The organism is Collinsella sp. TF08-11AT (genome assembly GCF_003437035.1).
Lineage (GTDB): Bacteria > Actinomycetota > Coriobacteriia > Coriobacteriales > Coriobacteriaceae > Collinsella.
Genome location: NZ_QSRL01000001.1, coordinates 173,015 through 230,685 on the forward strand (window position 1 = coordinate 173,015; position 57,671 = coordinate 230,685).

The following is a 57,671-nucleotide window of genomic DNA, read 5'->3' on the forward strand; positions in this document are numbered from 1 at the left end:
ATGCCAAGAGCGGGGCCACCCATGATGAGCGCCAGGCAGATGACGAACGGCACGGTGGAACCGATGTAGCCCCAGGCATAACCCGAGCTGGACACGGCGTCCATGCGCTCGTCGGTGGTAATGTCAGGCAGCATGGCGTCGTAGAACGTCATAGAAGAGTTAAGGCCGATGGTGCACAGCACGTACACGGTCAAAAATGCCATGGCAGACATTGGGATAGCCTGCGCCAGGCAAAGCACCAGGCCCGTGAGGAAGAAGCCCAAGAAGAACTTGATCTTGTTGCCGGCGTAGTCGGCAAGTGCGCCCAGAATGGGCATGAGCATGGCGATGACCAGCGAGGCGATCGTCTGCGCATTGCCCCAAGCGACCACCAGGTCGGCCGAGGAAGCGCCGGTATTGATGGCGTTAAAGTAAATGGGCACCACCGAGGTATTGAGCAGCACGAGAGCCGAATTGCCCACATCGTACATAACCCAGTTACGCTCGAGCTTGGTGTATTTCATGGACAGGGACCCTTCGTATTTGCCCGATATGCAGTTAGTTCATCGTACCCCAATTGTCCAGAAGCACCGGTAAGGATTCGGCAAAGGGGCACGCATGAGCCCTATTCCTCGCGGTCGAACTCCTCATCGGCATTGAGCACGCGACCGCTGTAATTGACATGGTTGGTCACGGCTTCCATATCGCCGGTCTCGATAAAGCGGGCAACCGTGCACTCGTAATCGAGCAGCGCGCGGTCAAAGACCTCGGGGAAGCTCTCGGTCGAGACTTCATCGGTAAAGGGGTTCTTCCATGCCAAGTGGCCCAGGTTGCCGGTACGCTCGGGCAGCTCGGTCGTCACGCGGTGCGCAAGGCCGTCGAGCAGCGAGTAGTCGTGCACCAAGCCCTCAACCAGCGAGATCGCGCGCGTCTTTGCGGAGCCGGCCGGCTCAATCGCGCGGTAAAGTCGCTGCATATTGGCAACGGCAGCACCGTACTCCCCCGCCGGAATGTCAATGCCGTACACGCGTCCGGCAACATAGCTCATCAGCACGCCGGCCACGCGATTGATGCGATCGGTGGTGACGATCTCGCCCGCCGGCGGGTAATCGTCGACCGTAGCGCCATCGCGTTTAAGCTGCAGCATCAGTACATCCAGGTCGCTCTCGATCACGGCATGGACCTGACTGCTCGAATCCTCAAGCTCTGAATCGGACTCCACGATGCCAAACTGCTGCTCATAGACAAAGGGGTGAGCGTTGCGGTCGAGCACGTAATGAGACAGCAGGCCCAGCGCAAAGGCACGACCCAAGCTGGCATCGCGCGGCAGCAGATGCGACACGCCGTCGCGCAGGCACGCGAACTGGCGAGACATGCGCGACCGATGCATGACCTGCGCCAGCAGCGTGCAGTCGGAAACACGCGGTGTCAGAATGTGAAAGAAAAACGGGTCGGGGCCTTGGTTGCCCAAGATAAAGGCAATGCGCTCTTCATCGGACGTGATGACGCCCTGCGGAAGACGGTCGATGCTTTCCTCGCCAAACAGATGATGGGTGATAAGCGCGGGCATAATGATCCTTTCGATTTCATTCGATGCCACCCATTATGCCCACCGCGCGCCCATGCCAAACCTGCGATGGTAAACGACAGCACGCAAGCCTCTTACGCAAGCCCCAGGTGCGACTTGACCTCGGCGGCACGACGACGGGACACCGGTACCGTCGAGTTCACGCGGTCGAGCCTGAGCTCCATCAACCCCGTGGAGCCAATCTCAACATTGTGCACGTCTTCCAAATTGACCAGGTAGCTGCGATGAACGCGAATAAAGCCCTCGGAGTCCAAGCGACGCTCGAGCGAAGAGATCGACTCATTGATCAGGTACGTTCCCTCGGCGCAGATGGCGTTGCAAAAATCGGCGCGCGCCTCAAAGTAGCAAACGTCTGCGGCGGGAATGAACACCTTTTTGCCCCCGCGGTCCACCGTCAGACGCAAAGGCTGGCGCGGAGCGTGGATAACACGACGGACGCCCAAGGCCGCCTCGATCTTGTCGAGTGCCTTTGACAGGCGTGCGTCCTCAACCGGCTTGACGACATAATCGACGGCATCGAGGTTATAGGCATCAGCCGCATACTCGGCAAATGCCGTCACAAACACCACGACCGGCGGCGTCTTTAGGTTCTGCAGCGTCTCGGCAAGCTCAATTCCCGAGCGACCGGGCATGGTAATGTCTAAAAACAACACGTCGGGCTTGTTCGACAGAATCGACTCCACGGCTTCGGGGACATTGCCCGCCTCGGCAATATGACCCACACGCGTATCCTTTTCCAATAGATAGCGTAGCTCAGCCCTAATAGGAGGCTCGTCATCAACCACCAAGATGTTCCATCCCTCGGACATATGCGCTTCCCCTCTTTTTTCTCTCAATCCAACCGCGCGCTACACCTTCATCGGCGCCGGCTCATGCGGCTCGCCGTTCAGCTCGACGATGACCTGCGTTCCCACGCCCTCCTGGGACTTCACGCGCATGCCAGAATCTTCCCCGTAAAAGAAATGGATGCGCTGAAGCACGTTGAAGAGCGCCAGGCCGCAGCCTCGTTTGATGGAGCCGTCGGCGGTAATGCTCTCGGGCTCCTCTCGGCGATGCTGCTCAAACAGGTGCGCGCAGACTTCTTCGCTCATACCGATGCCGTCATCTTCGACGATGATCTCCAGACCGTCATCGGTCTCAAAAGCCCTAACACGAATAGAAAGCGGCTCGGTCTCGCGCTGCGCATGCTTGATGCAGTTTTCGAGCAGCGGCTGCAAGATAAACGGCGGCACCATGCTGTCGCGCACCTCAAAGTCGATATCGACCGAGACGCGCAGACGGCCGTCGCCATACCGGGCCTGCATAAGGTTGATGTAACGAGTGCCCTGTTCCACCTCGTGCTCGAGCGTTGTGAGGGTATCGGAATCGGACAGTGTCTGACGGTAGTAATTGGAAAAGTCGATGAGCAGCGACCTGGCCTTGTCCGGCTCGGTACGTACGAGCGACACAATGGTGCTGATGGTGTTAAACAGAAAATGAGGATCGACCTGCGATTGCAAGGCGCGCAGCTCCACGCGGGCCGTAAGCTCGTCCTGGCGCTCGAGCTCAAAGCTCGCAAGCTGCGTGGAAATGAGGTCGGCAAAGCCCGAGGCGAGCGCCGTCTGGCGCATATCGATGCTGCTCAGACGGGGATAATACAGCTCGAGCGTGCCCACGCAATGCCCGCGCACGGTAAGCGGTGCGACAATACCGGCGCGCAGGCGCGGAAAGTAGCCACCTGTCTCGGTCGAGGCATCGCGCGAGAAAACGCTTTGCTCACCGCTGTTGATCACATTGAGCGTGGTCCGCAGCACCACCGGGGTGCCCGCGGGGCATTTTGCCGAGTCCTCGCCCCAGCTTGCCAACACCTGCTTGCCGTCGGTAAAGCAGATGGCAGAGGCGATGGTTTCGGACAGGATGATCTTAGAGGCGCCCAGGGCAGCTTCGGGCGTAAGGCCGCGCGACGTGTAGGCGAATATTTTCGACGCGATGGCGAGCGTGCGGTCGGTAGCGCTCGATGTGAGGTCGTCGGGAACGACAAAGACGTACGAGAAGAAGAAGCACAGCATGACCAAGCCGGCAATGACGACAACGGCCGGAACGGGATTGGGATTATCGGTTAGATCCCAGATGAGCAGCAGGATAAGCAGCGGAACGACAATACCGAGCAAGATGGCTTGAACCACATGCTGAGCGGTACGAAAGACCTTGGTAGAGTTGTAGCTCTTGCCCAGAATCAGCCTATTGAGATCCACCGTCATCTCCTTCTTACTGACGCACCCCATAGCAATAAAGAGGGCCGCAAGCGACCCTCTCCATTGCATTATGCAATCAAAAACTGTGTTTTACATCCAGCCATCGACAAACGGTATCTTAGGCGCTGTATTTGTTGGCCTCGCCAAAGGTGCCAGCCTCGACGATCCAGCCGTCCTTCATGATGACGTCCATGTTGTCGGTGTTGAGCACGTGGATGTCGGCGGCGACGTCACCGTTGACGACCAGCAGGTCGGCGCACTTGCCGGCCTCGATGGAACCGGTCTCGTCCTCGATGTGGCACATCTTGGCACCGTTGAGGGTGGCACAGGTGATGGTCTCGACCGGGGTGAAGCCGATCTTGTCGACGAACTCGTACATCTCCTCGATAGAGCAGGTGCCGTACGGGGTGACGAAGGAGAAGGAGTCGGAGCCGATCGTCATGACGACGCCGCGCTTCTTGGCCTCGCGCAGGCAGTCGTAGTTGCGCTGCAGCTCCTTCTCGACCAGGGTGCCCTCGTACTTGTCGTGCAGCTCGGGGACGTAGACGGGCGGATAGGTGGCGTACCAAGTGGGCAGGAAGGCGATCGTCGGGGTGAAGAAGGTGCCCTGCTCGGCCATGAGGTCCATGGTGCGCTCATCGATATCGAAGCCGTGAATCAACTGCTCGCAGCCAAAGCGAACGGAATCGTAGGCAGCGGCGTGGTTGTTGTAGCAGTGGCTCCACACGGGGATGCCGACCATCTTTGCCTCTTCGACCACGGCCTGGATCTCCTCGGAGCAGTAGTGCTGGTCGCGGCCGGAGTCCCAGCGCCAGATGCCGCCACCGGTAGCCCAGATCTTGATGGCATCGGGGTTCTCGCGCAGGCGACGACGGACGGCCTTACGCAGATCCCAAGGACCGTCGACCTGATCGCCCCAGGGGTGCGATTCCTTGTTGAGCTCCTGGCTGCAGTGGTGGGAGTCGCCGTGGCCGGCAACGCGGCAGAAGCCAAGGCCGGTTGCCAGAACGCGCGGGCCCTTGAAGACGCCCTTGTCGATGCAGTCGCGGATCTGGATACCAAAGCGACCGATCTCGCAGACGGTGGTGAGACCGTGGGTGAGGCAGTCGTAGGCCTGCTTGACGGCGACGGCCTGCTTCTCGAGGAGCGGCTGCATGACCCAGTCGGTGTCATCGTCGGTCAGGTTGCCCGAGAAGTGCAGGTGGGTGTCGATCAGGCCGGGAAGGACGGTCTTGCCGGCGGCGTCGATAACCTCAACGCCCTCGGGAAGGTCCTGCATGACACCGGCGTACTCGATCTTGCCATTGTCGTCGACGAGAACGAGGGAGTTCTCGACCGGCTCGGCACCGGTACCGTCGATGAGCTTGCCGCCAACGATTGCATACTTAGTGGACATGGTTCCTCCTTATGGATCCATATAGTGGGCGAGGCCGCGTTGGGTTAAGGCCTCACAAAACTACCCAAGTGGTGCCGGGTTCGGTGCGCGGGAGAGAGGGCCCCGCGCACCCGATCCGCCCCGGCTAGGCGTTATTTTTTGCGGGAATTGGTGAAGGCCATGAGGCCCAGGCCAACAGCCAGCCAGCCGATCACGATGCTCCACTCCACCATGTTGAGGGAGGCGGGAGAGAACGGGATCACGAGCAGGCCAATGATGGTGCCGCAGGCAACGATAGCGAGGCTGATGCCAAACTTGCCGCCGGGCACCTCGTAGGGACGAGGCAGGTCGGGCTCGGTGAAGCGCATACGCAGGCAAGCGAGGGCGACCATGCCGCAGGAGAAGATGAAGGCGAGGGCCGACACGTTGGTCAGAGGGATGAGCATGTTCTTGCCCAGGAACGGACCGACGACGGTGATGACGCCCAGAACGACGCAGGCGAGCTTGGGAGCGCCGGACTTGGGATCGACCTCGGCGAACTTCTCGGGCAGCTGACCCTTGCGGCCCATGGCGAGCATGATGCGGCTCGTGGCGCCGTAGAAGGAGTTCATCGGGCCCATGGGTCCAAGCGTGGCGATGACGAGCATGGCCAGGTACAGGAGCATGTTGATGCCCTTGAGGCAGGCAAGCGCGGGAACCGGGCTCTTAACAAACTCATGCCAGTCGAGGATGGTGCCGAACGAGTAGATGCAGACCATGTAGAAGCCGCCGGCGGCCAGCAGAGCCAAGGAGATGATCTTACCGAACTTGTTCCAGTTGAGGCCCTCGGCTGCTTCCTCAGCCTGCTGAGGAATGGTGTCGAAGCCGGCGTAGAAGAACGGGGTCAGAACCAGGACCGAAACGATGCCTGCGAACAGGCTGGTGCCCTCGGTAGCGGGCTTGCCGCCGCCAGCACCGGTGACCTGGGAGAACACGGGCATGGCGTTGTCCGGCGAGCCGGTGAACAGCGAGACGCCCATGGCGAGCAGCATGCCGCAGAGCAGGGCCTTGGTCAGGAAGGCCTGCAGCTTGGCGGCCGAGCTGGCACCGCGGAAGTTGAGGAAGATGACGTAGGTTGCAAAGCCGAGCGCGATTAGCGTCGGGAACAGGTAAACGTCGGCGCCCAGGATGGTGTAGAGCTTGACGGCGCGCAGCCACTCAAGGCCGGGCAGGCTGCCGAACATCTCGGACACGAGGGTCGAGATGGCGATGGCCTCCCACGGGCACAGGATGCCGTTGCCCAGGGCCAGGAGCCAGCCGGTGATGTAGCTCATCGTACGGCCAAAGCTACGATCGACATACTCGACGATGCCGCCCGAGATGGGGATAGCAGCCGTGAGCTCACCGAAAACAGCTCCGACGGGCACGAGGAAGATTGCACCCAAGAGGAATGCGATCATAGCGGGAACGGGACCGCCGCCCACGACCATCCAGTCGCCGACCTGCAGAACCCAACCGGTACCGATGATGGCACCGAAACCGATGGTGAAGAAGTTCCAGAGCGAAAGCGTTTTCTTCATGCCGCCGTTGTCCTCGACTGCAACTTCTGCGTTCTTGTCCGCCATTGTTCCCCTCCTTTCCTTTTTGACGCCCCCTGGCGTCACCCCTTGCGCGGTCCGTTTTGCCGCGCGCTTTTATTCCATGGCTTTAAGATACGGCCTTGGCGCAGCAGCGCCGCTCGCAGCTCGACCGAAGGCAGAACTGCAAAACGAGCGGCACCGTTTTTGGGACGAACGGCGGGAGACGTCATTCGTCCTGGACGCTTTCATCTTGTCTGCTTTTGAATACCTGTTGCCGTGACGCTTGGCGCGCGGCGCGGCAACGTTCATACCATTTGTCAGGCTTTTGGTGCACATACCCATGTGTCGTGCATCTTTTTATGTAGGATAGACAAGTTACACACGAGGCAAGGTGATTCGAATGGCATACGGATACAATGACGGCGACCAACGGCCACAAAGCGTGCGCCTTGCCGGCCGCACCACGCCAACGCCCAGAAGCACCTCCGACAACGGCAACCAGCAGCGCCCCCAAGAGCAGCCCGGGGCTTCTTCTCGGCAACAAAGCCGTACCGCGCAGCAGTCAGACCGCGTGAGCACGAGCACACGCCAACGCCAGACCGACACATCGCAGCCGCGCCGCTACGATTGCCGTACGACCGACCACTACGTTAAGCGCTCCTTTTCGCCACCTCAACGCAATCGCGGCAATTCCGCCCCTCGCCCCGCGTCGCACACCACAAGCCACGCACTTCCAGCCCGCCGTCTACGCCTTGCGCTTTGCTCCATTGCCGCCTGCCTCGTCTTTGTGTTTTTGGGATCCTGTATCTCGCACGGATCAGCCGGTCTTGAGCCCACTGCCGAGGACAAGCTGCTTAAAGCTCCCGTCGCGCCCGGTTACTCCTTTGCGTTCTCGACCCCACGCTCGCAATGGCAGGCCGGCACCATGCCCCACATCTACCAAATTGACCCCGCATGGTCGGAGCTGCCCTATGCCGGTGGCACTATTCGCGAAAACGCTTGCGGCCCCACTTGCCTCACCATGGTCTATATCTTTAAGACCGGCCACACCGATAAGACGCCGGTCGATATATGCGCACTGGCCGAAGCCGGCAACTACGCCCCCACTGGTGCCACCGAGTGGTCGTTTATGACAGGCGGTGCGTGGCAGCTGGGGCTCAACGGAACACAGCTCTATAACGATTGCGAATCGATTGCCCAAGCACTTCGCTCGGGTGCGCCCGTTATCGCCGCAGTGCGCCCCGGTACGTTTACCAACGTAGGCCACTACATCGTGCTCTACGGCATCGACGATGCCAACCAGATTGGCGTCTACGACCCCAACTCGGCCAGCCGCAGCGCCCGCCGCTGGGGCGTCGTAGAGGTCCTCAACGAAGTCGAAGCCATGTGGGCCTACTACTAGTCATTGGGCACTCATTGGGGACAGACTTAAATGAGTAGTCATTTTTTGACCAGTCGTTTAAGAACGTCCCCAACGGCTACTCATTTAAGTCTGTCCCCAATGAGTACCCGCAGAATGAGAGTGGATAATCTCCCGTTTTTGGCCTGTTTGCAGGCTCAAAGTGGGAGATTATCCACTCTCGTCATTTTGGCGCGGCCCGCAGCACTACCCATGAACAGCTACCTCAATAGCAAAAGCCCCGCAGCCGGAGCGGACTGCGGGGCTCATGAAGAGAGGCTAGTTTGTGGGCGCTTTGCCTGGCGCCCACGAGAGAGGCAACAGAGTAGAGACTACTCGTGGATGCGGGTACCGGAGAGGCCGGCCATGGTCTCGGCGGCCTTGTCCAGAGCGCCAATGATGCAGGTGCGGCCCTTGCGGGAACGAGCGAACTTGATGGCAGCACGGACCTTGGGCTCCATGGAACCCTTGCCGAACTGACCCTCGTCGGCCAGACGCTCGGCCTCGTCGGCGGTGAGGTCCTCGAGCTCCTCCTGGTTGGGCTTGCCAAAGTTGATGGCGACATGCTCAACGGCGGTCAGCAGGAACAGAACGTCGGCGTCGCAGTCCTCGGCCAGCAGCTCGCCGCCCAGGTCCTTGTCGATGACGGCGGGAACGCCCTTGTAGCAGCCCTTGTTCTCGTAGTCGCGGACGACGGGGATGCCGCCGCCACCGCAGGCGATGACGATGAACTCGTTGTCGAGCAGGTTGAGGATGGAGTCAGCCTCGACGATCTTCTTGGGATCGGGAGAAGCGACGACGCGACGCCAGCCGCGGCCGGAATCCTCGACGAAGACCTTGGAGGGATCCTCGGCCATGAACTCCTTGGCCTGCTCCTCGGTGTAGAAGGGACCGATCGGCTTAGTCGGGTTCTTGAACGCGGGATCATCCGGATCGCACTCGATCTGGGTGACGACGGTGGCGGCGTGCCAACGCTTATAGCGCTTGTGCATCTCGCGGCCGATGCCCTGCTGCAGGTGATAACCAATGTAGCCCTGGGACATGGCGCCGCACTCGGGCAGCGGCATCTCGGGGGTACCGATGGCATCGTGGGCAGCGGCGAAGGCGTTCTGGATCATGCCGACCTGCGGGCCGTTGCCGTGGGTGATGATGATCTCGTTGCCCTGCTCGATAAGACCAAGGAGAGCGTGGGCGGTGTTGCTCACGGCCTCGATCTGCTCGACGGGGTTGTTGCCGAGGGCGTTGCCGCCGAGGGCGACGACAATACGATCGGGCTTGCCAAGAGGCTTAGACATTGCTGGAATCCTTTCTGTAAAAGGCCTACAACCCATTAATAACCCGCGTCCGTGCGATACGCGAGTTTATTAAGGTTTATATTCTCTTTATCGCTCATTTTATTCATTTTGAAAATACCTAAGCGGCGAACGGTCGATTTTACCCGCTCAGCGTAAAGAAGCCCAGTTCAGGCATATCTACGCCATTTACGTGCAACTTTATTTAAATAGAGCAGGGATTAGACCAGATTATGCAAACTATATCTTTGCTAAACACAAAACGGACAGCGCAATATCTTACTCGCACTATACGCGATTCTATACATTAATTTGACGAGTATGCACCCCTGCAAAAACATGGGGCTTTTCATCCAACATAAGGGATAGCCGATCGCGCTTCACCCCGCGGCAAGCGACTGCGAGTTCGCAGTATGGAACTTTACCGTCGGCTTCTGCATGAACGCTACCGACGCCCTTTCGCTCCTGCGCGCCCAAGCAGCCGAGAACGCTAACGGCGCCACTGTCAACCTGGCCACCCTCAACAACGGCGCCGCCAGCCTTTTCGCAAAGTACCGTGCTGGCTCGCTGGCTTTGAGGCCTAAGTGAGCTTTGCTATTTGCCAATTTTTGTATGATTTGGGTCAAATCTATTTGTCAATTTTTGTATGATTAGGGGCAAATCTATTTGCCAATTTTTGTCAATGAGGTGTTTTAATGCTACGCCGCAAAGTCACTGATAGGCTTTTGAGCTGGAAGAATAACTCCCATAAGGCCCTGCTTGTTACCGGTGCGCGTCAGATTGGCAAGAGCTATGCGATTCGCGCGTTTGGAAAGAGCAACTACGCTTCGTATTATGAGGTCAATCTGCTACTTGATGCCGAGGCAAGAGACGTACTTGTTGGCGCTAAGAACTCCATTGACTTCATCAACCGTGTGGCCCTTCTTGCGGATGCACCGCTTGTTGAAGGAGACACGCTTATCTTCGTCGATGAGATTCAGGAGTATCCGCAGATCGTTACACTTATGAAGGCGCTGGTCGAGGACGGACGCTTTAGCTATGTCTTCTCGGGGTCTATGCTTGGGACTGAGTTTAAGGGGATCTCTTCTTTTCCGGTAGGGTATGTCGAGCACATTGTTATGCGGCCGATGGATTTTGAAGAGTTTTGTTGGGCAAACAGCGTCAGCGAGAATGTGCTTGCAGACATCCGCAGCTGCCTTGTCGAGAGGCGTCCCGTCGAAAATTTTATTCATGAGGCGATGCTCAAAAACTTTAGAGCCTATATCGTTTGCGGCGGCATGCCGGAGGTCGTTCAGAACTATATCGATTCGGGCTATTCGCTCGTGAGAACGCGTGAGCTTCAAATTCAGCTAGTCGATCAGTACAAAAGCGATATCTCTAAATATGCATCGACTCGAGCGTTTAACGTTCGCTCCATTTTCGAGCAAATTCCCGTTCAGCTTGAGGCGGAGTCCCATCGCTTTATCGTCTCGTCTCTAGGCGAGGGAGCTCGTCTTCAAAAATACGAGCAGGATTTCCTATGGCTGGTGAACGCAGGCGTTGGATTGATGGTCCCCCAGGTGACGGAGGCACGAAGTCCTCTCAAGAGGACGGAGAAAACGACGGCCTTTAAACTATACGAGTCCGATACAGGTATGCTCGCATCGCGGTATCCCGGCAGCACGGCACGCGCCGTCTACCTTGACATGAAAACCCCCAACCTCGGCGGCCTCTATGAGAACGTGGTCGCACAGGAACTCGTTGCCCTCGGAGCAGATACGTGGTACTACCAAACGCGTGAGGTCGGTGAAGTCGACTTTGTAATCGAAGGTGCCCGCGGGCATGTTGTCCCAATCGAAGTCAAATCGGGCAAGAAAGTTCGAGCACATGCAGCCCTCGACCGTTTGATGAGTGTGGGCGAGTACAAAATTCCCGAGGCCGTTGTGCTGAGCCACGAAAACCTTTGCAAAGAGGGCAAGATCCTTTACGTTCCAATCTATATGACATTCTGTCTCGATGAGTTTATGGAAAAGGACGACCCCAACAACGATTTCTCGTTTGCACCCATATCCCTCTAGGCCATCTGGGTCCGCAAGCCAGCCCCCACGCCCAAAGTACTGCGCCTTTCGCGCCAAAGGCGCGAAACAGCACTGGGGCAGCAGAAGGCCACAATCAGCTAGCCCTCCATGCCCAAAGTGGCGCGTGGTTTCGCGGCCACGCCGCGAAACAGCGACCGGGACAAGGCACCCCCACAGCCACGTCCTTCATTCAGCCCCACAATCCGAGGACGTAGTCGTAGCAGGATCTGAGGGCTAACCTTCGCGGACACTCCGCAGGACGAAAGAACCCCCGCCGCACGTAGTGCGCAGCGGGGGTTCTTTCATGTCCGAGGACGTCCGCGAAGGTTAGCCCTCAGATCCTGCGGTGGGAGACCTAGGCCTCGTTGTACACCGTCTTGAGCTTCAACAGGTGAGCGTAGCGGTCCATAGCGGCCTGCTCGTTCTCCTTGAAGAGCTCCTCGGCGCGCTCGGGGAAGGAACGCGTCAGCGAAGCGTAACGGGCCTCGTTCATCAGGAACTCCTGATAACCGCCCGCGGGCTCCTTGGAATCGAGCGAGAACTTCTTGCCGGCAGCAGCCTCGGGGTTGAAGCGGAAGAGGTTCCAGTAACCGCACTCGACAGCCTTCTTCATCTCGGCCTGGCAGTTCTGCATGCCGCCCTTCTTGATGGAGTGCATCTCGCAGGGGCTGTAGCCGATGATGAGGGATGGGCCGTCGTAGGCCTCGGCCTCGTGGATGGCCTTGAGGGTCTGAGCCGGGTTGGCGCCCATGGCGACCTGCGCCACGTAGACGTAGCCGTAGCTCATGGCGATCTCGGCCAGGGACTTCTTCTTGGTCACCTTACCGGCAGCGGCGAACTGAGCGACCTGGCCCAGGTTCGAGGCCTTGGAGGCCTGACCGCCGGTGTTGGAGTAAACCTCGGTGTCGAAGACAAAGACGTTGACATTGTGGCCGGAAGCCAGGACGTGATCCAGGCCACCGAAGCCGATGTCGTAGGCCCAACCGTCGCCGCCGAAGATCCAGAAGGACTTCTTGGTGAGGTAAGCCTTGTCGGCGAGGATTGCCTTGGAAGCCTCGCAGCCGCACTTCTCGAGCTCGGCAACGTAGGCAGCGGCAGCGGTCTTGGAGGCCTCGGCGTCGTTGACAGAGTCAATCCAAGCCTGGCCGGCAGCCTTGAGCTCGTCGGACGGACCATCGGCGGCGATGATGTCCTGGGTAGCGGCAATCAGCTTGTGCTGAACAGCCTCATAGCCCACGGCCATGCCCAGACCGTGCTCGGCATTGTCCTCGAACAGGGAGTTGTTCCACGCCGGGCCGTGACCGTCCTTGTCCTTGCAGTAAGGAGCGGTGGCAGCGGGGTTGCCCCAAATGGAGGAGCAGCCGGTGGCGTTGGAGATGAACATGCGGTCGCCGGCGACCTGGGTCACCAGACGTGCATAGGCGGTCTCGGCGCAGCCGGCGCAGGAGCCGGAGAACTCCAGGTAGGGCTGCTTAAACTGGCTGCCCTTGACGTTGGCCGCGATGAGCTCCTTCTTCTCGGAGACGTTCTCGACCATGTAGTCCCAAACGGGCTGCTGGTCCATCTCCTGCTCGGTGGGAACCATCTCGAGGGCGCCCTTGGGGCAAACCTTGACGCAGTTGGTGCAACCCATGCAGTCGAGCGGGGACACAGCCATGGTGAACTTCATGCCCTTGGCCTTGGGGCCCATGGCGTCGAGCGTGCGGGTAGCCTCGGGCGCGGCGGCAGCCTCGTCCTCGGTCATCGCGAACGGACGGATGGTGGCATGCGGGCACACGTAGGCGCACTGGTTGCACTGGATGCACTTGGTCTCGTCCCAGTGGGGAACGACCACGGCGACGCCGCGCTTCTCGTATGCGGAGGCGCCCAGCTCAAACTGGCCGTCGGCGCAACCGACGAAGGCGGAAACGGGCAGGCTGTCGCCATCCATGCGATCGATGGGCTCGAGCAGGTTCTTGACCTGCTGGGCGATGGCGGACTTGGTCTCCTCGGAGAGCTCGACGGGAGCGGCGTCCTCGGCGGTAGCCCAGTCGGCCGGAACCTCGAACTTACGGAAAGCAGTAGCGCCGGCATCGATGGCCTTGTGGTTGGCGTCGACGATAGCCTGGCCCTTCTTCATGTAGGACTTGGTAGCCGCGTCCTTCATGTACTGCAGGGCGTTCTCGGCGGGCAGGACCTTGGCCAGCGCGAAGAAGGCGGACTGGAGCACCGTGTTGGTGCGCTTGCCCATGCCGACCTTGGCCGCCAGGTCGATAGCGTCGATCAGGTAGACGTTGACGTTGTTGTTCGCGATGTAGCGCTTGGCCACGGCGGGCATGTGCTCGGCGAACTCCTCGTCGCTCCACTGGCAGTTGACCAGGAAGGTGCCGCCCGGCTTGACGTCGCGGACCATCTTGAAGCCCTTAACGATGTAGCTGGGGTTGTGGCAAGCGACAAAGTCGGCCTTGGTCACGTAGTACGGCGAGCGGATCGGGGAATCACCAAAGCGCAGGTGCGAGACAGTGACGCCGCCGGTCTTCTTGGAGTCGTACTGGAAGTAGGCCTGGACGTACTTGTCGGTGTGGTCGCCGATGATCTTGATCGAGTTCTTGTTGGCGCCGACGGTACCGTCGCCACCCAGACCCCAGAACTTGCACTCGATGGTGCCGGGGGCTGCGGTGTTGGGCGCATCCTCGGCCTCGGGCAGGCTCAGGTTGGTCACGTCATCGACAATGCCGATGGTGAACTCGCGCTTGGGCTCGTCCTTCTTGAGCTCCTCGAAGACAGCGAACGCGGACGCGGGAGGCGTGTCCTTGCTGCCCAGGCCATAACGGCCGCCGACGACCTTGATGCCCGTCTTGCCGGCCTCGTAGAGAGCGGAGACGACGTCCTGGTAGAGCGGCTCGCCGATGGAACCCGGCTCCTTGGTACGGTCCATGACGGCGATCTTCTGGACGGTCTCGGGGAGAACGTCCACAAAGTGCTTGATGGAGAACGGGCGGAACAGGCGAACCTTGACCAGGCCGACCTTCTCGCCGTGAGCGTTGAGGTAGTCGATGACTTCCTCGAGCACGTCGCAGAAGGAGCCCATGCACACGACGACGCGATCAGCATCGGGAGCGCCGTAGTAGTTGAACAGGCCGTAATCGGTGCCGAGCTTCTCGTTGATCTTCTTCATGTAGCCCTCGACGACGGCGGGAAGCTCGTCGTAGACCTTGTTGCAGGCCTCACGGTTCTGGAAGAAGATATCGCCGTTCTCGTGGCTGCCGCGGGTGTGCGGGTGCTCAGGGTTGAGCGCGTGGTCGCGGAAAGCCTGGACGGCGTCCATGTCGCACATCTCGGCCAGATCCTTGTAGTCCCACATGGCGACCTTCTGGATCTCGTGGCTGGTGCGGAAGCCGTCGAAGAAGTTAAGGAACGGGGTCTTACCCTCGATGGCGGCAAGGTGAGCCACCGGCGAGAGGTCCATGACCTCCTGGACGTTGCCCTCGGCGAGCATGGCGAAACCGGTCTGACGACAGGCCATGACGTCGGAGTGATCGCCAAAGATGTTCAGGGCGTGGGAAGCGACGCAACGCGCGGAGACGTGGAAGACGCCCGGGAGCTGCTCGCCCGCGATCTTGTACATGTTCGGGATCATCAGGAGCAGACCCTGAGAAGCCGTGTAGGTGGTGGTCAGAGCACCGGCGCCCAGCGAACCGTGAACGGTACCGGCTGCACCTGCCTCGGACTCCATCTCGACGACCTTGACCGGGGTGCCGAAGATATTCTTGCGACCCTGGGCCGCCCACTGGTCGACATGGTCGGCCATCGGGCTGGACGGCGTAATGGGATAGATTCCCGCTACCTCGGTGTACGCATACGAAACATATGCGGCCGCCTCGTTGCCGTCCATAGACTTAAACTTACGCGCCATATACCCCTCTCCTCTCATATAGGTATACAGGCCCCGGCGATCGCCGGGATGTTGGCGTGATGGGATTTTCGCTGTTGCTTCCAATCATCTGGCAGGCAGGCTCAGCAGCAGGTACATGGCGTGGAGAGAAGGCATGCCGAGGCGAGGAGGGCTGCACGCGCTCCACAAGCCCAGCTACCCGTCTTGCACATGACCGAGCGCCGCAAAGGCCGCATGCCGGATGCTCCCGGGCACGCCCCGGCGATGGGAAGCGCCCGCAACGGAAATCCGCATGCGGGTTTATTGTACCCCGCCGTCAAGTGTAATTTCGGCAAATATAGGCGGGCGGTAAAGGTTTACCTTGGGTGACCATCAAGGGCAAAATTGATCCTTCCGTCACCGAGGGACCAAATGGCAGCTGCGGTGAAATAGGAACTGTTTTTGCCGGCCGTAGCCTTAAACAGCCCCTATTTCACCGCAACTTATTTAGGAGATGAGTCAGAGGGCGCCGAGGAGGATGGCGTAGGTTGTGGATTCTCCGAGCTTGAGCTCGTCACCGGGGTTGAGCTGGGCGGAGCGGCCGGGCTCGACCTGGGTGCAGACGTTCGTCGCGTCGTTTACCACCACGGTTCCGTTGGTGGACGACAGGTCCTCAACGTACCAGACATTTTGGTCATCGCACCACACGTGGGCATGGCGAGCCGAAACGTCATCGCCCACATCGGTGATGCCGCCCTCCCCCGTTGCCAGCGCGCCGATCTCGACGCCTTCCTCACTCGGCTGAATCCAGCGCGGGACGCTCACCGCGTAGCCGTTTTGCACGCGCAGCAGTCCCAGCGGATGCGCCGGCGCGACCTCGTGCTCGCCCGACTTGGAACCAAGGCGGGCGTGAGAGCAAACGGCATAGGGAACGAATCTTGCGGATGTACTCCTCGACGTCAGGCAGGTAAGCCCCACGAAGTCACCGGGGAGGCCCAAGCGGCCCGGCACCACTTCCAGATTCTGACCAGGGCGAGTCGTTCGCCGGTGGCTGAAGGCTCGCTCCCACCCAAAAGGGGAGATTCGCGTTGTTCCCCAATCGCTCTCGCATCTTTCATTTTGCTCGAGGTGGGCTATAAAAACTTTCCTGGTGAAAGGCGGCGATTGGTTTCCTTTCTTTCTAGAGGAGCGCGCCTGTAATCTGTTTTCATCCTAAATCAAGTTGAGATCGGACCTTCCAGAGGCAAGTCGACTCAAACTGCGAGGCTCCATGTTGGAATAAAGAGCGCTGTCGAAGTGCCAACAACACAAAGCTTGCCAGTCTCAAATAGAACCTTTTGGGAGTCCGATTGGGCCGCACACCGAATCCCCGCTGGTGGTTTTTTATAGCTGCGTAACAATAAACAAGGTTAGTGCCAGTCCAGCATGAAATTGAGGAACGTATGCATTTTTTCTCAGTAAGTGATCGTCGTTACTGCTTCGATGAGGTCACTCGCAATTGCTTTCAGGTTGACCAAGCATCAGAAGATGCGCTTCGCATATTTGAAGCATCGGGAAGAACGGTCAACTCGAAGTTGCTAACAAAGTCACTTGCTGCGAAAGGCTACGACCAAACGACCATAGCAGAACTTGAAGACGACATTGATGAGTATCAACGATTGTCTGAGCGGACTTTCTTAACAAAAGACACGCCTCGAAAACTTAGATCCATCGAACTCCACGTTTCACATGCATGCAACCTTGGTTGTAGTTACTGTTTTGCCGGTAAAGGAGATTATGGAACGTCTCCTCTGCTGATGACAGACGAGATAGCCTTCAAGGCGGTCGACTACCTCGTCGCAAGTTCATCGGAAAACGAAACGCTTGCAATCGTCTTTTTTGGTGGGGAACCCATGATTAACGAGCCGCTGATATGGAAAACGGTCGACTATTCAAAAAGAATATACCCCAATAGAAACTTTACCTATTCTATTACGACCAACGGAACGCTTTTGAATGACACTGCTGTGAATTCTTTCAAGGAGCACGGGTTTTCTGTTCTGATTAGTCTCGATGGTACAGGATGCAAGCACGATGCATCGCGCCCGTACAAGACGGGAGGCGGCTCTTTCTCCGATATCGACAAAAACGTTCGTCGTTTTTCCGAGTCGTTCCCCTTCGGCGCAAGAGCGACCTTAACAAATAATAACTGTAACCTTGTTGAAGACTATCTTCAGTTTAAAGAGATGGGCTTCAGAAGGATTTACTTCTCGCCCGTGAGCTCATTCGATGAGAATATCAAACTCGACGAACACTCATTAAACAAAATCAGGGCGGGCCTAATAGATTTGGCGGATCAATATCTCAAACAGATTGATCAAGGGGAAAAGCCCTTGTTTAGAACATTGAAAACTGCAGTTGATTTGATTATGAGCAACAGGATCGCCTTTGTCGGATGCGGGGCTGGCAGGCGTTTTATTTCCGTGACTCCCGAAGGGGACGTATACCCCTGTCACAGGTTTGTCGGGATGATGCGATTCAAAATGGGCAACATCGTCACCGGAATTGACGAAACTAGGTATATTGAAAACTGGAGTCAGGGTGTCGAAAAAAGAATTGACTGTACGGACTGTTGGGCTCGGTCTTTCTGTGGTGGGGGCTGTAGCTGGGAGGCTGCAGACGAGCACGGCTACTTGCCCAAGAGTCTACACCCTGCATCATGTGAATATAGAAAAATGTGCTACGAGATGGCTTTTGACCTTATTTCCCGCCACTCATCTTCGCAGGAGAAAAATCAACGAGAAGCTACTGTATCGGAATAAGCGGTTCAGCGCATTGCTGTCACCATTGTGGAGGTGTTCGTTCTTCTGATTACCGTCTGCGAAGCTTATTGCTACGTTCGCCGAAACCATTCTAGAAATATGGTGAACTAGACATCTTGGTTTGTTATACACAATATTGAGGTTTTTCTGCACTCAAAGGGAGGTAGTCGTGAAGCATATTCATCCGATTAATCCAGGAAGTGGCGACGAGGCAGGCGTGAAGCCGATGTCTTTTGACTGCCTCTTGGGCATTACTGACATCTGTACTGTTTATGATAAAGCAGATGGCTGTGGTGCATACGATTACTGCGACTATGACATGGATGGCGGCAGCATCTGCGTTGTAGATCACTGTGGCATTGATCAAACGTAGTCTCTAATTGGATTAAGGTGAGGAGCTGTTATGAAGCATATCCATCCTGTTGGTTCAAATGAACATACTCCCGTTGAGCCTTGTTGTCTTGGAGTTGATATATGCAATTTTTACGACATCGCCGAGTGCCCTGTTGCGGATTGGTGCTATGTCGATAAAGAATCAAGCTGTGTTTTGCCAGCAGATTGGTGCGATCCAGTTGACGAGTAGTTTTTGTGTCTAGGAACTATTTGGTCCAATTCAAAATAAGATGGGGACAAATACCAAAATCTCGTGTCTGGGAGGAGTTATGCCATTATTGCAAGGTCTCGTTGGATTAACCTTTGTACTTGCTTTATATCTGGCACCTTTTTTATTGTTATTCTTCATTATCCGATTCTTTCTTCGGAAAAAATAGGAGTATCACGCAAACATTAGCGTAGCTTTCTTCCAATATGAGCCGAGCATTGGCAAGTGGAATAAGAAGCCCGACCGTTCGTCACATGAAAGTGATCGGACGGGCCTCTCAATTTAACCCGGGCCGCCACCCATAGCGGCTTTCCGGGCGTATTTTCGGTGCAAAGCAATCGTCAGTTTAATCCTATGCGTCGATACCGCATTTCATTTGTTCGGCTCGTATTCTACGGCCTTGTAACCCTCGCACTCTCCGGCAAACGGATTGAACACGAAGGCAGAGATGATGTGTGCGTGGACATCGAGGCTGCTGTAGGCAACATACTGGGGCATGGACCCCCGCTGCGCGTGGCATGCGGCCCGGCATATTCATTGCCGTCCAACCCCGTGTAGTTGCAGCAAAGGGTGGAACCTCAATGCTCAGCTCATGTTGTCCGTGGGACACGAGAATTGTAAGTACACTTTGGTGTGATTCTCACGATGATACTGAGCCACCTGGAATAAGATACGTCGCGACAACACTTCGCTTCACCTCTGTCTCGACAAGACAACGTAGACTAAAGTTTCCTTTAGTAAGAGAATGAGAACTATATCTGAAAGCGTTGCGATGGCGTGAAGGCACCGAGTCCGAACCGACTGAATGCTACGTGCATCTGCATCGCTTTTTTGTTATCTCTGTCAGTTGGGTAGCACTACACTTGTCAGCATTTACCCCGGTACATGCTGCCTAAATCCACTACCCCTTCTACCGCGCCGACCATCTCGTCATCGTGAGAGACAATGATGATCAGCTGGCTTTGCTTGTTGCGCTTAACATAGGCCGCAAGCTCGGCGCGGCTTACAGCGTCTAACCCAGTCGTGGGCTCGTCGAGTACCAAAACTGACGACTTGCGTGAAATCGCCGACCATAAGTACACTCGGCGCAGCTCACCGCCCGAAAGCGCGGAGCAACGTTTCCCGAGCAACTCCTTCACGCTGTTTTCCAGCGAAAGTAGGCCATCTACACCCCGGTGATAGGAAGATAAGGGCGTGTCGAAATACTCTAACAGCTCTTTCACCGTTTCGTCCGGCGCGAAGCACGACTGTGGGCAGCACGATATCTCTCTCGCACGTATGTAATCCAAGTCGCATTCTTCGATTGGCACGCCGTTGTATTTTACTTTGCCTTTCGATGAGTATAGCCCGAGCATCAAGTAAAGAAGTGACGTCTTGCCTCTTCCGTTTTCCCCAACTATGCAATATGTACCAGGACCGGAAAACTTGAAAGAAAACCCGCCGAGGACCTCTCGGACAGATCCGTCTGGAAGGGCAACCGAGAATTCCAAATCAGATACCGAAATGTCATTTATTTCATCGAGTTTAGCTAAATCGGTCCGATTCCACCCCGATCTCTCCTTTTCTCTCGTCGCGATAGCCGTCCTATCCCATGATGCTTTGGCATCTTGATAGGATTTGAACAATGACATCATACTTTTCAAAGTCTTAAAGAGAACCGCGAAGTATGTACCGATGATAGTGTACTCGCCTATTGACATAGTTCCGTTAATGATTCGTACTCCGGAAACAACAAGTATCACCGCTTGAAACAACGCTGCGAAAAGACCATCGAGCGATGTCAGAGAATATGATAGCTTTCCGGAGCGCAAAACTTTGGGAAAATAGCTCTTAAACCCAGCGTCGAGCGCTTGTTCGCTCTTGCCGTACGAAGATGTCAGTTGAATGTTGAGAATCTGATTAAGCTGCGATGCAATTGCGGCGTAAAAGGCGCTGTCCGCCTCTTTCTTCTCATACGTGACCCTATACAAAAGTTTCCTCAACCCAGTAATTACACAGAAATACACGATGAGGAGAATGATGGAAAACACCGCGAGAGTTGAATCAATTGACCATATGATAAGCAATACGATGGGAATGGCTACAATGGACAGCGGCGCACTGATAAAATTCGCCAAAACGAAGGATGAGACCACGCTAGAGTCGGAAATAATCCGTTGCGTTGTATAGGCTGGATCGATGGTCCGACTCACCAAGTAATCGTCTCTTTCAAAACGCAAGACGGCCTCCCTGAGAAGATCAAAGGAAAGTCTCGTGGTTATGCGAATGGAAAGTGTTCCTGCAAAATAAGTAAAGAGGGTGGAGAAAACTCCTATTGACGCAACCAGGAGCGCGAAGAGTACGGCGTCTCTTTCGCTGCGGTTACCGAGAAGAAAATCTAAGAATTTCCCGTTCACGTATGGCATGGCATAGGAGAGAGCGGTTCCAATCACCGTGATAGCAATGAAGACGAAAGCCCCTTTTGCTCTGATGAACCTCGAGAGAACGCATCGAATCAAGGAAGGCCCCAATCTACCCGCCACAAAACATCAATCACTGATACCTTACACCTCAACACAACAGGAGCGAAGATTTGCCAATGAGACTGCTTTAAGATTGCCTTGGGCCAATACGATCTCAAGCTCTTCCTACAAGAGAGTCGGAATCGGACATCTCCTCCGACGAACCTGGCAATCGGGCGGTTGAAATATCTTTTTCAACCGCCCGATTGCCACAATAGATTTGAGCATCCGCCCACAAACGTCCGCGTTTTATACCCATCAAATCCTTTGCCTTTTGTCGTCTAGACTAGAAAAATCGCTCGAAATAACGCAACCGGCCTGCTCGCTTGAAGAAACCTAAGCCCGTAACGTAGGTGTGCAAACTTCCGAAACGCCTTGCGCGGCATTGTGCGTATAAACTTCGTCAACCGCCTCAGAAATATCTGAGTATCGCGCCGGGTCAAAAGCATACGATGTCGCAGCTATACCCTGCACCCATTCGGAACGCGGATTAATTGAATAGCCACACAGCATCATCATACATGCATCTAGACCTGATTTCCCAAGTATCCGACGTATTGATGAGAGCATCGCGGGTCGCCCCCGCACCATCGTCGTCACCCCTATTAGCAGTATTTACCGTTTTTCTCTAAATGCGTATCGCCACCCTTAAGAATACGAAGTGTTTTATCCAGACCCGATTGTCCTCCATCTCAAACGAAGGGATAAGGAATCTCATCCGGAATCGGCAGTAACGGAGGATTCACAACGACAAGCGAAAAACATGAGTCATCTCTCAGAGGGGAGTAAAGGCTCCCCTCAAGCACCCTAGTTTCGTCATCCAAAGAGTTGATGGCAGTGTTTTTCTTACAAAGGTCGACAACAAAAGGGTTGATTTCTACAGATGTTACATCCATGCCACAGTTGGTAAGTATCAGGCCCTGTATTCTGGGGCCAGAACACAAATCGAGAGCCTTCCGTGCGCTCTGCGGTGTAAGGCGCCAATCTCAGCAAATCTGTCCCACAATACTGCGCTGAAGAACAACACGGAACCCCTGAGCCAAACTCCCCTATACCTTATTAAGGCTAAGACAGGCAAGTTCACGCACCCGGCATATTCCAGAATAACATCCTATTGTTTTAGATGCTCTACAAGCATGAACAGCCGCGAATCGGAAAGATCTTCTAGTTTCGCCCCGACTGACCGCCAAGGGCCAAAATGGCCTCTCCATCCCCAGGCGACCGGCTCTGGCGCGCCGAGGAGTGTCCCCAAGTGCCGGCAGAAAAGGAACGTCCTTAACTGCCGGCTAGAGGGCACCGAAGAGGATGGCATAGGTAGTGGATTCGCCGAGCTTGAGCTCGTCGCCGGGATTGAGCTGGGCGGAACGGCCGGGCTCGACCTGAATGCAAACGCGCGTGGCCCCGTTTACCACCACGGTTCCGTTGGTGGACGACAAGTCCTCGACGTGCCAGATATTTTGAGCATCGCACCAGATATGGGCATGGCGGGCCGAGACATCGTCGCCGACGTCGGTAATATCGCCCTCACCAGTGGCCAGCGCGCCAATCTCAACACCCTGCTCACTCGGCTGAATCCAGCGCGGGGCGCTCACGACAAAACTGTTTTGCACGCGCAGCAAGCCCAAAGGGTGCGCCGGGGCGGGTTCGCGTTCGCCCGCAGTCAGCGACATGCCAAGCGAACGCGGCGTGGATGTGCCTCCGCCGCAGGTCGCGTTCGCGTAGTCGATGGCATAGTTCACCGAGGACCGCACATCCGCCGAACAACCGACGGCGACAAACAGCACCAGCACGACCTCGGCGCGCTCGGCGGGCATGAGTTCCGCCGCCTGGGACAGGCGATCGAGCGCGTTGCGATAGAGATTCGTGTCCTGGTGGCACTCTTCGAGCGCGCGTACCATCGGTTCACCTGCAGGACCGCACACCATATTGATTACAGCCGTGGAGTCCATGGGATTGCGCTGGCGCAGGGCCAGTTGCGACATAATACGCGCAGCCGAGGTACCGTATTCGGCAAAGTAGCGCTGCTGAAGCGTGCCGACCGGCGCGCGAACGATAAAGCGGGAAACCCAAGAGCGATCGGCGGCTCGGCTCTGCGGGCTGCGGCCGTCGGCGAGCGGACGGGACGAAAGCACCAAGCCGCACAGCTCGATATGGCTCAGATGCGCTGCGCGCTTAAAGATGTCAAACATGGCCCCGCATGGGGTGAGCTCAACTTGAGATGCCATGACCTAGGCCTCCTTGGTCGTAGAAATAGAATCGGACGATACTTCGACAGGTCCGCCAAAAGTACGGGCAGCTGCGGCTCCACCGGCAAGCGGAGTCGCCATCTGGGCTTTTGTGCGTCGCGGTGCCGAAACGGAAAGTTCAAAGGCAAAGCCCATCGCAAGCAAAAACCACGTAAGCGTATAGGTTGCAACCAGAGCGGCAACAAGGCCGCCCATCACGGCGCGTTGGGAAAATACGCTACATGCAGCCACAACCAGCACCGGAACCTCGCAGGCAGAAAGCGCAAGCACACCCTGCAGGAAGCCCGAGCGCCGATCGCGCGCAAGTGCCCCCGCGGCAACGCCGGCTATGCCTGGCAGCGCCAACGCCAGTGCGGCAATAATACCCGGTAGCGACCCAGACCACACGAGCGATCCCAAAGTCGCCGTCACGCGAGCGCCCGACGCCAGCAGCGCGGCCGAAACCACGACCACAGCCCAAACCACGCCACAGACGACCGTCGCGCCGACCATCAGCGCGCGACGAACCGCGCGGCCAGACGCATCCATGGGGCACGGCGTGAGCGGCTCGCCGCGGAGCGAACGACCGACATTTTGCGCATAGTGGTCACAAAACGCCGAGAGCGCCGCCTCGACCGCCGCCGGCTCGGGACGATCTTTTTGATGGCTGGACAGACAGGCCATCACCACGTCGAACAGCTGGGCATCGACAAACGCCAGCGCATCGCGTAGCTCCTCGGAATCCGGCTCAAGCCCCAGCTGCTGGGCCTGCTCGGCCGCAACGAGCGCCACATCGGGCTCACGACGAAGCAGCTGAGTCAAATCGCAACCGGGCGCATGGGCACCAATGGGATAGTCGGGCAGCGTGTCCATCTTGAGACGGTAGGGGCTGGCGATGTCGCGCGTCTTTTTGCGCGAACCCGAGGTGCCCGAAGTGCTCGGCGCGGCTTCGTATGGCGCGGCGCCGGCAATGAGCTCGTAAACCGTGCTTGCTGCGGCATAGACGTCGATCGCCGGCGACATACGCAAAGCGCGCAGGTCGGGAATATCGTCGGTGAGCATCTCGGGCGGGGCATAGGCAACCGTCGCGCGACGCAGCGTGGCATAGCGCTCCGTAAACGACGCCTTGCCGCCGGTACCGGCCACGGCCGACGCAGGCTCAAGCGCCAGCGACGAGCCAAAGTCGATCAGGCACAGGTCAAAGGTGCCCTCGGCAAGCTGCCGGTCAAGCGGTAGACGCGCCGTACGCACCATAATATTAGCGGGCGAGATATCGCGATGGACAAAGCCCTCGCCCACCAGGCTCATACGGCAGAGCAGATCGAACAGGTCGCGACCCAGACGCGCCGCCACAAGCGGCGATAGGCGGCCGGCATCGTCCACGGCAAAGCGCGAGCGCAAGCGGGCGAGCGTCTCGCCCTCGACCCATTCCATGACAATTGCAGGCACACCGTCGACCTCGCCCCAGCCATAGAGGCGGGGAAAGCCCTTAAGGCCCGAAAGGGCGCGATGGCATTCGTATTCCTCGCGAAACGCCGCTTTGAACTTGGCGACCAGCGCCTCATGGGCGGCATCGTCAAACTCATCGCACGTTGGCAAGATGAGCTGCTTGAGTGCCACGGCCTCGCCTTGGGCGTTGACGGCACGCGTCACGCGGCCGATACCGCCACGGCGCATGGTGGCATCGTCGGCAAACAGTATCGTAAAACGACGCAGATAGGCAGGCAGTTCGTCCTGACCGAGCGCAATGGCCGGCTCAAACCCGTCGACACGCGCCAGGCGCAGGCCGACCATGGGATCGCGACCGAGCGATTGTGGTGTGGTGGATGCAAGATCGGTCATCATAGGGCAAGCGCCGCCACGTTATTGTTGAAGTTACCGAGCGCGACGTCATCATCGCCGTAATGGCCGACCCATTGACATAGGTTGGTGTAGCAGCCCCACAGATTGGCATACTGCTGATACCACTTTGACCGGGGCGAGAATGTCTGACGACCAAACTCGGCTCGAATGACAAACATCTCCCCGACCAGGCTGTCGCACGGCCTGGGATCTCCCGTAGAGTTATAGGTCGAGACCACGTCATTGGCACGAGAAACATAGCCGTCGAGCATGTTGTACTTGGTCACAAGCCAACTGTGAATGCTCTCTTCCTCAGCAGCGGAAAGGCCACCGGAGTTTGCATCGTTGTCAGCGTTGCCGCCCGTCGAGCCGCCGTTTCCAGACCCTCCGGCAGAGGAACCCGACCCAGAGCCGCCGCCCGAACTCGACGAATCCGAGCCGGAGCCAGAAGTATCCGAGTTACCGGGCTTTCCGGACTGCTGGGCGTCCTGTTCCTTCTGCTGCTCGACCTTATTCACCGTTGCCGCCACGCTATTGTTGGACAACCGATCGATGATCTTGGTGTTGGTGAGCACGATGGTTTTGCCATTGGCAAGCGTGACTTCGTTGTCCGGGGCCTCGGCGCCGTCCGCGTCGTCGGTGCCAAACACAATATGCGCGACCACACTTGCCCAAGCATATCCAGTCGCGGTGCCCAGATCACTTTTGACCTCATGCCCCACGCGCGGTTCGCGTGCGGCATGTGCCTGCATCATGGACGGCACGGTCATGCCATAGGCAGAAACGCCAGCTATGACCAGCACCAGCGAGCAAGACAGCAGTGCGTACGCCCGCGGCGCCAAGCCCAGTCGGCGTCGCATGCGCACCGCGGCGCCGCGCTTTGTCTGAGTGCCACCGGGCCGCATGCGTTCTCCTCCAACAAAAACACGCCGCTCGGGAGCGGCGCATTCATTCGAATCCATATTGAGTGTATCAGCGAACCCAAAAGGTTGCGCAACGAATGAGCAAATTAAGGATGCGAGTGGAAGCATCCATGCGATAAGCGGATACAAAGTATCTTTGTTGCACAACAAACTTATAGTCGCACGGGGAAATTATGACTGCCCCGTGCGTCGCCAGGAAAACATACGGCAGGAGCAGGCTCGCCACCTAAATCGTGCGACGGGCCTCAATGGCGCGCCCAAGCGTAAGCTCGTCGGCATACTCCAGGTCGCCGCCCACGGGCAGGCCGCTCGCCAGACGCGACACCTCAACGCCCAGCGGCTTGATAGTGCGGGCCAGGTAGCTCGCCGTGGTCTCGCCCTCAATATTGGGGTTGGTGGCGATGATGACCTCATGGATATCCTCGTGGCCCAAACGCGCCAGCAGCTCGCGGATGTGCAGCTGCTCGGGACCAATCTTGTCCATGGGGCTGATCACGCCGCCCAGAACATGGTACAGGCCATGGTAGCTGCCCGTGCGCTCGATTGCCTGGACGTCGCGCGGCTCGCCCACCACGCAAATGCGAGTAGTGTCGCGCATCGAATCCTGGCAGATGGAGCACTCGTCGGCCGTGGCGTAGTTAAAGCAACGGCTGCAAAAGTGGACCTCCTGCTTAACCTCCAGGATGGCCTCGGCCAGGCGGCGGGCCTCCTCGGCATCGGCCTCGAGCAGGTAATAGGCGATGCGCTGGGCCGACTTGGGACCAATGCCCGGCAGACGGCCCAGCTCATCGAGCAGTTTTTGCAGACTGTGATTCGCACTCATATATATGCGTGTCTTAGAACGGCATGCCCGGGATGTTGAGGCCGCCGGTGATGGCGCCCATCTGCTTGTTGGCGAGCTCGTTGACGCCGCGGACGGCCTCGTTGACGGCAGCCATGATCATGTCCTGCAGCATATCGACGTCCTCGGGATCGAGGGCATCGGGGTCAATAGTGAGGTTGACGAGCTCCATCTCGCCGTTAACGGTCACCTTGACCATACCGCCGCCGGCAGAGGCGTCGACGGTCTGGGACTTGAGGTTCTCCTGCGCGGCGGCAAGCTGCTCCTGCATCTTGCGAGCCTGCTTCATCATCTGCTGCATGTTCATACCGGCCATGATGGCTCCTTTACGTGCGGCCGCACGCCGAGCTGCAAGGGCAGCCGGAGCGCGGCGGGACTTTCAAACTCAAAAATCGTACCACGGCGTGAGGCCAGCGAACGGGGCGGACACGCTACCTCAGTCGATATACATGTCCTCCAATACAAACCGCACGCAAAGATTATGCAAGGTCGAATTATGCAAGGCTGCATAATATCGCACACTCAATCTAGTAGAGCCGAATCCGGCATTTCATGTGTGCCACTAAACAGCTAAATGCCGAACCGCTGCTCGAGGCGGCGCACATGGCGGCAGGGTATAATTTGGTTGCCATAAATAGCAATTTGGAGGTACCCCGTGAATGCCCCCGACGCGCTCCAAAACATCCGCTCAAAACACCCCGCTCTATATTTGGTTATCTATCTCTTTGCCGCCTGGGCATTGCTGGTTATCGTCACCCACGCTATAGCCTTTGGAGCAGAACTGCTGGTAGCCAGCTCGGACCAGCCAACCGTCAAATGGGAAGCGACCGATGAGTGCACCGACGGAACCCGAACCGTTTACTACAACAGCCCGTCCCTCTACCAAGAGCTCAAGGTCAAGATAAAAGATTCCAAGATTGTCGATGCCGAGCTAGGCTCTTTTTTGACAATCGGAGCAACCGTCAGCGCCGAACAAGTCGAGTACTCGGACAGCCGTGCGACGTATCGTGTCGACCTCAGCACCCTAGGCCGGCCGTCACGTACCTGCCTGCTCGAATGCGAGATACGTGGCACCACGCTACACATGTACGAAATACAGATGCGCCCGGACAAAAGAAAGTGATATATGGCCGAGTCGGAAAAGACTAGGCATAGACTCGTCCGCCTTCGTAAGCAAAACGCAAGATGAGCGGGGCGTTGTTGCGCACAAAATCATCGAGTTCTTTGAGGTTCGCTTCGCTAAAGCCCTCGTGTGACACCCAATTGAATGCCGGCAAGATACACTCCGCCGTGTCAAAACCCCAATCGCGCGGGCGCTCCACAACGACCTTCACCGTGTTGTCCTCACGGACTTCGGAATACGAAACCTGCGTATCGTCCTCGAGGCGGGCATATTCCCGCATCATAAGCTCGCTCCGTTCAAAGGGTTCTCTTCTTGAGCAGTATACCCGCCCACACGGTTACTCCACCGGCTTGAAGATGGTGGCCTGACCGAAGACGCTGCGGATGAGGTCTTTGGCCTCGTCCTCGGTCTGCGGGATGCTCGGGGCTGCGCCCTGATGGCCGAAGGGGCTGCCCGCACCGGGGTTGGACTCCCAGGGAGCCGCGGGGGCGTCGTCGCTTGCGGGGGCCGCGGGTGCCTCCGCAGCGGGCTTGGGCGCGGGTGTCGCACCCGGCACGTCGAACGGAGGCAGATCGTCCCCGCTCGCATCGCCAGCGAAGCCGCCGACCATGGCGTCGTCGTAGGGCACCTGCTCGGATTCCCACGGCGCGGACTGCGCGACAGGCTGAGCCTTCGGGGCAGCCGAGCGCTCGGGCGCACGGGGTGCGGGCTCGGTCGGGAGCTTACCCGTGGCAGGAGCGCCGGCGGGGTTGTCGGAGCGTAGCCAGGGGGCTTTGCCCAGGTCAGACGACTTGGGCGCGGGCGAAACGGGCTTGGGCGCGGGTGTCGGAGCAGCCGGTTTGGGCGCCGCGGGCTTAGGCGCCGACGGGGTCGATGCCGCTACCGGCGCCGCTTGCTGCTGCGGCGCGCTGGCGCTCGAGGATACAGGGGCCGCCGAGGACACGGGTTGCGGGTCCGCAGATGCCGCAGCCCGTGCAGATGGAGAATGCTCCTCATGTTGAGGAGCCGGCATGCCACCCCCACCCAGGACATAGTCGACGGTACGACGACCGAAGACCGCGCAGACCGTCGGCAGGACCACCGACTGCGTATCGGCGCGACCGAGCATCTTAATGGCAAAAGTCGAACCCGCGGGGAACGAGACCGTGAGCTTGGAGCCGTCGTCGGCCGTGGCGCGGGCGTTGAGCAAAAGCCCTGCGTAGGAAGCCTGACGCGCCTTGACACGCTCGACAACCTCGGCCCATTTGCGCTGCAGCTCTCCGGCATCCTCGACCGCGGGCGTCTCGGCAGCACCAGCGGCGGCAACCTGGGCGGCATTGTTGGACTGGGGCTTAGGTGCCGGAACGGTGGCAGGCGCGGGGGCCGGAGCCGCAACGGGTTGAGGTGCAGGCGTTACAGGTTTGGGCGCCGGCGCAGGAGCCGCGGACTTGGGCGCAGGCTGGGCAGCCGGAGCGGCAGCACCACGGTCCCAAGGCATACCGCCCTGGCGCGCGGACGTAGCAGCAGGGGCAGCGGATGCCGCCGGAGCAGCAGCACGGACGCCCGAAATTAGCGTCGGCTGCTGGGCAGCAGCGGGTACGGATGCTGCAGGCGCGGCGGCCTGAGCAGCAGCCACGCTCGCCGGAACGGCGGCGTTGGCAACCATGGCCTCCAAGCGAGCTACGCGCTCAGCCAAAGCTTCAATCGTCAAATCGGCCTCGGGACGTGCCAGACGCGTGCAGGCAATCTCGAGCACCAGGCGCACGTCGCTCGCGCCCCTCATCTCCAGTGCGGCATCGTCGAGCACTGTCAGCACACGGGCCAGGCGGTCGGCAGGATGCTCGCCAAAGGCAGCGGCCTCGGCAGCAAGCGCCTCGGCCTGCTCGGAGCCGCCCTCAAACAGCTCGGCACGGGCACCGGCAACGCAGGCAACGTACACGTCACGCACATGCGCCACCAGGTCGCGCGTCAGCTCCAGCAGATCGTTTCCTTCCTCGACCTGCGCACGAATCAGTCCATAGAGCTCGGCAACATCGCGATCGGCAATGGCGCGGGAAAACTCGCCCAGAATCTGGTCCGAAACCTCGCCTAAAAGCGAGCGGGCGTCGTCCGCATGCACAGAACCGTTGCCAAAGACGCTCAGCTGCTCCAGCGTGGACAACGCGTCGCGCATGCCGCCCTTGGCATGGCGCGCCACGATGGCCAGCGCCTCGTCGTCGTAATCGAAGCCCTCCTGCTCGCACACGTATGCCAAGCGATGCTCAATATCCTCGTTGCCGATGCGATGGAAATCGAAACGCTGACAGCGCGAGAGGATGGTCTCCAGAATCTTTTGCGGATCGGTGGTGCACAGTACAAAGATCACGTGCGCCGGCGGCTCCTCAAGCGTCTTGAGCAGAGCGTTGAACGCCGCCGTCGTGAGCATGTGGACCTCGTCGATGATATAGATCTTGTACTTGCCGCGCACCGGGGCAAAGTTGACGGAGTTGATGATTTCCTCGCGCACATTGTCCACGCCGGTACGGCTTGCGGCATCGAGCTCGTAGACATCGGGGTGGTTGCCCTCGGCAATGAGTTCGCACTCCTCGCAAGTACCGTCGGGCATGCAGCCGCTTGCACCCTCGGCGCGCGCCGCCTCGGCATTGCGGCACAGCAGCGCCTTGGCCAGAATGCGCGCCATGGTGGTCTTGCCCGTGCCGCGCGGTCCGCAGAACAGGTAGGCGTGGGACAGGCGCCCCTCGGTGATGGCGTGCTCGAGCGTCGAGACGATATGCTGCTGGCCCACCACGGAGTCGAAGGTGAGCGGGCGATACTTTCGGTACAACGATTCCATGGGTGCTCCCCCGGGTATACTGAGTCTTGTTGCCGCGACGGCCATGCGGTCGCACGGCATACTGCATTCATAATAACCCGTACGGCGAGTCCGCCGCGATAGGAGTCCAAAGAGCATGGCAGACGCAGAGAGCAACCTCATTCCCTCCGAAGCAGCCGACCAGGTCGAGGTCGCGCTCGAGGCGCAGGCCGCGGCCGATGACGGCATTCTGTACCTCAACGAGTATCAGTACGAAAACGACCTCGTCACCGACTTCGCCCGCCTGGTCGCCTCGCCCAGGCGCCGTGGCTCCCTGTACGTCGCCGCCGCGATTGCCGTGCTCATCGGCATCGGCATGCTGGTGGCCGGCGGCAGCTGGATCAAGTTCGGCGTCGTGCTGATCGTGTTCGGCGCCTTTTTGGCCTGGTGGAGCAAAAATCTGCACCATACGCTCGCGCGCGACTTTATCGAAGCCGTCGAGGCAGACGAGTCCATGGGCGGCCGCTACCGCCGCGTCGCCGCCAACGAGGACGGCCTGATGGTCTGGGGCAAGAGCGGCAAGTCGCAGTTCTTCCCGTTTGAGAAGCTCGACCACGTGCTCGACGGCGAGCGCATCTTTGTGGCCATGTTCGCCGACCAGGGCGTGACGATCCCCAAGGACACCTTTGTTCGCGGCGATGCCGAGCAGTTTGGCCCCTTCCTCAAGGCGCGCATCAACAAAAAACTCCGCATCGAGACCAAACGCAAGAAGATGAAGGCCGAGAAGGCCGCCGCCGAGGCCAAGCAGGGCGACAAGCCCCAGGAGACCAAAGGCAAGCAGCGCGAGCAGAAGAAGAACAAGAAGAAGCGCTAAGACCAAACCAGACAGGCAGCCTCGCATCCCGCTATCCTCCCCATGCACCTGAGCGTGTTACACTAGCAGCATCTATGCCACCGCGAACGGCTCGGCTCCGCGCCCGCCACTCGCAAACGAACTTTAAACGCACGAGGGTTGGCCATGCCGCTTTTCTCGCAACATACCGCCCGGTTCTCGCCGGACGTTCCTTTGGAGGGCACCAGCTCTCGCGAGCTGCTCAAGCGGTACCAGCCGCTCGAGACACTTGCGACCGGCGGTTTTGGCTCCATCGAGATCTGCCGCGACACGCACCTGCGCCGCCGCGTCGCCATTAAGCGCATCCCCCTTATCAACGGCGCCGGCATGCCCGCCAGCGACATCATGGATGTCCTGCGCGAGGCGCACACTGCCGCCATGCTTCAACATCCCAATATCGTGCAGGTCATCGACTTTACGCATGACACCGCCTATGCCTACCTGGTCATGGAGTATGTCGACGGTATGTCGCTGGCCGAGTTTTTGCATCGCGTGGACGGCCACTCGCTCACCTTTGACGAGGCCGCGGCCATTGCCGATGCCCTGGGCCAGGCGCTCACCTTCGCCCATAGCAATGGCGTACTCCACCTGGACATTAAGCCCGCCAACGTGCTCATCGACCACTCGGGCAATGTAAAGCTCACCGACTTTGGCATGGCGCGACTGTCGTCCGCCGGTGGCTTTGGCGGCTCGCGCGGCGGCACCATCGGCTACATGCCGCCCGAGCAGCTCGATATCGAGACCGGCACGGTCGACGAACGCGCCGATGTCTTTGCCCTTGCCTGCGTTATCTATGAGGGCTTGTGCGGCAGCGCTCCTTTTATGGCGGCCACGCCCGCCGACTCGCTCGGCCGCATCATCGGCGGCGCCACCTATCCCAGCGAGCTGATACCACACTTTCCCCCGGGAGCCGAGGCCGCGCTCATGAGCGCGCTCTCCCCCATGCCGCAGGACCGCCCCAACAGCATCGAGGCATTTTGCGACCAGCTCCTTGCCGGTCTGGGCAGCGTGCGCGAAGGCCGTCGCAGCCTGGAGCAAATGGTTGGCGAACTTTCGGATGACGAGCAGGAGCTCGACGATATCGAGCCGTCGCACTACGAGGACGACACCATCGAAGTCGACCCCGCACTCGGCTGGGCAGGCACGCGCTGGAGCCATGCGCGCGACTACGCCATGCACGCTATCTCGGCGCTAACGTGCGGCGCCTTTAGCTTTTTGCTGATGCAGACGGCCGGCGTCGCGGCGCTTCCCGGCCTGGTCATTGCGGCTATCGCGATCGGAGCGGCGGCCGGCCTGGCCCCCCAGATTGGCTCGGCCATCTCGGCTGTGGGCTTTTTGGTGCTCATGGCAAACGCCACCATGCAGGCACAGGGCGTCCTGTCGATGTTGCCCGTCGCGGTGATCTTTGCCGCCGCCATGTCCGGTTGGTGGATCGCCTGGGGTCGCACCGAGGCTGCCGCGAGCGCCGCACTCACCTGTGCACTCGCGCTTGGCTGTCTGACCGGCAATACCTTCCTGGCAGCTGGGGTCACCGCCGGCGTCGCGTCATTTTGGCTCGGCCCGGCAAGCGCCGCCGCGGCAACGGGCATGGGCGCACTTTTTGCCCGTCTGGCCACGGTCGCGCTTTCAGCCGGAGGCGTGCTGGGGCTCGGTAACGTTGCCGCAGCGCTGGGAGACCCACTCCTTTGGGCTGCCTTTGTGCTGGTAGCGGCAACTGCCGCGGCGTCATCTGCGCTGCTCAACGCCCATGCCAAGCGTGCCGATCAGGGCTCAAACCTTGCCGTAATCGCCGCCATCGCTGTCGCCGGCATCGGCTGCGCAGCGGCGTCCTGTCTTGCACACCATATGGAAATTGCCAGCCTTGCAGCCGCGGTCGTCGCCAAGGCGGCGGTTGCGGGAACCCTATCCTCTATAATCGTTGGGATATGCCTATATTTGCTCGGATACCAAAGAACCTATACGGAGAGTGATCTTTCGTGAACTTCCTGAACATCTTCGAGGACCACGTGGCCGGCATCTTCGGTGCCACCCGTGCCCCGTTCTCCTTTAAGAAGCTTGCCAAGCAGGCCGCTCGCGACATGGAGGATCAGACTCTGGTGATCAACGGCGTCAACACGGCGCCGGCACTCTATACCATCCTGATCGCCGCCGACGACGATCCCATGCTCGCCCCGTTCTACCCCGAGCTTTCGCGCGAGGTCCGCGAGTTTGTGAAGGCGCAGGCCGAAAAGCGCCGTTATGTCTTTGTCGGCGAGCCCCTCGTGCGCTTTATGATCGATCCGCAGCTGCGCGCCGGCAAGTTCTCGGTCTTTGCCGAGAACGTCGATGCCCCCACGCTCGGCCGCCTGTACGAAGAAGAGCGCGCCTATCAAAACGGTCTGGGCCAAAACAACTCCGCGGCAAGCCGTGCCGCCAGCGCCCCGCGCGCCGGCCAGCAGCAGTTTGCTGCCCCGCAGCCGCAGCGCCCCGCCGCCATGCCCCAGCAGCAGCCGACGCCTCGCGCCGCCGCTCCTGACCCGCTTGCCGTAGCAGATCCCTTCGCGCCTAGCGTCCCCGACCCCGCCGCTCCTATCCCGGTGCCGCAGACCGTCTCGCGCGACGCGCTTGCCGGCATGGGCGGAGCCGCCGCGACCGGTGCCGCCGTGGGCCTAGGCGCCGCAGCCGGCATCGCCTCCAACATGGCGAGCACTCGCGCCCCACAGCGCCCGCTCGCCCAGCTCGTCGACGTCGTGAGCGGCGAGAGCCATAGCATCACCTCCGCACAGGTGACTATCGGTCGCGAGCGCTCAGTTTCCGATATTGCCCTGCGCGACCCCAACGTGTCGCGCCGCCACGCCCAGCTCACCTTTACGGGCTCGGATTGGTCGATCGAGGACCTCAATTCCACCAACGGCACGCTCGTCAACAACCGCCGCATTACGCGCTGCCCGCTGCGCAACGGCGATCTGCTGACGTTTGGCCTGAGCACCTTTGAATTTAGGGGATAGTCTCTTATGAACATCGATATCGTCCTTTTTGCAGGCCGCATCGTCCTGGTCGCCCTGCTCTATATCTTCCTGTTCGCCGTCATGAAGACCGGCGTGGGACTTGTGCGCGGGCAGCGTCGCGACTCGGCTATCTGGACGATCGATGTGGACAAGGGCCCGCGCGGTATCCGCGGCATCCACGTAGACATGCTCGGCCCCGTCATCGTCGGTCGCTCGCCATCTTCGGACATCTGCATCAACGAACCGTTCGTCTCGGCCTCGCATGCGCGCTTTTCGCTGCAGGGCCCGGCGCTCATCATCGAGGACCTCAACTCGCTTAACGGCACGCTCGTCAACGGCCGCCAGCTTGTGGAGCCCGCAACGCTGCGCGAGGGCGACGAAGTCCAGATTGGCGACGTGGTCATGAAGGTGAACCGTCGATGATCGACGAGGAGAACAAGTCCGCAACCATGACCGAGGCACCGGCTGCCGCCGTAGCTGCACCGGCCCACGCCGCTCCGGCGGACTCCACACCCGTGGAGCCCGAGGACACCGTGTTCTCCCTGCCTCTTTCGCATGTAACGTATGATATTTCGGATCTCGCCGATAACGAGGGCGAAGAGGATGCCGTAGCGGCGCCCATCGGCGCACATGCTGCGGAACAGCCCACAGCGCCCGAAGCAACCCCGGCGCCGGCTCACTTTGCAGAGCCCGTCGCCGCGGCAATCAACGAGAGCGCTGCGGTGTTTGCGGCACCCGAACCCGCCGCGCCGGCGTTTCCCATAGCCCCGGCATCCGAGGTTGCGCCCGCGTCTACGCCGGCGCCCGAGCCTATAGACGTCAGCCCGCAAGACGACGAGTCGACCGCCTGCGCGTCCGAAGAGCCCGGCTCCCCGGACACCGGCGATTCCGAATCAAACGCCGAAACCGACACCGTCTCTCCCGGTGACACAGCCGAGATCGACGTTGCCGCCGTTGAGGCCAAGCTCAAAGACCCCGGCTCGACCATGAGCTTTGAGCCCCTGACCGAGGAGCGCATCGAGACCGACTCGACCTATGATGCCGGCACCACCACGCAACTCATGTGGGGCGCCCGCTCTGACGTTGGCTGTGTGCGCCCGCACAATGAGGATTCCTACCTGGTGCAGTCGCCGCTCTTTTGCGTATGCGACGGCATGGGCGGTCACGCCGCCGGCGAGGTAGCCTCTTCCATCGCCGTCGAGACTATTGCCAAGACGGCCCCGCAGTCCGCCGACGCAGCACGCCTGGCCGCAGCCGTCGAGGCAGCCAACGCCGCCGTAATCGAGGCCGCCTTGAATGGCCTGGGCAAGCCCGGCATGGGCTGCACAGCCACTTGCGCCTATATCGAAAACGACACGCTCGCCATCGCCCACGTGGGTGACTCTCGCGCCTACCTGCTCCACGAGGGCACGCTCATCCGCGTGACCCGCGACCACTCCTACGTGGAGGAGCTCGTGGACGCCGGCGAGATTACGGCAGACGAGGCTCGCGTCCACCCCAACCGCTCGGTCATCACCCGTGCGCTGGGCTCGGACCCCGCCATGTATGCCGACCACTTCACTCTGCATATCGAGGAAGGCGACCGCCTGATCCTGTGCTCCGACGGCCTTTCGAGCATGATTCCCGATAGCGATATCGAGAACATCGCCACGCAGTCCTCAACCGCGCAAATCTGCGTCGACAACCTAGTGGACGCGGCGCTTGCCGCCGGCGGCCACGACAACGTGACCGTAGTAGTCGTTGACCTGGTTGACGATGGCGTTATGCGCGAGGCGCAGCGCGTGCGTCGCCGCAACGTCACCATCGGCGTCGTCTTAGGTCTCGTCTTGGTGCTGGCGGCTGCCATCTGGGCCTACACGGGTGTCACCGGCTCGTACTACCTGGGTACCTACCAGGGCAATGTCGCCGTCTGGCGCGGCCTGCCCGGCAAGCCGCTCGGACTCAAGCTCCACTGGCTCGAAAGCGAAACCAGTATCAAGCTGTCCGACCTGCCCGAAGACACGCAAAACCGCCTCAAGGCGGGCATTCCGCAAACAAGTGTCGACGATGCGCAGGACACGATATCCAAGTACCGCCACCAGATCGACGAGGAGCAGACCCGCCAGGTGATCGACGCGCAAACGATTCGCGACAACACCGGCCAGGGATCGACCTCCGAATCAGATTCCGAGAAAACCGCCGAACAGTCCGCCGAGGCCGAAGCCTCCGAAAAGAACTAGAAAGGGAGTGCCGCTTATGAGTCGCCGCAACACCGAGCTGCTCTTGCTCATCGCCTCGGCGTTCCCCGTCATCCTGCTGTATGCGATGTACGTCCTCACCGCGGGCGCTGCCATCTCCTTTGAGACGCTCGCCGTACCGATCGGCCTCTTTGCCGCCTTTGCCGCGGCCCACATTGCCGTGCGCATCTTGGCGCCCGGTGCCGACCCCGCCATCCTGCCCATTGTCTTTGTGCTTTCGGGCATCGGCATCACGTTCGTGACGCGTCTCGCCCCCGCTCTCGCCATCTCACAGCTCATCATCCTGTTTGTCTCGGTGGCCCTGATGGTGGGAACGCTCGCACTGGTCAAAAACCTCGACGTGGTCATGCGCTACAAGTACACCTTTGGCATTATCGGCATCATCCTGCTGATGCTGCCCATCTTTATCGGCACCACGATCTCGGGCTCCAAGCTGTGGATTCGCATCGCGGGCTTTACCATCCAGCCTGGCGAGTTCGCCAAGGTCTTTATCGTGCTGTTCCTGGCCGGGTACCTGGCCGAGAACCGCGAGCTGCTCTCCATCTCCAACCGCAAGATCTTAGGTCTTAAGATCCCTCGCCTGCGACTGCTGCTGCCGCTGTTTGCCGTGTGGGGTGTGTGCCTGCTCGTCGTCGTCTTCGAACGCGATCTGGGTTCGGCCGTGCTGTTCTACACCATCTTCTTGCTGATGCTCTACGTTGCCACGGGACGATTCTCGTATGTCGTTATCGGCCTTGCGCTCTTAGCTGTCGGAGCCGTGGGCGCCTACAAGTTCCTATCGCACGTTCAGGTGCGTTTCCAGGTTTGGGTCGATCCGTTTAAGGACGCCCAGGGCCAGGGCTACCAGATCGTCCAGTCGCTCTTCTCGCTTGCCGATGGCGGCCTGGTCGGTGTTGGCATCGGCAACGGCATGGCCAACAACATCCCTGTCGTCGAGTCCGACTTTATCTTCTCGGCTATCGGCGAGGAGATGGGCCTTTTGGGCGGCGGCGCCGTGCTCATCCTGTTTATGCTCTTTGCCGTTCGCGGCCTGACCACAGCTGCCCGCGCTAAATCCGACCTCGCCGCCTTTAGCGCCACGGGCCTTACGGCCGCCATCAGCTTCCAGGCCTTCTTGATCGTTGGCGGCGTAACCCGCCTGATCCCGCTGACCGGCGTCACCCTGCCCTTTATGAGCCAGGGCGGTTCCTCGCTGCTGGCGAGCTTTATCATCGTCGCGCTCCTGCTGCGCGCCGGTGACGAGGCGACCGGACGCGAGGCCGAGCTTACCGGCACCGGCACCATGGCTGCCATCACCGATGATCAGGTCGCATCTGCCGCCGCCCCGACGGGCACGCGCTTTGCCACCTCGTCTTCCTACGGCAGCGGCAGCCATTCCGTCGGCTCGCGCATGCGCCGTCGCCTGCTCGACACGCCTGAATCCGGTGTGCTCGGCCGCGTTGCGCTCGCCAACCGTCTAACCCGCGCGGTACTCGCCTTTACGGCGCTGTTCGCCATCCTTATCGGCAACCTCACCTATGTCCAGGTCATCAAGGCCAAGGACTATCAGGACATGCCGACCAACAACCACACCATCGCCCGCTCCAAGTACATCCAGCGCGGTTCCATCATCACGTCCGACGGCGTGACGCTGGCCGAGTCGCTGCAGCAGGAGGACGGCACCTACGTACGCTCCTACCCCAACGGTAACCTGGCAGCGCACGTGGTTGGCTACGTGAGCCAGCAGTATGGCACCACCGCCATCGAGAGCGTCATGAACGACACGCTCACCGGTTCTAAGGACTACTCCAGCTGGAACAACGCCATCGCGTCACTCGCGGGCCAGACCCAGCCGGGCAACACCGCCAAGCTCACCATCGACTCGCGCATCCAGACGGCTGCTGAGCAGGCGCTCAAGGGCTTTAAGGGCGCTGTAGTGGTCATCGACCCGCGTACCGGCGCGGTTCTCGCATGTGCCAGCTCGCCCACCTACGACAACACCAACATCGATGCCCTGCTGCAGACGGGCGGCGGCGAGGACGGCTCCATGTACAATCGCGCCATGGACGCGCTGTACACGCCGGGCTCAACGTTTAAGGTCGTTACGCTTTCCGCGGCACTCGAGACCGGTACCGCCAGCCTTACCAGCACCTACCAGGCGCCCGGCTCCATGGACATCGGCAACGCACCGGTCACCAACTATGCCGACGAGAGCTACGGCACCATCAGCCTGCAGCAGGCCTTTGCCGTGTCCTCCAACGTCGTCTTTGGCCAGGTGGCAAACGAAGTTGGCGCAAACACGCTCGTGCAGTTTGCCAACGCCTTTGGCTACGGCCAAAAGCTCGGCCAGGACCTGACCTCCGCGGCCTCCATCATGGCAGACCCGTCGCTCATGACCGAGTGGGAGACCGCCTGGGCCGGCGCCGGCCAGCCTGTCGGCATGGACCACACGCCCGGCCCGCAGACCACCGTCATGCAAAACGCCGTGATTGCCGCCGCCATCGCTAACAGTGGCGTGGTCATGGACCCGTACTTTGTAGCCCAGGTACTCGCCCCGGACGGAACTGTGGTCAAGACCACGCAGTCCCGCTCGCTGGGTCAGGCCGTCAGCTCCGCCACGGCCGACCAGGTCAAGCAGGCCATGCTCGCCGTCGTCCAGTCCGGTACCGGCACCGATGCCCAGGTCCCCGGCGTCAAGGTCGCCGGCAAGACCGGCTCGGCCGAGACCGGCGGCACCAACGTCAACTCGATGTTCGTTGGCTTTGCACCTTACGATTCACCCACGGTCGCCATCTCGGTGGCCTTGGAGGATTACGACAAACACGACGTCAAGGCGGCCAAGATTGCCGGCATCGTCCTGACCGCAGCGCTCGCCGCACAGGGAGCGTGATGCCCATGATCGAATCGGTCACCCGAGGCGCGCCGCGGCCGAAGAGTTAACGGCAACGCGCCACACGGCCCCAGCGGCCACATCGTAGGTACTACACACATCGTTGAGCGAATAGTTATGTTAGGAGCAGGAATGGAACAGAGGGTCCTCGGGGGAAGATACCTCCTCAAGGATAAGGTGGGGACAGGCGGCATGGCGACCGTCTTCCGTGCGCAGGACCAGGTCCTCGACCGCACGGTAGCCGTCAAGATCATGCTGCCGCAGTATGCTGGCGACGCAACCTTCGCCGCACGCTTTAAGCAGGAGGCCCAGGCAGCAGCCGGTCTCTCCTCCCCCTATATCGTGGGCGTCTACGATTGGGGCAAGGACGGCGACACCTATTACATCGTCATGGAGTACCTGCGCGGCACCGACCTTAAGAGCGGCATCAAGAGCCACGGCGCCCTCGACCCCAAGAAGGTCGCCCAGATCGGCTCGCAGATCAGCTCCGCGCTTTCGGTCGCCCACAAGCACGAGATCATCCACCGCGACATCAAGCCGCAGAACATCATGGTGCTGCCCGACGGCAACATCAAGGTGATGGACTTTGGCATCGCGCGCGCCAAGAACAGCCACCTCACGCAAGACAACAACGTGCTGGGAACCGCCCACTACGTCAGCCCCGAGCAGACCCGTGGTCAGGACCTCGGCCCCACCTCGGATATCTACTCGCTGGGCGTCGTGATGTACGAGTGCGCCACCGGCCGCGTTCCCTTTGACGGTGACGACGCTATCTCGGTCGCACTCAAGCAGGTCAACGAGCTGCCTATTCCGCCGAGCCAGATCAACTCCGGTGTCGACGCCGACCTTGAGCGCATCATCCTCAAGTGCATGGAGAAGGACCCGGCAAACCGCTTCCAGACCGCCGACGAGCTGCGTCAGGTGCTCAACAGCTACCTGTCGGGCCGTGCCGTCAACATCTCGGAGCCCACGCGCATCATCGGTGCCCCCGGTGAGCTGGGCGCCACCAAGACTCGCGAGCTTTCCGATCAGACGCGCACCATGGTGCGTCCCGTCTCGGGCGTGAGCGGCCAGAATACCGCCCGTAGCTCGGTTTCGGGCTCCACCGGCTCCTACGAGGTCGAAAAGCCCAAATCCAACAAAAACAAGATCATCGCCGCCGTGGTGGCAGCCGTTGCCGTCATCGGTATCGTGGTGGCCTTTGCCACAGGACTCTTTGGCGGCGAGCAGGTCACCGTGCCCGATGTGCTAGGCAAGGACCAGCAGACTGCCGTCGAGCTGATCAAGGAAGCCGGCCTCGAGGTCGGCACCATCGACCAAAGCTACAACGACGATGTCGACGAGGGCAAGATCGCCGAGCAGACGCCCAACGGCAACACCAAGAAGGCCAAGGGCACTAAGGTGAACCTGGTAATCTCCAAGGGCCCCAAGCCCTCCGAGAAGGTCGAGGTTCCCCGGCTGGTCGGCCTGACCAAGGACCAGGCAGAAGCCGCGCTGGCAAGCGTTGGCCTGAAGGGCAACGCCTCCGAGGAGGCCAACGAGGCCGATGAGGGCCAGGTCTTTGAGCAGGGCACCGAAGCCGGTAAGGAAGTCGCGAAGGGCACGACCATCTCGTACAAGGTCTCGAGCGGCCCGGATACCACGTCCGTCCCCGACCTAACCGACATGACCGAGGCCCAGGCGCGCAACGCCCTCGATATGGCAGGCTTTGGCGTCGACGTGAGCTACCAGGAGAACGACTCGGTTACCGAGGGCACCGTGATCAGCTGGAACCCCAGCGGTAAGCAGAAGCCCGGCGCCACGATTACCGTCGTCATTGCCAAGAAGTCCGGCAAGGCCAGCGTTCCGGGTAACCTGTACGGCAAGAGCATCTCCGCCGCCGTCACCGCGCTCAACAACGCCGGGTTCTACAACATCGCGTTCTGCGACCAGAACGGCAACCCCGTGAGCGGCAACGAGGATGCCACCGTTACGGGCGTCTCCCCCACCGGCAAGCAGTCCACCGACAGCACGATTACGCTGACGGTTTCGATTTCTGGCTCGGGTTCGGGCTCTGGCTCGGGCACGAGCACGGGCGACGATTCCGGTACGACCAACTAGTCGCCGCCCCACCGCCCATTACGGCTCCCGCCGCAAACATATTCGCTCACAGGCGCCCGCTTGCTCCCCCAGCAAGCGGGCGCTTCGTTTTTGACATGACATGAACCAGAAGAGCCCGGTACCGTGACGGTGTACCGGGCTCGATCAATCTCTGGTGTCCCCGGGCTGATTCGAAAACTCCCCCCCGCGGGGAAATTGGTGACGCGGGTGTCGACGGTCCTAATCCGTCGGCAGCTCCCACAAACCAGAAACGGCGCCGCTCTCGCGACGCCGTTATAATCTTCTGGTGCCCCCGGGCGGATTCGAACCGTCGACACCCGCTTTAGGAGAGCGGTGCTCTATCCCCTGAGCTACGGAGGCATGTTGTACTAGTGTAGCAGATTTACACGTTGTGATGCAGCGTGTAGCCACTCTTCGAAGTTGCGGTGGAACAGCCCTCCGGAAAGTGCGTCCCACTATCCAGGCAAATTCTGGGTCAGACTTTCCCCATGGGACCTCGCTGGGAAACTGTGTCCCAGAATTTCGACTCGAAACGGGACACGGTTTCCCAAACGGGCCCGTTCCGGAAACTACATCCCGCAATCGGCACTCGAACCGGGATGCACTTTCCCGATCGAGCCTCATGGGAAACCGCGTCCCACTTTAGGGGGGCGCTCTTTAATGGCTAGTTGCCTTTGTGGAAAAGGTTCTTGATGACGGAGGGGATGCTCTTGGCGCCCTTGGCCGTCACATCGATAAAGTCGGGCGAACGAACGAGCTTGTCCTCGTCAATGTACTTACGCACCGCGCGAAGCGTTTCCTTGTCATTGCGCGTCGAAAACGTAAAGTGGCCATTCTCTTTGGTAAAGATGGCAAAACGCGTAATCTTCTTGGTGCCGCGCAAAACCTCGGCGGCAATATAGTCGACCTCGTCCCACGGGATTTGGATATAATCCTCGGGATTGCGCTCGTTATAGTACTCAAACGCCTTATTGCCCACCATCACGTTACCGTGACTGGTAAGCCCCATCAGGCAGGTTGCCGGCGTTGCCAAATCGACCGTGCTGTTCTGAGATTGCGCCATACGCGCCTCGCCCTCCAATAAAAACAATCGGACCGCATCCAGTGTACCCACCGGGTGCGGTCCGTTTCAATGGCTCAAAAGCCCTTGCCTAGCAACTCTCGGTCTTAAGCCGAAGCGTGCTTACATGAAGCCGCAGACGCGACCGATGATGCCGACGGCGAAGAGAGCCAGGATGATGACGATCGGGCTGACCTTCTTCTTGAGGAGCTTGCAGACCAGAAGGGTCAGGCACACGGCGGCAAGGCCGGGGATGAGCTGATCGAGGTTGGCCTGAAGCGTGGTGACCTTCACCGGGTCGAGTGCGTTGGCACCGACAGAGCTGTACATCGTCAATGCCTGCTTGATGCCCTCAGAACCGGCGGGCAGGTTGGCCCAGTCGATATAGGCGCCAGCGGACTGCGTGACCTTGGAGACGACCGGGGTGAAGGAGATGGACACCCAGCGCTCGACCAGGGCGCCGATGATGAACATACCCAGGATGGAAGCACCCTCGGTGACCTTGCCCATCAGACCGCCGGAGAGGTCCTTGGCGATGGAGGAGCCGACCTTGTAGCCAAACTCCTGCGTGTACCACAGGAAGGCGTAACGGATGATGTTCCACGCGAAGAAGAACAGCAGCGGACCGGCGATGCTGCCGGACAGGGCCAGGGAAGCGCCCAGTGCGCCCAGAATCGGGCGAAGGGTGAACCAGAAGGCGGGGTCGCCGACGCCGGCGAGCGGGCCCATCATACCGACCTTGACGCCCTGAATGGCGACGTCGTCAATCGGAGCACCGTTGGCGCGCTCCTCCTCGAGGGCGAGGGTAACGCCAATGACGGGGGCGGAAACATAGGGGTGGGTGTTATAGAACTCCAGGTGGCGCTTAAGAGCGGCAATCTGGTCATCCTTGCTGGTGTAGAGCTTCTTGATCGCAGGGATCATTGCGAAGCACCAGCCGCCGTTCTGCATACGCTCGTAGTTCCACGAGCCCTGAAGGAACTGATGACGGAAGCAAACCTTCTTACGGTCAGCCTTGGTGAGCTGAATCTTGTTCTCTGCCATATGTATCACTCCCCTCCTACTCGTAATCGTTCAGAATGTCGCCGAGCGGGTCACCGGAGCCACCGCCCATGCCGCCACCCTGCTTGGCCAGATCCTTAAGGCCAAGGTAGATGAGGGCAAGGGAGATGCCGATGAGGCCAAGGGCGATCAGCGTGAGCTGAGGGATGGCAGCAAGGACAAAGCCGAGGATGAAGAACGGCCAGGTCTCCTTGGTGGCCATCATGTTGATGACCATGGCGTAACCGACGGAAGCGACCATGCCGCCGCCGACAGCCATGCCGCCGGACAGCCAATCGGGCATAGCGTTAAGCGCGTTGGTAACAGCCTCGGCCGGGATGATGCACAGAAGTACTGCCGGGATGGCGATACGAACACCCTGCATGAGGATGCCGGCGTACTGCCAACGCTCGATGCCGGCGAAGTCGCCCTTCTCGGCGCAGGCGTCCATGCCGTGAACCATAGCGGTAGCCAGGGTACGGCAGATCATGGTCAGGAACAGACCAGCGACCGACAGCGGGACGGCGACGGCGATAGCGGCGGTAACGGCCTTGGCCGAATCGGTGGCGCCACCGTTGAGGGCGAGCACCATGATGATCGAAGAAGCGACCGAGGCCAGAGCGGCGTCAGGCGCGACGGCGGCACCGACGTTAGCCCAGCCAAGGGCCATCATCTGGAGCGAACCGCCCAGGAGGATGCCCTCCTGAAGGTGACCGGTTACGAGACCGATAAGCGTGCATGCCACGAGCGGCTGATGGAACTGGAACTCATCCAGAATGCCTTCCATACCGGCAAGCAACGCGACAATCGCAACAAGCAGAATAGTGATTGCAGACATGTATCGGACCCTCCTTTACTATGCTTGAGCGGCCAGTTCGGCCTTAGCTTTCTTCAACATGGCGTCGAGATCCTCGGAGGAATCCGAAGGAACCTTGCGGACCTCGAACTTGACGCCCTTGGCCTTGAGAGCCTCGATGGTCTTGACGTCGTCATCGCCCATAGCGACAGCGTTAGTGACGACGACCTTGCCCTTGGAGTGGGCCATGGAACCGATGTTGGCTTCCTTGATGTCGACGCCGGCCTCGATGGCCCTGAGCAGATCCTGCGGGTTCTCGAACAGCAGCATCGCCTTGGTGTCGCCAAAGCGCGTGTCCTTGACGACCTCGGCCATCTTCTTGATGGGCACGACGTTGGCGTGGACTCCCGGAGGGGCAGCCTGCTCGATCATGGTCTTGCGGAGCTCGTCGTGAGCAACGCCGTCGGAGACCACGATGATGCGGTTGGGGTTGATCTGCTTGGTCCACGTGGTGGCCACCTGACCATGCAGCAGACGCGTGTCGATACGGACGTGGGCGATCTTAATGTGCCCGTCGCCGATCACCGTTCCCGGAGGAATGGCACCCGCAGGAGCAGCGGCGGCCGCAGCCGGCTTCTTCTCCTCGGGCTCCAGAGACTCGGGCTTGACGCGCACGCCGGCCTTAGCCTCAGTCACGAGATGTTTTGCGATCGCATGTGCAGTGTTCTTTGCGTCAAAGCGCTGCGAATATGCCTCGATGAGCATAGGCAGGTTGACACCGGTGACGATAGCCCAGGAATCGTGGCCCTCGATGAGCCCGCTGATCTGGTTGAACGGCGTGCCGCCCCACAGATCAACGAGGAAGAGCACCTGCTCCTGGTCCTCGAAGGAAGCGATTGCTTCCTCGACCTTGGCACGGAAGTCGTCGGGGCCCATGCTCGGCTCGAGCGAGACCACGGCAACAGACGGCTGATCGCCAAAGACCATCGAGCCCGTCTGCTTGATTCCAGCCGCCAAGTCACCATGGCTAGCAAGAACAATACTTACCATCACATAACCTCCTTTTTGTCTACGTATTTCCTACACGACAGTTATGGAGTATAGCTGCAAATACAGCAGAATTGTCTGAAAAACTGCAAAAGGTAGCATTATTTGTTTAAACGTCTTGTTTTGTTACAAGCTGATTACATTCCAGTATTTTGGCTGATTTGCTGCTGAGGATTGATAGCTGATCTATTTACATGACCGAATTGAGCACGCTGTTCATTATTGCCGGTTTTAAACAGACACAAATGTGCTCGCGTTGAGGCTATTTCGTTTAAACAGATGGTGCTTGACTAATGGTAAGAAATATGCTCTAGCAAAGTAGTCGTTAGGGACGTTCTTTAATGACTAGTCGTTTAAGAACGTCCCCAACGACTAAGTTAGGCGATGTGGAGGGGGTTGGCGGCGTCGACGGCATCGGGGGCATCGGATAGGCCGTCGGGGGCAGCGTCTGTCGGGTCCTCGTCGGGGGTCTCGATCTGCTTGATCATGACCTCCTGGCCCTGCAGCAGATAGGTCTCGCCGCTACCGCAATGGGGGCAGGTCTTGCCGTGCTCGACCGTCGCGTAGTCGCAGCCGCACGCCTCGCAATGCGTCACGGCCTCGACAGGCTCCACAATAAGCTCCGCGCCCTGCGTGATAGGCTTTTTATCTGCCGCCCAGCGCCAAGCATCAAGCAGCAGATCGGGAACGACGCCCGAGACCTCGCCCAGGAGCAGCGTCACGCTCGAAACGCGACTCACGCCATTGGCGCGCGCCACATTCTCGACATCGCGAATGATGTGATAGACAATCCCGAGCTCGTGCACTTTATATTCCTTCCGCCGTTCCCGTTATGGCCACTTACTTGCGACCGAATTTAATCTTGATCGCGCGCTTGAGCGCGTACTTGCCCAGGCTTGGGAGCTTTTGCTCGTATTTGACCATCGTGGAGCACTCGGGGCGGTCGCGATCCAGATGGATGGCGTCAAACGCGCACTTGGTGGTGCACAGGCCGCAGCCGATGCACTTGTTGGGGTCGACGATCGAGGCACCGCAGCCCAGGCAGCGAGCGGTCTCGGCGCGCACCTGCTCCTCGGTAAAGGTCTCGACGTACTCGCTAAAGGGCGCAGCCTTCTCGCGCTCGCGGTCGACACGTGCCACCTCGCGGCTCGCGTTGTCATAGCTCTCAATCACAACATCGTCGCGGTCAAGCGCGGTGTAGCGGCGCTGGTTGCGGCCGATGGTGAGCGTGGAGCCCGGCTGCACAAAGCGATGGATGGACACGGCGGCCTCGTGACCGGCGGCGATGGCGTCGATAGCAAAGCTGGGACCGGTGTAGACGTCGCCGCCCACAAAGATGTCGGGCTCGGCGGTCTGGTACGTCTGCGGATCGGCAAGGGCACCCTGGCCGCGGCCGAGCTCCACCTTGGAGCCAGCCAGCAGGTCGCCCCACACAATGGACTGGCCAATCGACATGACGACACGGTCGGCATCGACACGGCGCAAGTCGTTCTCGTCATACTCGGGCGCAAAACGGCCCTCGTCATCGTAGACGCGCGTGCAGCGCTTGAAGGTGATACCGCACACACGACCGGCCTCGTCCAGGTGAATCTCCTTGGGGCCCCAGCCGCAGCTAATGTGCGCGCCGTCCTCGATGGCCTCGCGACGCTCCTCCTCGCTGGCAGGCATCTGGGCCTCGCTCTCCAGGCAGAACATCTCAACGTGCTCGGAACCCAGACGGCAGGCGTTGCGCGCGACGTCGATGGCCACGTTGCCGCCGCCCACCACGATGGTGCGCCCGGGCAGCGCGTCGATCTTGCCGCTGTTGACCTCGCGCAAAAAGTCGACGGCCACGGTCACGTCCTCGGCATCCTCGCCCGGAATACCGGCAAGGCGGCCACCCTGGCAGCCAATGGCCACGTAAAAGGCCTTAAAGCCCTGCGCGCGAAGCTCGTCGAGCGTCACGTCGCGACCGACTTCCACGCCATAGCGGAGCTCGGCACCCATCAGGCGAATGACCTCGACCTCGGCCTCGATAACATCCTTCTGCAGCTTAAAGCTGGGAATGCCGTAGGTGAGCATGCCGCCCGGGCGCTCGTTTTTCTCGAACACGACAGGCTTGTAGCCCTTCTCGGCCAGGTAGAAAGCGCAGGACAGGCCGGCCGGACCGGCACCGATGATGGCGATCTTCTGGTCGAAGCCGCCGGCACGCGTCGGGGTCACCACAGGCGGGACATAGCGAGTCGCGGCATCCAGATCGCGCTGGGCGATAAACTTCTTGACCTCGTCGATAGCCACGGCCTCGTCCACGCGACCGCGGGTGCAGGCATCCTCGCAGCGGCGGTTGCACACACGGCCGCAGATAGCGGGCAGCGGGTTCTCGCGCTTGATGAGCGCGAGCGCCTCGTCATAGCGACCCTGCGCCGCGAGCTTCAAATAGCCCTGAACGGCAACGTGCGCGGGGCAGGCCGTCTTGCAGGGAGCGGTGCCGGACTCATGCGTCTCGATGCGGTTGTCGTTGCGGTAGTTGGGCGACCACTTGGTGTGGTCCCACTTGGTGGCATCGGGCAGCTCCTGGCGCGGATACTCGGGCACCTGTCCGCCGGCCTTTTTGCTGCAGAGCTTCTGGCCGAGCTTGGCTGCACCAGCCGGGCACACCTCAACGCAGCGACCGCAGGCCACGCACTTGTCCTTCTCGACCTTGGCGACATAGGCCGAGCGCGACAGGTTGGGTGTGTTGAACAGCTGCGAGGTGCGCAGGGCGTAGCACACGTTGACGTTGCAGTTGCAGATGGCGAAGATTTTGTTCTCACCGTCGATGTTGGTGATCTGGTGCACAAAGCCGTTGTCCTCGGCCTGGCGCAGGATGTCGTAGACCTCCTCGCGCGTCACATAATGGCCGCGGTCGGTCTCGACCACGTAGTCGGCCATATCGCCCACGGCGATGCACCAATCGGCCGGGTCGTCGGCGCAGCCCTCTCCCATCACGCGACGGCTCGCGCGGCAGCTGCAAGTGCTGGCGGCATACTTACCCTCGTATTTGTCGAGCCAATGCTCGATATGCTCGATCGGCACCGAGGTGCTCGCGGCATCGATGGCCTTCTCGACCGGAATGACATGCATGCCGATGCCGGCACCGCCAGGCGGCACCATCGGCGTGGCCTTGGACAGCGGGCCTTTGGATGCCTGTTCAAAGAACTTGGCGTAGACCGGGTGTTCCTCGAGCTGGCTCACGCGCATGTTGAGGAACTCGGCAGAACCCGGCACCAGCATGGGCAGCACCCACTGCTTGGCGCGCTCGGGGTTCTCCCAGTTGTACTCGAGCAGACCCGTGTAGCTCATGTCGTCGAGAATCTTCTCGATATCGGCTTCGGGCATGCCGGTGAGCTTGACCATCTCGGGCAGCGTATAGGGACGGCGCATCTTCATCTTGCAGAGCACTTCGGCCTGCTCGTCGGTTGCGGCCTCGGCAAACGACCAGTACTCGTAGCCCAGCAGCTCGTCGCGATGCAGCAGGCGGTTGGTGCAGTGCTCGCACAGCTTGACGATGGCCTCGCGCGGATGCTCCGGCAGCGGCGGCACGAACTCCGAACCGATGTCGGGCTCGGTGTAGCTAATTCCCGGTCCGTTGAGAATCATGGTTGTCCCTTCTCTTGCCACAGCCCGGCGAGGCCGCGGCACCCCTCTTTTTTTGCAGGCCGGGCATGCCCCCATGCCGTTCACCCGCCATTGTTGACATTGTGTCAAAAATAGTATTGACGAACCGTCAACAATATTCAAGACTGTTAGGCGAACGGTCAGGCAAAAGAGGATGAAAGGCGGCAAAACATGGGCAACAACGCAGCAGATATCTCTGTGGTCGATGCCGTCCCCGCATCCGATAGCGCGGCAAAACGCCTGACGGGCGACGAGCGCCGTCGCGAGATCCTCGCCGCTGTGCGCGCCGTGAGCGCCGAGCTTGGTGTGTCCCATCTTTCGGTATCGGCCGTGACCAAGCGGGCTGGCTGCACGCGTTCGCTGTTCTACCACTACTTTGCCGATATGGATGCCGCCGTCACCGCCGTTATGGACGAGGCAATCGACGGCTTTATCGCCGAGCTCGAGCAGTGGAACGCCAGCCGCACGGTTGGCGACATCGAAGGCGCACTCGACACCGTTGCTCCGCTCTTTAAGCGCCTGGTCGTGAGCGGCCACGAGTTGCCGAGCACGCTCACCTCGAGCAGCGGCGCGCTCTACGGCGGCTTTTTGCACAACGTGGTCCAGCGTGTGGCGCAGTATATCTGCGATACCACCGTGGTGGATTTTGTCGCCCATCATGAGCTACGCATCGACCATGTCTACGAGACGTTCTACACCCTCATTATGGGGTTGTTGATGTATATCCGCACGCACCCCGATGTGCCCGACGAGACGGTCAAGGAAATCATCGCCTCGACACTCCACATCGAGGGCTATACCGCCAAGTATCCGGAGCGCAAGCCCCAGAACTGACGACATTTGGCCAAACTGCCCGCGATCAGAAGAGGGGCCGCGGGCGTGTGAAAGGAGAGCAGCATGCTGTTCGATGTTTGGGGTAGCGATACCCTTATCCACTGGGCCGGCTGGGCCATGGTCTTTATTGGCCTGATCGTGCTCAACGAGATCGGCCGCCGCACCAAGCTGGGCGCGGCAATCATCTTTGGCGTGGCTCCGCTGGCCATGACCATCTACTGCGTCGCTATCGCCATCGGCGTTTCGCAGGGCGCCGAGTGGGCGCTCACCAACCCCACCCATGTGTACCAGAACAGCTGGTTCCACTACGCCAAGGTCTACGCGGCGTTGGCCGGTTGCTGGGGCTTCATCGCCATTAAGTATCAGTGGGGCAAGATCGGCAAGGCGCACTGGTTCCGCGCGTGGCCGTTTGTGATCGTCGCCATCAACATCATGATCGCCGTCGTGTCCGACTTTGAGAGCGCCTATCACTTCTTTGTCCTGGGCCAGTCCACTTGGGTCACCTCCGAAGGTGCTACGCAGCTTGCCGGCTGGAACAACGTGTTCAACGGCATCGCCGGTATCATCAACATCTTCTGCATGACCGGTTGGTGGAGCGTCTACGCCTCCGAGGACAAGACCGACATGCTGTGGCCCGACATGACCTGGGTCTACATCATCGCCTACGATATCTGGAACTTCTGCTACACCTACAACTGCCTGCCCGCCCACTCCTGGTTCTGCGGCTTTGCGCTGCTGCTGGCGCCCACCGTCGCCGCCTTTATCTGGAACAAGGGCGGTTGGATCCAGAACCGCGCCTTTACGCTGGCCATTTGGTGCATGTTTGCCCAGGTGTTCCCGTACTTCCAGGAGGAGTCCATCTTTGTGACCCACTCCACGCTCGACCCCAGCGCCGCTACTGCGGTCTCGATCGCCGCACTGGTCGCCAACATCGCCGCGATCATCTACATCGCCTACCGCGCCAAGAAGCTCGGCCGCAATCCCTACAAGCAGGATGTCTTTGAGGGCACCAGCGATTGGGAGAAGGCTACCGCTCGCCGCGCCAAGGTGGATTACGCACACGCCGAGTAACGCGCTCGCTGCCGTCCGCATTTGGATGTAGGCGCGTCTCTTTGGCTCCGTAATCTCGCGTTATGCGCAGCCCCCGGAAAGCAATTCGTTTGCTTTCCGGGGGCTTTTTGCTGTCGCGCGTGCATTCATGCACATATTCACAATGTATCGCGCAGATAAAATCGAATTTCCGACTGCACGCCAGCTCTATGTGACCTTAATTTTGGGTACATTGTTGTCCCGATATTGAGCTTGGGGGATATATGGAAAATGAGACGAGGGGCCAAGAGGACGCGGCCCAAGATGCAGCGGCGTGCGCCGAGGCCTTGGAGAGCCTAGACCGGTTTTCGCTGGACGAAGTTGCGTTTGACGAGACAATCGTCGACATGCAGGACGCGGCGGGCGATGGCATACCGGATACGGGCGACGACGTCGAGGATGCTCGCGATGAAGCCGATGTCGAAAAAGGCGATGACGAGGGCAATGGCCAACCGGAACCCAACGCGGGAGATGAGACCTCCCTGCTTGGCGACTTGCCCGTCGACGAATCGCTCACCCGCGAGCTCCCCGGCTTGGGCTCTGCGCCAGTCGTCGACGAGACCATCGCCATGGGAGATATTCCCCTGCCGTCCGCTCCCTCGGCACACGAAGCCGAGGTTCGTCATCGTAAGATGTCGCCCAAGCGCCGCAATCTGATGGTCGCCGGTGTCGTGGCTGTCGCGCTCGTCGCCGGCGGCGCGGGCTATGCGGCTTGGAACGGATACCAGCAAGAGCAGGCCGCCGTAGTTGCCGCAAACGCCCATACCATGATGTCGGTGCAAATTGGCGTACATGCCGCGGGACTCGACTGCTCCACCGGCTCAAAGATCCCCGTGCAGGTGAGTGGCCAGGACTCCGACGGCTCTTCTGTGAGCGAAACGCTCTACGTTGACGAGCACGGCCGCGGCATCAAACTGCTGCCCGGCGATTACACGCTCTCCATCGCTGCCTCCCCCATCGCGGCCGACGGCACCATCTATACCGTCCCGACCACCAAGACGCAGGTCACCGTTAAGAGCGATGGACAGGATTTAAGTGCCCAGGCTGCCTTTAAACTCAAGGTGCCTTCGGCCGACACGGTAACCAACGACCAGATCGACGCCGCCGCCAAGTATGCCGAGGAAGGCGGCGCGAGCTCCGCCGCCACCGCCAAGGTGCTCCAGCAGGCGGCAACCGCGCGGCGCGACGCCGCCGTCAATGCCGTGAGCGCGCAAAAGGCACAGGCAGCCCGTGATGCCGACGCCCGTCACAAGGCAACCGACCTCTACCAGCTCGATATCCCCGTCGAATGGTACGGCAAGGTCGAGACTTGGCAAAATGGCAGCACGCTATGCATCTATCTTGCCGGCGACAGCGATACGCCGATTGTGACGCTCGTCGCGGTGCGCGAGGGCGAGAGCTTTACGCCCGATGAGGGCGATACGGTTTTGGGTGCGGCCAATCTAGGCAACGGTTATACCGTCTACGCCAGCGGCCCCGTCTATCCGTACGTGGTGCCCCAGACCATCAACGGGCGCACGCAGAACCCCGTGTCGACCTATCCCATGGACACAGCCATTGAGCTTGTCGAGCTTACGACCGGCAACCGCTACACCTACAGCCAGATCAAGAGCGTGCTGGTCGGCAAAGACGGCAAGGCCGACGCTGCCACCAAGCTCGAATGCGACTACATCGCCCAGATTCTGCTGCCGAGCATCAAGGCCCAGGACTAGCCGGGCGCATCATGGTACTCCCCAACCGTGATGAAGGGGCCAGGAGGTCCTGGCCCCACAGATCCGTAGATGATTAGGCAAGGAGCCACTTCCATGCGGGCACAGCGTGTACCACACCGTGTTCACATGGAATATCGGCCTGTTCATCCATAGTAACGATTACCGACTCGCCAAGATCAAACTGGGCCATCGAGGCATCGAGGGCTGCAATTTCGCGTTCGCGCGTTTTCTCGCTTGCCATATCCACACTCACCTGAGTCAGGCTATAAGCCTGCATGAGAAGTGCATCCCCAGCCACAAAGTCAACCTCATGGCTTTTATTCTTCTCCTTGACCAGTAGGCGGCAGACCGAACCGACCCGCACCGCAGGAGTCCTTCTTCTGAGCGCATTGAACACCGCAGTCTCGAGCCTCTGGCCCTGGTCCAATGCCGATGCGGGAGAGAATGCTCCAAACATCGCAGGATCGACAGCGTAGACTTTAGACGCAGACCGCGTATTATTTGCAAGTGAACGCGTAAACTCCGGCACAGAAAACAGCAGGTAGGCGTCCTCGTAATACTCAAGTAAGTCGCTGAGCGAATTACGACTGACGGGTATCTGCCTGCTCTTGAACTCGTTGTACACCTTGTTCACCGACAGCTCTCGTCCCGAAGATGCCATACACCGCGTCAGAAACAGTGAGGCCAAACGAGGGCTCTTGACGTCGTAACGCTCCACAACGTCCATAGCGACCGTTCGCGACGCATATTCCTGTAGCAGCTGAATCGCGTCTGCGGGCGTCTGCTCAAGTGTCGCGATGAATCCCCCTCGCTCGAGATATCCGACCAGATGGTGTCGGAGCAACGCTGCAGCGCTTGAGGAGAAGGGCGCGTTCGACTCAGGAACGCTCCCCGTCTTATATCGGACGTATTCCGAAAAACTCAACGGAAAAAGCTCTCGCACAAGAGAACGGCCCCTGAACTCGCTCTTAAGTTCTGAGGACAGCATCTTAGAAGAAGATCCCGTCACGTAAACGGTCGCCTTCTCCGTATCGACCACGCGTCGCAGAAACGCACCCCATTCGGGTATTTCCTGGATCTCGTCAAAGAAAAGGTAGGCGCCCTCGCCTCGAGCAGCAGGATATAGTGCATAGAATGTATCGAGCACGTCCGCTAGTAGCGATGGCTCATACGGACGCAAGCGCTCATCCTCAAAATTGAAATATAGCATCCGGTCAAGCTCGACGCCTTGGCCCTGAAGCCGCCGCATCTCCTGATACAGGCGATACGTCTTTCCACAACGACGGGCGCCCACAATCACATATACGATGTTGTCGCGCTTTGGCTCCTGTGGGTTTCCCAGATCAAGGTCTCGCTCAAAGACCTGTGGAACCCCCTGCTGTTCAAAGTCCTTTATTTTCTGGGCGATCAAGTCGTTGAATGCCATGATTCTCCAATCTTGCTCTCTAGCTAATCAAAATTATACCGATTCTTGATTAGCTAGAGAGCAAGATTACGTGCAACTTGATTAATAGAAAATCAAGTTTTGCTGTTACCGAGCATCAAGGTCCAAGACTAGCAGCCCGCGACACCCAAATTAGCTACTTAACGCCAGGGGTCAGCTTCGAACATTGGCTCGCGCTCGGGGCGGCGATCGCTGTAGGGATCGTAGCCGTCGTCGTCCTCGTTCTCGGCGCGGATGTAGGGATCGCGCGGCTTGGGTGCCGGCTTAGGCGCAGGCTTGGGTGCGGCATCGGTCGCCGGCGCGCTTGTCTTGATCTCGTCTTTCATCTGCATATCTCCTTGCCATGTACTCATGCTCAACATCAACGATTGTCGCACGAAAAAGGGCGGCGGACCCAATTGGATCCGCCGCCCTTGGCATTTAGAGACGGCTGGCAGATTTTAAGGCATGGCCCAAAATCTACTCGGCGTCGGGAACCTCGTAGGTGGCCGCCGGCGTGTTGTCGCACACAACGGTAAAGCCGCCGTCCTTGTCGACATCGACCGTCACCTGATCGCCCTCGCGCACCGTGCCGTCGATGATGGCGGCGGCGATGGCATCCACGACCTCGCGCTGCACCAAACGCTTGAGCGGACGGGCGCCAAAGACCGGGTCCAGGCCGCCCACAGCAAGCATCTGCTTGGCCGCCGGGGTAATGGCAAGCGTCATGCGCTCCTTAGCCAGACGTGCGCGGACGTCAGCGAGCTGAATATCGACGATCTTTTCGATCTGCGCCATGCCGAGCGGATGGAACACCACGATATCGTCGATACGGTTGAGAAACTCGGGACGGAAGGTCTGAGCCATGGCCGCGTCGACCTGATGACGCATCTCCTCCTCGTCCTTGCCCGAAAGCTCGGCGATAGCCTTAGAGCCCACGTTGCTCGTCATGATGATGATCGTGTTCTTGAAGGACACCTGGCGACCCTGGCCGTCGGTCAGACGGCCGTCATCGAGCACCTGCAACAGCACGTTGAATACATCCGGGTGAGCCTTCTCCATCTCGTCGAGCAAGATCACGGAATACGGACGACGGCGCACGGCCTCGGTAAGCTGGCCGCCCTCGTCGTATCCCACGTATCCCGGAGGCGCACCGATCAGACGCTGGACGCTGAACTTCTCCATGTACTCGGACATGTCGATACGCACGAGCGCACGCTCATCATCGAACAGGCACTCGGCCAGCGCCTTGGCGAGCTCGGTCTTGCCCACGCCGGTGGGGCCCAGGAAGAAGAAGCTGCCGATGGGCTTGTCCGGATCGGAGAGGCCCGCACGGCTGCGGCGCACGGCCGCGGCGACAGCGGAGACCGCCTCGTCCTGGCCGATGACGCGCTTATGCAGCTCGCCCTCCAAGCCCTTCAGCTTGTCGAGCTCGCCCTGCATCATCTTGGAGACGGGCACGCCGGTCCAAGCGCTCACGACCTCAGCGATCTCATCGGAGGTCACCTGCTCGTTGAGGCCCTCGCCGTCCTGCTGCTTTTGCGCCTCGAGCGCGGCCTCGGAATCCTGAATCTGCTGCTGCAGGCCCGGAATCACGGAGTAGCGCAGCTCGGACGCACGACCCAAATCGCCGTTGCGCGTTGCACGCTCCTCCTCGCTCTTTGCCTCGTCGAGCTTGCCCTTGAGCTCCTGCACGTGGTCGATGGCGTTCTTCTGGTTGAGCCAGCCGGCCTTTTGCACGTTGAGCTTTTCCTGGACCTCGGCAATCTCCTGGCGCAGGGCCTCCAGACGCTCCTTGGAGGCGTCGTCGGTCTCCTTCATGAGCGCCTGCTCCTCAATCTGCAGCTGGGTGAGCTGACGCGTGGTGGCGTCGATCTCGACCGGCATGCTGTCGAGCTCCATGCGCAGGCGGCTTGCGGCCTCATCGACCAGGTCGATGGCCTTATCGGGCAGGAAGCGGTCGGCAATGTAGCGATCGGAGAGGTCGGCGGCCGCCACGAGCGCGCTATCGGTGATATGCACGCCGTGGAAGATCTCGTACTTCTCCTTGAGGCCACGCAGGATGGAGATGGTGTCCTCGACGGTGGGCTCGGAGACCATCACGGTCTGGAAACGACGGGCGAGTGCCGCGTCCTTCTCGATGTACTTGCGATACTCGTCGAGCGTAGTCGCGCCGATCGCGTGCAAGTCGCCACGGGCAAGCGCCGGCTTCAGGATGTTGCCGGCGTCCATGGAGCCCTCGGTAGCGCCCGCGCCCACAATGGTGTGGAGCTCATCGATGAACAGGATGACCTTGCCTTGCGCCTTTTGGACTTCCTTGAGTACAGCCTTCAAGCGGTCCTCGAACTCACCACGGTACTTGGCACCGGCGACCAGCGCGCTCATGTCGAGCTCGATGAGGTCGCGGTCGCGCAGCGTGCTCGGCACGTCGCCGGCCACGATACGCTGGGCGATGCCCTCGACGATGGCCGTCTTGCCGACGCCCGGCTCGCCAATGAGCACGGGGTTGTTCTTGGTGCGGCGGGACAGGACCTGGATGGTACGACGGATCTCGTCGGTACGGCCGATGACCGGGTCGAGCTTGCCGGCGCGGGCAAGGTCGCAGATATTGCGGCCGTACTGCTCCAGCGCCTCAAACTGGGTCTTGTCCTCGGCAGACGTCACGCGGTCATCGCCACGCAGCTCCTCGTAAACCTGCTCGATGCGCTCCTTGGTGACGCCGGCGTCGCGCAGCACGCGACCAGCCTCGCCCTTGTCCTCGGCAAGCGCCATCAGCAGATGCTCGGTCACCACAAAGCTGTCGCCCATCTTGGTGGCCTTCTTCTCGGCCTTTTCGATGACGCGGACGAGCTCGTTGGACAGGCCCATCTGCTGACCCTCGCCCGAAACCTTGGGCGCGTGGTCGATGGCATCCTGTGTGGAGCGTGCGAGCTGAGCCGGGTCGGCACCGATGCGCTCGATGATCACGGAGATATTGCGCTCGCC

General features: G+C 59.9%; 44 protein-coding genes, 1 tRNA gene and 1 pseudogene (2 of these 46 running past the window's edge). 17 read left to right on the forward strand and 29 right to left on the reverse strand.

The genetic code is table 11. From position 1 onward, the window contains the following. From DXC79_RS00745 to DXC79_RS00770, 6 genes are all read right to left on the reverse strand, one after another. Positions 1-503, reverse strand: partial view of an MFS transporter gene (locus tag DXC79_RS00745; protein ID WP_055252086.1) — the 5' portion only. Its footprint begins 757 nt before the window's first position; the window shows 503 of its 1,260 coding nt (coding positions 1-503); it begins with the start codon at positions 501-503; its stop codon lies beyond the left edge, outside the window. A 101-nt stretch (positions 504-604) separates the two neighbouring features. After that, positions 605-1,549 (reverse strand): zinc dependent phospholipase C family protein, encoded by a 945-nt coding sequence (locus DXC79_RS00750; RefSeq protein WP_117634430.1) that lies wholly within the window; start codon positions 1,547-1,549, stop codon positions 605-607. Between the two features lie 92 nt (positions 1,550-1,641). Beyond that, positions 1,642-2,376 carry a LytTR family DNA-binding domain-containing protein gene (locus DXC79_RS00755; RefSeq protein WP_117634432.1) on the reverse strand — a complete coding sequence of 245 codons (735 nt, stop codon included), beginning with the start codon at positions 2,374-2,376 and terminating at the stop codon, positions 1,642-1,644. A 39-nt stretch (positions 2,377-2,415) separates the two neighbouring features. After that, a complete protein-coding gene (locus DXC79_RS00760; RefSeq protein WP_233502905.1) occupies positions 2,416-3,807 on the reverse strand; it encodes a sensor histidine kinase in 1,392 nt (463 codons plus the stop codon). Positions 3,808-3,919: 112 nt separating this feature from the next. Next, on the reverse strand, positions 3,920-5,197 hold the full coding sequence (locus tag DXC79_RS00765; RefSeq protein WP_117634436.1) for an amidohydrolase family protein: 1,278 nt from the start codon (positions 5,195-5,197) through the stop codon (positions 3,920-3,922). A 131-nt stretch (positions 5,198-5,328) separates the two neighbouring features. Further along, positions 5,329-6,780 carry an APC family permease gene (locus DXC79_RS00770; RefSeq protein ID WP_117634438.1) on the reverse strand — a complete coding sequence of 484 codons (1,452 nt, stop codon included), beginning with the start codon at positions 6,778-6,780 and terminating at the stop codon, positions 5,329-5,331. 355 nt (positions 6,781-7,135) lie between these two features. Between DXC79_RS00770 and DXC79_RS10130 the strand changes: the two genes are divergently transcribed. Continuing rightward, the gene (locus tag DXC79_RS10130; protein WP_233502907.1) at positions 7,136-8,137 is read left to right on the forward strand and encodes a C39 family peptidase; all 1,002 of its coding nucleotides are present in this window, start codon (positions 7,136-7,138) and stop codon (positions 8,135-8,137) included. A 329-nt stretch (positions 8,138-8,466) separates the two neighbouring features. On the opposite strand, the gene arcC is transcribed toward DXC79_RS10130, so the two are convergent. Further along, complete coding sequence (gene arcC / locus DXC79_RS00780) at positions 8,467-9,429, reverse strand: carbamate kinase (RefSeq protein ID WP_006235166.1); 963 nt, start codon at positions 9,427-9,429, stop codon at positions 8,467-8,469. A 435-nt stretch (positions 9,430-9,864) separates the two neighbouring features. Here arcC and DXC79_RS10030 point away from each other — a divergent pair, with 435 nt between their 5' ends. After that, positions 9,865-10,014 (forward strand): hypothetical protein, encoded by a 150-nt coding sequence (locus DXC79_RS10030; RefSeq protein WP_158549138.1) that lies wholly within the window; start codon positions 9,865-9,867, stop codon positions 10,012-10,014. Positions 10,015-10,121: 107 nt separating this feature from the next. Next, positions 10,122-11,483 carry an ATP-binding protein gene (locus tag DXC79_RS00785; protein WP_117634440.1) on the forward strand — a complete coding sequence of 454 codons (1,362 nt, stop codon included), beginning with the start codon at positions 10,122-10,124 and terminating at the stop codon, positions 11,481-11,483. A gap of 355 nt (positions 11,484-11,838) precedes the next feature. Here DXC79_RS00785 and nifJ read toward each other — a convergent pair whose 3' ends face one another. Next, positions 11,839-15,378 carry a pyruvate:ferredoxin (flavodoxin) oxidoreductase gene (nifJ, locus tag DXC79_RS00790; protein WP_117634442.1) on the reverse strand — a complete coding sequence of 1,180 codons (3,540 nt, stop codon included), beginning with the start codon at positions 15,376-15,378 and terminating at the stop codon, positions 11,839-11,841. 477 nt (positions 15,379-15,855) lie between these two features. After that, entirely contained in the window at positions 15,856-16,335 is a 480-nt protein-coding gene (locus DXC79_RS00795) for an FHA domain-containing protein (RefSeq protein ID WP_187361855.1), read from the reverse strand. 443 nt (positions 16,336-16,778) lie between these two features. On the opposite strand from DXC79_RS00795, the gene DXC79_RS00800 reads away from it, so the two are divergent. From DXC79_RS00800 to DXC79_RS09980, 3 genes are all read left to right on the forward strand, one after another. Continuing rightward, positions 16,779-18,137 carry a radical SAM/SPASM domain-containing protein gene (locus DXC79_RS00800; protein ID WP_082421808.1) on the forward strand — a complete coding sequence of 453 codons (1,359 nt, stop codon included), beginning with the start codon at positions 16,779-16,781 and terminating at the stop codon, positions 18,135-18,137. Between the two features lie 169 nt (positions 18,138-18,306). Beyond that, positions 18,307-18,510 carry a hypothetical protein gene (locus DXC79_RS09975; protein ID WP_124785779.1) on the forward strand — a complete coding sequence of 68 codons (204 nt, stop codon included), beginning with the start codon at positions 18,307-18,309 and terminating at the stop codon, positions 18,508-18,510. 30 nt (positions 18,511-18,540) lie between these two features. Further along, positions 18,541-18,720 (forward strand): hypothetical protein, encoded by a 180-nt coding sequence (locus DXC79_RS09980; protein WP_128620790.1) that lies wholly within the window; start codon positions 18,541-18,543, stop codon positions 18,718-18,720. A 390-nt stretch (positions 18,721-19,110) separates the two neighbouring features. Here the strand turns inward: DXC79_RS09980 and DXC79_RS10250 are convergent, their stop codons facing one another. The 8 genes and pseudogenes from DXC79_RS10250 to DXC79_RS00835 form a co-directional block, all read right to left on the reverse strand. Beyond that, a complete protein-coding gene (locus DXC79_RS10250) occupies positions 19,111-19,236 on the reverse strand; it encodes a hypothetical protein (protein ID WP_255413194.1) in 126 nt (41 codons plus the stop codon). 368 nt (positions 19,237-19,604) lie between these two features. Next, positions 19,605-21,236: an ABC transporter ATP-binding protein gene (locus DXC79_RS00805; protein WP_117634445.1), complete on the reverse strand. Its 1,632-nt coding sequence runs from the start codon at positions 21,234-21,236 to the stop codon at positions 19,605-19,607. Positions 21,237-21,931: 695 nt separating this feature from the next. After that, positions 21,932-22,198, reverse strand: a pseudogene (locus DXC79_RS10300) (methyltransferase); the annotation flags it as partial. Positions 22,199-22,525: 327 nt separating this feature from the next. After that, a complete protein-coding gene (locus DXC79_RS00815; protein ID WP_117584186.1) occupies positions 22,526-23,464 on the reverse strand; it encodes an FHA domain-containing protein in 939 nt (312 codons plus the stop codon). A gap of 3 nt (positions 23,465-23,467) precedes the next feature. Beyond that, positions 23,468-25,309 (reverse strand): hypothetical protein, encoded by a 1,842-nt coding sequence (locus tag DXC79_RS00820; protein ID WP_117634447.1) that lies wholly within the window; start codon positions 25,307-25,309, stop codon positions 23,468-23,470. Continuing rightward, positions 25,306-26,211 carry a hypothetical protein gene (locus DXC79_RS00825; RefSeq protein WP_117634449.1) on the reverse strand — a complete coding sequence of 302 codons (906 nt, stop codon included), beginning with the start codon at positions 26,209-26,211 and terminating at the stop codon, positions 25,306-25,308. Before DXC79_RS00825 ends, DXC79_RS00820 begins: the two co-directional genes overlap by 4 nt. 244 nt (positions 26,212-26,455) lie before the next feature. Then, on the reverse strand, positions 26,456-27,052 hold the full coding sequence (recR, locus tag DXC79_RS00830) for a recombination mediator RecR (RefSeq protein ID WP_089573257.1): 597 nt from the start codon (positions 27,050-27,052) through the stop codon (positions 26,456-26,458). A gap of 13 nt (positions 27,053-27,065) precedes the next feature. Next, complete coding sequence (locus tag DXC79_RS00835) at positions 27,066-27,386, reverse strand: YbaB/EbfC family nucleoid-associated protein (RefSeq protein ID WP_006235174.1); 321 nt, start codon at positions 27,384-27,386, stop codon at positions 27,066-27,068. A gap of 339 nt (positions 27,387-27,725) precedes the next feature. On the opposite strand from DXC79_RS00835, the gene DXC79_RS00840 reads away from it, so the two are divergent. Beyond that, a complete protein-coding gene (locus tag DXC79_RS00840; RefSeq protein WP_117634451.1) occupies positions 27,726-28,193 on the forward strand; it encodes a hypothetical protein in 468 nt (155 codons plus the stop codon). Positions 28,194-28,215: 22 nt separating this feature from the next. On the opposite strand, the gene DXC79_RS00845 is transcribed toward DXC79_RS00840, so the two are convergent. Beyond that, positions 28,216-28,476 (reverse strand): hypothetical protein, encoded by a 261-nt coding sequence (locus DXC79_RS00845; protein WP_117634453.1) that lies wholly within the window; start codon positions 28,474-28,476, stop codon positions 28,216-28,218. Positions 28,477-28,530: 54 nt separating this feature from the next. Further along, positions 28,531-31,005: a DNA polymerase III subunit gamma/tau gene (gene dnaX, locus DXC79_RS00850; RefSeq protein ID WP_158550932.1), complete on the reverse strand. Its 2,475-nt coding sequence runs from the start codon at positions 31,003-31,005 to the stop codon at positions 28,531-28,533. Between the two features lie 115 nt (positions 31,006-31,120). On the opposite strand from dnaX, the gene DXC79_RS00855 reads away from it, so the two are divergent. From DXC79_RS00855 to pknB, 7 genes are all read left to right on the forward strand, one after another. Then, positions 31,121-31,837 (forward strand): hypothetical protein, encoded by a 717-nt coding sequence (locus DXC79_RS00855; protein ID WP_117634458.1) that lies wholly within the window; start codon positions 31,121-31,123, stop codon positions 31,835-31,837. A gap of 144 nt (positions 31,838-31,981) precedes the next feature. Next, positions 31,982-33,835, forward strand: coding sequence for a serine/threonine-protein kinase (locus tag DXC79_RS00860; RefSeq protein ID WP_117634460.1), 1,854 nt, complete (start codon positions 31,982-31,984; stop codon positions 33,833-33,835). Next, positions 33,832-34,842 carry an FhaA domain-containing protein gene (locus tag DXC79_RS00865; protein WP_117564937.1) on the forward strand — a complete coding sequence of 337 codons (1,011 nt, stop codon included), beginning with the start codon at positions 33,832-33,834 and terminating at the stop codon, positions 34,840-34,842. Before DXC79_RS00860 ends, DXC79_RS00865 begins: the two co-directional genes overlap by 4 nt. 6 nt (positions 34,843-34,848) lie before the next feature. Continuing rightward, the gene (locus tag DXC79_RS00870) at positions 34,849-35,265 is read left to right on the forward strand and encodes an FHA domain-containing protein (protein WP_006235180.1); all 417 of its coding nucleotides are present in this window, start codon (positions 34,849-34,851) and stop codon (positions 35,263-35,265) included. Next, positions 35,262-37,061: a Stp1/IreP family PP2C-type Ser/Thr phosphatase gene (locus DXC79_RS00875; RefSeq protein WP_117634462.1), complete on the forward strand. Its 1,800-nt coding sequence runs from the start codon at positions 35,262-35,264 to the stop codon at positions 37,059-37,061. The genes DXC79_RS00870 and DXC79_RS00875 overlap by 4 nt, the downstream gene beginning before the upstream one ends. A gap of 16 nt (positions 37,062-37,077) precedes the next feature. Beyond that, complete coding sequence (locus tag DXC79_RS00880) at positions 37,078-39,948, forward strand: FtsW/RodA/SpoVE family cell cycle protein (protein WP_117634464.1); 2,871 nt, start codon at positions 37,078-37,080, stop codon at positions 39,946-39,948. A gap of 132 nt (positions 39,949-40,080) precedes the next feature. Continuing rightward, on the forward strand, positions 40,081-42,048 hold the full coding sequence (gene pknB / locus DXC79_RS00885) for a Stk1 family PASTA domain-containing Ser/Thr kinase (RefSeq protein WP_117634466.1): 1,968 nt from the start codon (positions 40,081-40,083) through the stop codon (positions 42,046-42,048). 284 nt (positions 42,049-42,332) lie between these two features. On the opposite strand, the gene DXC79_RS00890 is transcribed toward pknB, so the two are convergent. From DXC79_RS00890 to DXC79_RS00920, 7 genes are all read right to left on the reverse strand, one after another. After that, positions 42,333-42,408 (reverse strand) — tRNA-Arg (locus DXC79_RS00890). A gap of 304 nt (positions 42,409-42,712) precedes the next feature. Continuing rightward, entirely contained in the window at positions 42,713-43,111 is a 399-nt protein-coding gene (locus DXC79_RS00895; RefSeq protein ID WP_117564941.1) for a DUF956 family protein, read from the reverse strand. Between the two features lie 120 nt (positions 43,112-43,231). Continuing rightward, positions 43,232-44,152 (reverse strand): PTS system mannose/fructose/sorbose family transporter subunit IID, encoded by a 921-nt coding sequence (locus DXC79_RS00900; RefSeq protein WP_117564942.1) that lies wholly within the window; start codon positions 44,150-44,152, stop codon positions 43,232-43,234. A gap of 16 nt (positions 44,153-44,168) precedes the next feature. Continuing rightward, positions 44,169-44,987 carry a PTS mannose/fructose/sorbose transporter subunit IIC gene (locus DXC79_RS00905; protein ID WP_089573274.1) on the reverse strand — a complete coding sequence of 273 codons (819 nt, stop codon included), beginning with the start codon at positions 44,985-44,987 and terminating at the stop codon, positions 44,169-44,171. 18 nt (positions 44,988-45,005) lie between these two features. After that, the gene (locus DXC79_RS00910) at positions 45,006-45,995 is read right to left on the reverse strand and encodes a PTS sugar transporter subunit IIB (protein WP_089573275.1); all 990 of its coding nucleotides are present in this window, start codon (positions 45,993-45,995) and stop codon (positions 45,006-45,008) included. 374 nt (positions 45,996-46,369) lie between these two features. Continuing rightward, entirely contained in the window at positions 46,370-46,798 is a 429-nt protein-coding gene (locus DXC79_RS00915; RefSeq protein WP_117583629.1) for a hydrogenase maturation nickel metallochaperone HypA, read from the reverse strand. Positions 46,799-46,832: 34 nt separating this feature from the next. After that, positions 46,833-49,610, reverse strand: coding sequence for an FAD-dependent oxidoreductase (locus DXC79_RS00920; RefSeq protein ID WP_199408608.1), 2,778 nt, complete (start codon positions 49,608-49,610; stop codon positions 46,833-46,835). A 189-nt stretch (positions 49,611-49,799) separates the two neighbouring features. Here DXC79_RS00920 and DXC79_RS00925 point away from each other — a divergent pair, with 189 nt between their 5' ends. The 3 genes from DXC79_RS00925 to DXC79_RS00935 all read left to right on the forward strand — a co-directional run bounded on the left by DXC79_RS00925 (position 49,800) and on the right by DXC79_RS00935 (position 53,263). Next, the gene (locus DXC79_RS00925; RefSeq protein ID WP_117634468.1) at positions 49,800-50,462 is read left to right on the forward strand and encodes a TetR/AcrR family transcriptional regulator; all 663 of its coding nucleotides are present in this window, start codon (positions 49,800-49,802) and stop codon (positions 50,460-50,462) included. A 63-nt stretch (positions 50,463-50,525) separates the two neighbouring features. Beyond that, entirely contained in the window at positions 50,526-51,533 is a 1,008-nt protein-coding gene (locus DXC79_RS00930; RefSeq protein ID WP_117634470.1) for a DUF5692 family protein, read from the forward strand. Positions 51,534-51,775: 242 nt separating this feature from the next. Next, positions 51,776-53,263 carry a hypothetical protein gene (locus DXC79_RS00935; RefSeq protein ID WP_117634472.1) on the forward strand — a complete coding sequence of 496 codons (1,488 nt, stop codon included), beginning with the start codon at positions 51,776-51,778 and terminating at the stop codon, positions 53,261-53,263. 73 nt (positions 53,264-53,336) lie between these two features. Here DXC79_RS00935 and DXC79_RS00940 read toward each other — a convergent pair whose 3' ends face one another. From DXC79_RS00940 to clpB, 3 genes are all read right to left on the reverse strand, one after another. After that, entirely contained in the window at positions 53,337-54,689 is a 1,353-nt protein-coding gene (locus tag DXC79_RS00940) for an ATP-binding protein (RefSeq protein WP_117634474.1), read from the reverse strand. Between the two features lie 158 nt (positions 54,690-54,847). Further along, on the reverse strand, positions 54,848-55,033 hold the full coding sequence (locus tag DXC79_RS00945) for a hypothetical protein (protein ID WP_233502909.1): 186 nt from the start codon (positions 55,031-55,033) through the stop codon (positions 54,848-54,850). 133 nt (positions 55,034-55,166) lie between these two features. Further along, positions 55,167-57,671, reverse strand: partial view of an ATP-dependent chaperone ClpB gene (gene clpB, locus DXC79_RS00950; protein ID WP_117634476.1) — the 3' portion only. The gene runs 123 nt beyond the window's last position; 2,505 of the gene's 2,628 nt are visible here — the last part of the coding sequence; the start codon falls outside the window, past its right edge; the stop codon is at positions 55,167-55,169.

Bases quoted from the DNA above. Each gene is read 5' to 3' on its own strand.
- DXC79_RS00835 (WP_006235174.1), bottom strand. From the start codon at position 27,386: ATGGCCGGTATGAACATGCAGCAGATGATGAAGCAGGCTCGCAAGATG.
- DXC79_RS00765 (WP_117634436.1), bottom strand. From the start codon at position 5,197: ATGTCCACTAAGTATGCAATCGTTGGCGGCAAGCTCATCGACGGTACC.
- DXC79_RS00855 (WP_117634458.1), top strand. From the start codon at position 31,121: ATGGCAGACGCAGAGAGCAACCTCATTCCCTCCGAAGCAGCCGACCAG.
- DXC79_RS00770 (WP_117634438.1), bottom strand. From the start codon at position 6,780: ATGGCGGACAAGAACGCAGAAGTTGCAGTCGAGGACAACGGCGGCATG.
- DXC79_RS00845 (WP_117634453.1), bottom strand. From the start codon at position 28,476: ATGATGCGGGAATATGCCCGCCTCGAGGACGATACGCAGGTTTCGTAT.
- dnaX (WP_158550932.1), bottom strand. From the start codon at position 31,005: ATGGAATCGTTGTACCGAAAGTATCGCCCGCTCACCTTCGACTCCGTG.
- DXC79_RS00750 (WP_117634430.1), bottom strand. From the start codon at position 1,549: ATGCCCGCGCTTATCACCCATCATCTGTTTGGCGAGGAAAGCATCGAC.
- arcC (WP_006235166.1), bottom strand. From the start codon at position 9,429: ATGTCTAAGCCTCTTGGCAAGCCCGATCGTATTGTCGTCGCCCTCGGC.
- DXC79_RS00930 (WP_117634470.1), top strand. From the start codon at position 50,526: ATGCTGTTCGATGTTTGGGGTAGCGATACCCTTATCCACTGGGCCGGC.
- DXC79_RS00910 (WP_089573275.1), bottom strand. From the start codon at position 45,995: ATGGTAAGTATTGTTCTTGCTAGCCATGGTGACTTGGCGGCTGGAATC.
- recR (WP_089573257.1), bottom strand. From the start codon at position 27,052: ATGAGTGCGAATCACAGTCTGCAAAAACTGCTCGATGAGCTGGGCCGT.
- DXC79_RS00870 (WP_006235180.1), top strand. From the start codon at position 34,849: ATGAACATCGATATCGTCCTTTTTGCAGGCCGCATCGTCCTGGTCGCC.
- DXC79_RS00880 (WP_117634464.1), top strand. From the start codon at position 37,078: ATGAGTCGCCGCAACACCGAGCTGCTCTTGCTCATCGCCTCGGCGTTC.
- DXC79_RS00785 (WP_117634440.1), top strand. From the start codon at position 10,122: ATGCTACGCCGCAAAGTCACTGATAGGCTTTTGAGCTGGAAGAATAAC.
- DXC79_RS00905 (WP_089573274.1), bottom strand. From the start codon at position 44,987: ATGTCTGCAATCACTATTCTGCTTGTTGCGATTGTCGCGTTGCTTGCC.
- DXC79_RS00875 (WP_117634462.1), top strand. From the start codon at position 35,262: ATGATCGACGAGGAGAACAAGTCCGCAACCATGACCGAGGCACCGGCT.
- DXC79_RS10250 (WP_255413194.1), bottom strand. From the start codon at position 19,236: ATGCCCCAGTATGTTGCCTACAGCAGCCTCGATGTCCACGCACACATC.
- DXC79_RS00820 (WP_117634447.1), bottom strand. From the start codon at position 25,309: ATGATGACCGATCTTGCATCCACCACACCACAATCGCTCGGTCGCGAT.
- DXC79_RS00935 (WP_117634472.1), top strand. From the start codon at position 51,776: ATGGAAAATGAGACGAGGGGCCAAGAGGACGCGGCCCAAGATGCAGCG.
- DXC79_RS00900 (WP_117564942.1), bottom strand. From the start codon at position 44,152: ATGGCAGAGAACAAGATTCAGCTCACCAAGGCTGACCGTAAGAAGGTT.
- DXC79_RS00860 (WP_117634460.1), top strand. From the start codon at position 31,982: ATGCCGCTTTTCTCGCAACATACCGCCCGGTTCTCGCCGGACGTTCCT.
- DXC79_RS00945 (WP_233502909.1), bottom strand. From the start codon at position 55,033: ATGAAAGACGAGATCAAGACAAGCGCGCCGGCGACCGATGCCGCACCC.
- DXC79_RS09980 (WP_128620790.1), top strand. From the start codon at position 18,541: ATGAAGCATATCCATCCTGTTGGTTCAAATGAACATACTCCCGTTGAG.
- DXC79_RS00815 (WP_117584186.1), bottom strand. From the start codon at position 23,464: ATGGCATCTCAAGTTGAGCTCACCCCATGCGGGGCCATGTTTGACATC.
- DXC79_RS10030 (WP_158549138.1), top strand. From the start codon at position 9,865: ATGAACGCTACCGACGCCCTTTCGCTCCTGCGCGCCCAAGCAGCCGAG.
- DXC79_RS10130 (WP_233502907.1), top strand. From the start codon at position 7,136: ATGGCATACGGATACAATGACGGCGACCAACGGCCACAAAGCGTGCGC.
- nifJ (WP_117634442.1), bottom strand. From the start codon at position 15,378: ATGGCGCGTAAGTTTAAGTCTATGGACGGCAACGAGGCGGCCGCATAT.
- DXC79_RS00825 (WP_117634449.1), bottom strand. From the start codon at position 26,211: ATGCGGCCCGGTGGCACTCAGACAAAGCGCGGCGCCGCGGTGCGCATG.
- DXC79_RS00760 (WP_233502905.1), bottom strand. From the start codon at position 3,807: ATGACGGTGGATCTCAATAGGCTGATTCTGGGCAAGAGCTACAACTCT.
- DXC79_RS00940 (WP_117634474.1), bottom strand. From the start codon at position 54,689: ATGGCATTCAACGACTTGATCGCCCAGAAAATAAAGGACTTTGAACAG.
- DXC79_RS00920 (WP_199408608.1), bottom strand. From the start codon at position 49,610: ATGATTCTCAACGGACCGGGAATTAGCTACACCGAGCCCGACATCGGT.
- DXC79_RS00925 (WP_117634468.1), top strand. From the start codon at position 49,800: ATGGGCAACAACGCAGCAGATATCTCTGTGGTCGATGCCGTCCCCGCA.
- DXC79_RS00755 (WP_117634432.1), bottom strand. From the start codon at position 2,376: ATGTCCGAGGGATGGAACATCTTGGTGGTTGATGACGAGCCTCCTATT.
- DXC79_RS00895 (WP_117564941.1), bottom strand. From the start codon at position 43,111: ATGGCGCAATCTCAGAACAGCACGGTCGATTTGGCAACGCCGGCAACC.
- pknB (WP_117634466.1), top strand. From the start codon at position 40,081: ATGGAACAGAGGGTCCTCGGGGGAAGATACCTCCTCAAGGATAAGGTG.
- DXC79_RS00800 (WP_082421808.1), top strand. From the start codon at position 16,779: ATGCATTTTTTCTCAGTAAGTGATCGTCGTTACTGCTTCGATGAGGTC.